The 57,671-nt window shown below is 72.0% G+C and carries 41 protein-coding genes and 2 pseudogenes (2 of these 43 only partly in view); 13 read left to right on the top strand and 30 right to left on the bottom strand.

Features of this window, described 5'->3' with window-relative positions:
- The 4 genes from ACFFRH_RS07395 to ACFFRH_RS07380 all read right to left on the bottom strand — a co-directional run.
- On the bottom strand, nucleotides 1–931 hold the 5' portion of the coding sequence (locus ACFFRH_RS07395) for a DUF5719 family protein (protein WP_386155215.1). It extends 485 nt beyond the left edge of the window; the window shows 931 of its 1,416 coding nt (coding positions 1–931); it begins with the start codon at nucleotides 929–931; the stop codon falls past the left edge of the window.
- Nucleotides 928–3,810: a glycosyltransferase gene (locus ACFFRH_RS07390; RefSeq protein WP_386155213.1), complete on the bottom strand. Its 2,883-nt coding sequence runs from the start codon at nucleotides 3,808–3,810 to the stop codon at nucleotides 928–930. The genes ACFFRH_RS07395 and ACFFRH_RS07390 overlap by 4 nt, the downstream gene beginning before the upstream one ends.
- A 346-nt stretch (nucleotides 3,811–4,156) precedes the next feature.
- Entirely contained in the window at nucleotides 4,157–4,417 is a 261-nt protein-coding gene (locus ACFFRH_RS07385) for a WhiB family transcriptional regulator (protein WP_037969494.1), read from the bottom strand.
- Between the two features lie 228 nt (nucleotides 4,418–4,645).
- Nucleotides 4,646–7,270, bottom strand: coding sequence for a hypothetical protein (locus ACFFRH_RS07380; RefSeq protein ID WP_386155210.1), 2,625 nt, complete (start codon nucleotides 7,268–7,270; stop codon nucleotides 4,646–4,648).
- Between the two features lie 251 nt (nucleotides 7,271–7,521).
- Between ACFFRH_RS07380 and cofD the strand changes: the two genes are divergently transcribed.
- Both cofD and ACFFRH_RS07370 read left to right on the top strand, forming a co-directional pair.
- Nucleotides 7,522–8,595 (top strand): 2-phospho-L-lactate transferase, encoded by a 1,074-nt coding sequence (cofD, locus tag ACFFRH_RS07375; protein ID WP_386155208.1) that lies wholly within the window; start codon nucleotides 7,522–7,524, stop codon nucleotides 8,593–8,595.
- Nucleotides 8,592–9,911 (top strand): coenzyme F420-0:L-glutamate ligase, encoded by a 1,320-nt coding sequence (locus ACFFRH_RS07370; protein WP_386155206.1) that lies wholly within the window; start codon nucleotides 8,592–8,594, stop codon nucleotides 9,909–9,911. The genes cofD and ACFFRH_RS07370 overlap by 4 nt, the downstream gene beginning before the upstream one ends.
- A 108-nt stretch (nucleotides 9,912–10,019) precedes the next feature.
- Here ACFFRH_RS07370 and ACFFRH_RS07365 read toward each other — a convergent pair whose 3' ends face one another.
- The 8 genes from ACFFRH_RS07365 to ACFFRH_RS07330 all read right to left on the bottom strand — a co-directional run bounded on the left by ACFFRH_RS07365 (nucleotide 10,020) and on the right by ACFFRH_RS07330 (nucleotide 21,316).
- Nucleotides 10,020–10,880: a tetratricopeptide repeat protein gene (locus ACFFRH_RS07365; protein WP_386155204.1), complete on the bottom strand. Its 861-nt coding sequence runs from the start codon at nucleotides 10,878–10,880 to the stop codon at nucleotides 10,020–10,022.
- A 150-nt stretch (nucleotides 10,881–11,030) separates the two neighbouring features.
- Nucleotides 11,031–12,761, bottom strand: a complete 1,731-nt coding sequence (locus ACFFRH_RS07360) for a substrate-binding and VWA domain-containing protein (protein ID WP_386155202.1) — start codon at nucleotides 12,759–12,761, stop codon at nucleotides 11,031–11,033.
- Between the two features lie 111 nt (nucleotides 12,762–12,872).
- Nucleotides 12,873–15,482: a bifunctional FO biosynthesis protein CofGH gene (locus ACFFRH_RS07355; RefSeq protein ID WP_386155200.1), complete on the bottom strand. Its 2,610-nt coding sequence runs from the start codon at nucleotides 15,480–15,482 to the stop codon at nucleotides 12,873–12,875.
- Nucleotides 15,483–16,075: 593 nt separating this feature from the next.
- A complete protein-coding gene (locus ACFFRH_RS07350; RefSeq protein ID WP_386155198.1) occupies nucleotides 16,076–16,999 on the bottom strand; it encodes a DNA-3-methyladenine glycosylase family protein in 924 nt (307 codons plus the stop codon).
- A gap of 23 nt (nucleotides 17,000–17,022) precedes the next feature.
- Nucleotides 17,023–18,114, bottom strand: a complete 1,092-nt coding sequence (gene manB, locus ACFFRH_RS07345; RefSeq protein ID WP_425581700.1) for a mannose-1-phosphate guanylyltransferase — start codon at nucleotides 18,112–18,114, stop codon at nucleotides 17,023–17,025.
- Between the two features lie 20 nt (nucleotides 18,115–18,134).
- The gene (locus ACFFRH_RS07340) at nucleotides 18,135–19,256 is read right to left on the bottom strand and encodes a glycosyltransferase family 4 protein (RefSeq protein ID WP_386155196.1); all 1,122 of its coding nucleotides are present in this window, start codon (nucleotides 19,254–19,256) and stop codon (nucleotides 18,135–18,137) included.
- Nucleotides 19,257–19,347: 91 nt separating this feature from the next.
- Nucleotides 19,348–20,265 (bottom strand): lysylphosphatidylglycerol synthase domain-containing protein, encoded by a 918-nt coding sequence (locus ACFFRH_RS07335; protein WP_386155194.1) that lies wholly within the window; start codon nucleotides 20,263–20,265, stop codon nucleotides 19,348–19,350.
- A 211-nt stretch (nucleotides 20,266–20,476) separates the two neighbouring features.
- Nucleotides 20,477–21,316 (bottom strand): class I SAM-dependent methyltransferase, encoded by an 840-nt coding sequence (locus ACFFRH_RS07330; protein WP_386155192.1) that lies wholly within the window; start codon nucleotides 21,314–21,316, stop codon nucleotides 20,477–20,479.
- A gap of 260 nt (nucleotides 21,317–21,576) precedes the next feature.
- On the opposite strand from ACFFRH_RS07330, the gene ACFFRH_RS07325 reads away from it, so the two are divergent.
- Nucleotides 21,577–22,533: a lysylphosphatidylglycerol synthase domain-containing protein gene (locus ACFFRH_RS07325; protein ID WP_344743285.1), complete on the top strand. Its 957-nt coding sequence runs from the start codon at nucleotides 21,577–21,579 to the stop codon at nucleotides 22,531–22,533.
- Here the strand turns inward: ACFFRH_RS07325 and ACFFRH_RS07320 are convergent.
- The 4 genes from ACFFRH_RS07320 to ACFFRH_RS07305 all read right to left on the bottom strand — a co-directional run bounded on the left by ACFFRH_RS07320 (nucleotide 22,497) and on the right by ACFFRH_RS07305 (nucleotide 27,240).
- Nucleotides 22,497–23,576, bottom strand: coding sequence for a glycosyltransferase family 4 protein (locus ACFFRH_RS07320; RefSeq protein ID WP_344743284.1), 1,080 nt, complete (start codon nucleotides 23,574–23,576; stop codon nucleotides 22,497–22,499). The genes ACFFRH_RS07325 and ACFFRH_RS07320 overlap by 37 nt on opposite strands.
- Complete coding sequence (locus ACFFRH_RS07315; protein WP_344743283.1) at nucleotides 23,576–24,469, bottom strand: glycosyltransferase family 2 protein; 894 nt, start codon at nucleotides 24,467–24,469, stop codon at nucleotides 23,576–23,578. Before ACFFRH_RS07315 ends, ACFFRH_RS07320 begins: the two co-directional genes overlap by 1 nt.
- A 255-nt stretch (nucleotides 24,470–24,724) precedes the next feature.
- On the bottom strand, nucleotides 24,725–24,859 hold the full coding sequence (locus ACFFRH_RS07310; protein ID WP_344743282.1) for a PIN domain-containing protein: 135 nt from the start codon (nucleotides 24,857–24,859) through the stop codon (nucleotides 24,725–24,727).
- Nucleotides 24,860–25,092: 233 nt separating this feature from the next.
- Nucleotides 25,093–27,240, bottom strand: coding sequence for a hypothetical protein (locus ACFFRH_RS07305; protein ID WP_344743281.1), 2,148 nt, complete (start codon nucleotides 27,238–27,240; stop codon nucleotides 25,093–25,095).
- 159 nt (nucleotides 27,241–27,399) lie between these two features.
- On the opposite strand from ACFFRH_RS07305, the gene ACFFRH_RS07300 reads away from it, so the two are divergent.
- From ACFFRH_RS07300 to ACFFRH_RS07280, 5 genes are all read left to right on the top strand, one after another.
- Nucleotides 27,400–28,890 (top strand): hypothetical protein, encoded by a 1,491-nt coding sequence (locus ACFFRH_RS07300; protein WP_344743280.1) that lies wholly within the window; start codon nucleotides 27,400–27,402, stop codon nucleotides 28,888–28,890.
- A gap of 154 nt (nucleotides 28,891–29,044) precedes the next feature.
- Nucleotides 29,045–30,664: an LCP family protein gene (locus ACFFRH_RS07295; protein WP_344743279.1), complete on the top strand. Its 1,620-nt coding sequence runs from the start codon at nucleotides 29,045–29,047 to the stop codon at nucleotides 30,662–30,664.
- Nucleotides 30,665–30,942: 278 nt separating this feature from the next.
- Nucleotides 30,943–33,039 (top strand): acyltransferase family protein, encoded by a 2,097-nt coding sequence (locus ACFFRH_RS07290; protein WP_344743278.1) that lies wholly within the window; start codon nucleotides 30,943–30,945, stop codon nucleotides 33,037–33,039.
- Between the two features lie 100 nt (nucleotides 33,040–33,139).
- Complete coding sequence (locus tag ACFFRH_RS07285; RefSeq protein WP_344743277.1) at nucleotides 33,140–34,216, top strand: glycosyltransferase family 4 protein; 1,077 nt, start codon at nucleotides 33,140–33,142, stop codon at nucleotides 34,214–34,216.
- Nucleotides 34,201–34,938, top strand: a complete 738-nt coding sequence (locus ACFFRH_RS07280; protein ID WP_386155186.1) for an acetoacetate decarboxylase family protein — start codon at nucleotides 34,201–34,203, stop codon at nucleotides 34,936–34,938. Before ACFFRH_RS07285 ends, ACFFRH_RS07280 begins: the two co-directional genes overlap by 16 nt.
- Nucleotides 34,939–34,953: 15 nt before the next feature.
- Here the strand turns inward: ACFFRH_RS07280 and ACFFRH_RS07275 are convergent, their stop codons facing one another.
- The 10 genes and pseudogenes from ACFFRH_RS07275 to ACFFRH_RS07230 form a co-directional block, all read right to left on the bottom strand.
- Entirely contained in the window at nucleotides 34,954–35,829 is an 876-nt protein-coding gene (locus ACFFRH_RS07275) for a sugar kinase (protein ID WP_344743276.1), read from the bottom strand.
- A 13-nt stretch (nucleotides 35,830–35,842) separates the two neighbouring features.
- Nucleotides 35,843–36,724 carry a glycosyltransferase family 2 protein gene (locus tag ACFFRH_RS07270; RefSeq protein ID WP_344743275.1) on the bottom strand — a complete coding sequence of 294 codons (882 nt, stop codon included), beginning with the start codon at nucleotides 36,722–36,724 and terminating at the stop codon, nucleotides 35,843–35,845.
- 195 nt (nucleotides 36,725–36,919) lie between these two features.
- Complete coding sequence (locus ACFFRH_RS07265; protein ID WP_344743274.1) at nucleotides 36,920–37,687, bottom strand: CDP-alcohol phosphatidyltransferase family protein; 768 nt, start codon at nucleotides 37,685–37,687, stop codon at nucleotides 36,920–36,922.
- A complete protein-coding gene (locus ACFFRH_RS07260) occupies nucleotides 37,665–38,705 on the bottom strand; it encodes an iron-containing alcohol dehydrogenase family protein (RefSeq protein WP_344743295.1) in 1,041 nt (346 codons plus the stop codon). Before ACFFRH_RS07260 ends, ACFFRH_RS07265 begins: the two co-directional genes overlap by 23 nt.
- A gap of 5 nt (nucleotides 38,706–38,710) precedes the next feature.
- Entirely contained in the window at nucleotides 38,711–39,445 is a 735-nt protein-coding gene (locus ACFFRH_RS07255; protein WP_344743273.1) for a phosphocholine cytidylyltransferase family protein, read from the bottom strand.
- Between the two features lie 102 nt (nucleotides 39,446–39,547).
- Nucleotides 39,548–40,465: an RNA-guided endonuclease InsQ/TnpB family protein gene (locus tag ACFFRH_RS07250; protein ID WP_344743272.1), complete on the bottom strand. Its 918-nt coding sequence runs from the start codon at nucleotides 40,463–40,465 to the stop codon at nucleotides 39,548–39,550.
- Between the two features lie 304 nt (nucleotides 40,466–40,769).
- Nucleotides 40,770–40,838 (bottom strand): annotated as a pseudogene (locus tag ACFFRH_RS07245) (hypothetical protein); the annotation flags it as partial.
- 6 nt (nucleotides 40,839–40,844) lie between these two features.
- Nucleotides 40,845–41,234, bottom strand: a pseudogene (gene tnpA, locus ACFFRH_RS07240) (IS200/IS605 family transposase).
- Nucleotides 41,235–41,403: 169 nt separating this feature from the next.
- Nucleotides 41,404–42,027 carry a DUF5941 domain-containing protein gene (locus tag ACFFRH_RS07235; RefSeq protein ID WP_386155182.1) on the bottom strand — a complete coding sequence of 208 codons (624 nt, stop codon included), beginning with the start codon at nucleotides 42,025–42,027 and terminating at the stop codon, nucleotides 41,404–41,406.
- A 275-nt stretch (nucleotides 42,028–42,302) separates the two neighbouring features.
- Nucleotides 42,303–44,156, bottom strand: coding sequence for a CDP-alcohol phosphatidyltransferase family protein (locus tag ACFFRH_RS07230; RefSeq protein WP_386155179.1), 1,854 nt, complete (start codon nucleotides 44,154–44,156; stop codon nucleotides 42,303–42,305).
- Nucleotides 44,157–44,311: 155 nt separating this feature from the next.
- On the opposite strand from ACFFRH_RS07230, the gene ACFFRH_RS07225 reads away from it, so the two are divergent.
- Nucleotides 44,312–45,862, top strand: a complete 1,551-nt coding sequence (locus ACFFRH_RS07225; RefSeq protein WP_386155177.1) for an SDR family oxidoreductase — start codon at nucleotides 44,312–44,314, stop codon at nucleotides 45,860–45,862.
- A gap of 69 nt (nucleotides 45,863–45,931) precedes the next feature.
- On the opposite strand, the gene ACFFRH_RS07220 is transcribed toward ACFFRH_RS07225, so the two are convergent.
- On the bottom strand, nucleotides 45,932–46,963 hold the full coding sequence (locus ACFFRH_RS07220; RefSeq protein WP_386155707.1) for a glycosyltransferase family 2 protein: 1,032 nt from the start codon (nucleotides 46,961–46,963) through the stop codon (nucleotides 45,932–45,934).
- Between the two features lie 129 nt (nucleotides 46,964–47,092).
- On the opposite strand from ACFFRH_RS07220, the gene ACFFRH_RS07215 reads away from it, so the two are divergent.
- The 3 genes from ACFFRH_RS07215 to ACFFRH_RS07205 all read left to right on the top strand — a co-directional run bounded on the left by ACFFRH_RS07215 (nucleotide 47,093) and on the right by ACFFRH_RS07205 (nucleotide 49,699).
- The gene (locus ACFFRH_RS07215; protein ID WP_386155175.1) at nucleotides 47,093–48,535 is read left to right on the top strand and encodes an LCP family protein; all 1,443 of its coding nucleotides are present in this window, start codon (nucleotides 47,093–47,095) and stop codon (nucleotides 48,533–48,535) included.
- 57 nt (nucleotides 48,536–48,592) lie between these two features.
- Nucleotides 48,593–48,961: an STAS domain-containing protein gene (locus ACFFRH_RS07210; RefSeq protein ID WP_386155173.1), complete on the top strand. Its 369-nt coding sequence runs from the start codon at nucleotides 48,593–48,595 to the stop codon at nucleotides 48,959–48,961.
- A 342-nt stretch (nucleotides 48,962–49,303) separates the two neighbouring features.
- The gene (locus ACFFRH_RS07205; RefSeq protein ID WP_386155171.1) at nucleotides 49,304–49,699 is read left to right on the top strand and encodes an STAS domain-containing protein; all 396 of its coding nucleotides are present in this window, start codon (nucleotides 49,304–49,306) and stop codon (nucleotides 49,697–49,699) included.
- 128 nt (nucleotides 49,700–49,827) lie between these two features.
- On the opposite strand, the gene ACFFRH_RS07200 is transcribed toward ACFFRH_RS07205, so the two are convergent.
- From ACFFRH_RS07200 to ACFFRH_RS07190, 3 genes are all read right to left on the bottom strand, one after another.
- Entirely contained in the window at nucleotides 49,828–50,877 is a 1,050-nt protein-coding gene (locus tag ACFFRH_RS07200) for a LacI family DNA-binding transcriptional regulator (RefSeq protein WP_386155169.1), read from the bottom strand.
- Nucleotides 50,878–50,884: 7 nt separating this feature from the next.
- Nucleotides 50,885–53,437, bottom strand: a complete 2,553-nt coding sequence (locus ACFFRH_RS07195; RefSeq protein ID WP_386155167.1) for a glycoside hydrolase family 3 C-terminal domain-containing protein — start codon at nucleotides 53,435–53,437, stop codon at nucleotides 50,885–50,887.
- Nucleotides 53,438–53,765: 328 nt separating this feature from the next.
- Nucleotides 53,766–55,115: a DUF1996 domain-containing protein gene (locus ACFFRH_RS07190; RefSeq protein ID WP_344747413.1), complete on the bottom strand. Its 1,350-nt coding sequence runs from the start codon at nucleotides 55,113–55,115 to the stop codon at nucleotides 53,766–53,768.
- Nucleotides 55,116–55,481: 366 nt separating this feature from the next.
- On the opposite strand from ACFFRH_RS07190, the gene ACFFRH_RS07185 reads away from it, so the two are divergent.
- Nucleotides 55,482–57,671: the 5' portion of a galactose-binding domain-containing protein gene (locus tag ACFFRH_RS07185; protein ID WP_344747414.1), read on the top strand. 810 nt of this gene lie beyond the right edge of the window; the window shows 2,190 of its 3,000 coding nt (coding positions 1–2,190); its start codon is at nucleotides 55,482–55,484; the stop codon falls past the right edge of the window.

Here is a 57,671-nt window from a genome sequence, read left to right as displayed (position 1 = left end):
TCCCGCTGGAGAGGTCGACGGCGGCGACGGAACCCGCGGGCACCTCGACGAGCTCGCGGCCCTCAAGCGCGTACGCCCCCTCGGGGGTGAGGGCCTTGACCTCCACCAGCGTGTCCACCTCCTCCGCGGAGGCGACGAGCAGCTCGCGCTTCCCGCCCCCGCCGGGGATGCCCGGCACGACGACGCGGGTGGCGGGGGCGGCCGAGACCGGCAACCAGTCCACGCCTCGCCCGTCGTTCATGAGCGCCCGCGCCGCGGCGGTGACCCGCCCCGAGCTGGTACGGACCTGGATCGCCAGGACGAGCGCCGAGGGCGCGAGATCCAGGACCTTGATCGTGCGGCTCTGCCCCGGCTTGAGGGTGAACACGCCACCGGTGTCGTCGAACACCGGGCCCTCACCCGTGTAGACCATGATCTCCGCGATGGCCGGGGCGAGGTCGGCATTGGTCAGGTACAGCGTGACGTCCGCCGCGGCCGGTCCCGGCCCGATCAGCCAGGTGCTCGCCACCGGCTCGGCACAGCGCGTCCCGGCCAGTCCCCGCTGCTTCCCCGACTTCTCCCGGCGGGTCTGCGCCACCTCCAGGCCCGCGGCCATGCTCCCGTCGGCCGCGACGACGAGGGGCGGCGAGGAGGCCGGCACCTCGTCGTGCCAGAGACGGCCGGGGGCGTCGACGGTGGCCAGGGTCTTGTCCCCGGTGACGAGCGTCGCGGAGCCCGGCTCCCGGCTGCCGGGCGGGGCGACCACGCCGACGGAGGTGTCGCCCGGCGCCGGGCAGACGGCCGTCACCGAGGCGACGGGCACCCTCTCGAACCCCGGCGCGGGGGCGGTGACGGCCGGCGGCTGGGTGGCGTAGGCCACCCCGTACAGGGCGAGCAGGGCCACCAGGACCAGCACCAGCAGGCTGAACCGGTTCTCGATCAGGGATTTCACCGGGCGGCCAGCTCTCTGCGAGGCTCGGACAGGTCCTGGGCGATGGCGGGCTCGTCGGACTCGGCGCGTGACCCCGGCGCGGCCAGGACCGAGACGATCAGCACCAGCACGGCCTGGGCCCAGAGCCAGCGGCCGTGCCAGGGGTCGCCGGGCGGGGTGACGGGAAGGGCGACCGGCTGGGTGAGCCGCCACACGCCGACCGAACGGGACAGGCTCATCCTCGCGAGCGAGGGCTGCGAGTCGAGCGCGTGGCTGATCTCCGGGTCGACGGGCGCGGTCACCACGACGAACCGCACGCCGTGGGCGGCGAGGACCCGGGCGTCGTCACCGCCCCTGCCGGACACCAGCCCGGCCGCGGCGACCCGGACCAGCTCCCTGGGACCGTCGGGGACAGGGATGTCGGCCTCGCCGATCACCGGGGTGCGCCCGCGCAGCACGGTGAAGAGCAGACCGCCCGGCGAGGCGCGCAGCAGCAGGGTCCGCTCGCCGCCCGCGGAGTTCTCCGCGGCGAGGGCGGGCACGACGTCGCGTACGGTCCCGCGGAGCGGGCCGTCCACGCCCTTGGCGATCCACATGCCCGCGGCGAGCAGCGGCGTGGAGAACGCGACCAGCACGACGCCGAACGCGGCGAGCCTGCGCAGGCCCCCGGCCTCCCGGAACTCCACGACCCTGTCGGCGGTGAGGGCGGCCACCACGAGCATGCCGGTGGCGGCGAAGGCGAGCGGCACGCCCGGCCAGGCGGGGGCCTCGACGTCGCCGTTGATCGAGGTGACGGTGGTCCTGCTCACCAGGATCGCCACCAGCACGCCGAAGAGCGCGACGCCCCAGCCGACCGCGATGACCATCCGGTTGCGGCGCATCAGCAGCGCGAGCAGGCAGGCGGCGAGCAGGCCGCCGGTCACCCAGAGCGGCGGCAGGCCGGGGCCGCCGGGGCTGAGCAGCAGCAGCGACCCGGCGGGCAGCCCGGGGTCGACCAGCGTGGGCTGGTGCAGCCCGGCCTCCAGCAGGAGCTGCCCCGGGTCGGCGACCACCTGGGCCATCCAGGGGAACAGCAGGACGACCGGGACGGCGAACGCCACGAGCATCGAGACCGCGACGCCCCTGCGCGGGAAGGCCAGCGCCGCCAGCGCGCCGAGGATCGCGGTCAGCGGATAGACCAGCGGGGCGAAGGCCGTGCCGACGGCCAGCAGGAGCCCCAGGCCCCAGGCCGCCCGGCGGGCGCGGCGGCGCTCCCCGGTGAGCACCGTGGTGGCGAGCGCCGCGTAGACGGGCAGCAGCACGAAGACCACCGCGGTACCGAGCCGCCCCGCGGCGACCGCGCCGGTGGCGACCGGCAACAGGGCGTACGAGGAGGCCAGCCAGACCCGGGTCCAGCGGCCGGGGATCATCGACCGGGTGGCAGCGTACGCGGAGATCCCCGCCAGCGGCACGCAGCCGAGCAGCAGCAGCGACACCGCGAGCCACGTCTTGCCGAACAGCAGCGTGGAGAGCACGGCGAGCACGGCCACGTAGGGCGGGGTCCACGCGTCGGTGCCCAGGCCCACCTGGTGGTAGCTCTCGCGGTAGAGGTCCCACAGGTCGGAGGCCCCGCCGATCACCGGGACGAGCGCCCCGCCGCCCAGCCTGGCGCCGCCCGTCACCGCGCGCTCGGCGACCAGCGTGACCACGGTGAGCGCCAGGAAGAGCAGGACGCCGGGGTTGCCGAAGACGCGCTGCATCACCCCGGCGTCGGTGAGCAGCTCCTCGCCGTCCTCCTGCGCGTTCGGCGAGGCGGTCACGGCGTGGTGGCGTCCCGCGGACTCCACGAACCCGCCCCCGGCCAGGTAGCTCTGCACCCGGTCGACGAGCCGCCGGTAACCGGCGCCTGACGGGGTGAGCAGCCTGCTGACCGCCGCGTACGCCTGCCGCCTGCCCTTGGCACGCGCCCGCCGGGCCTTGATCATCCGGATGGGGTGGCCGAAGACCGAGCCGAACGCGAGGAACTCGTCCAGCGCGTTGGCGGGCTGCTTGGCCACCAGGAACAGCACCGTGCGGAAGATCGACCCGAACGCGTTGCGCACCAGCGCCCATAGCAGCGGGCGGGCGGGCAGGTTCGCCATGACGACGAAGAGGGCGTTGCGGCGGTCCAGGCGGCGGGGGTGGTCACCGCTCGCGGTGATGCGGCGCCGCCTCCGGGTGGCGGCCTCGGCGTGCCAGGCGACCGCCCGGGTGACGTTCTGCACGCGGTATCCGGCGGTCCTGACGCGCCAGCACAGGTCGAGGTCGTCGCGGAACAGCGGCAGCGCGGGGTCGAGCCCGCCGACCTCCTCCCAGACGTCCCTGCGGATCAGCATGCCCGCGGTGGAGACCGAGAGCACGTCCCTGGTCCCGTCGTACTGCCCCTGGTCGAACTCGCGGGGCTCCAGGCCGGTGTCCCTGCGGCCGGTGCGGTCGACGGTGACGCCGACCTCCAGCAGGAGCCGCCGGTCGAGCCAGTCGCGGAGCTTGGGGCCGAGCACCGCCGCCTTGGGGTCCTCGTCGGCGGCCTCGAGCAGGAGCCGCAGGGCGTGGACGTCCGGGGCGCAGTCGTCGTGCAGCAGCCAGATCCACTCCCGGCCACCGCCGGGGCCGAGCCGGTCGAGGACCTCGGCGACGGCCTCGCCGAAGCCGGTCGAGCGCGGCAGGGTGAGCACCGCCCTGGCGCCGAGGGCCTCGGTCAGCAGCGCGGCGCTGCCGTCCCTGCTGCCGTTGTCGACCCCGACGGCCCGGTCCACCGGGCGGGTCTGCCTGAGCAGGGCTTCCAGGGTCTCCCCCAGCCAGCGGGATCCGTCGTGGGAGACGACGATCGCGGTGACGGTGTGCTGGGGGCGCTGGGGGTGCGGGGGGTCGGTGATGGACATACGTCCCGTGTTCAGGAGTGGTGGTGATCGGCGCGACAACGATACGGCACCCTCTGTCTGCCTATGTCTTACACCTGGTCGCGCGCACGAAAAAAGGGTCACGCGACCGACGGTCACGTGACCCCGTGGACATATTCGTCAAGCGCCTCGGAGAGGCGTCACATATCTTCGCCAGACCGCTCGACCGTCTTCGGCACGTCTTCGGTGTCCGTCGATGTCGACCGGTGTTCATCGTGTTCGTGGCAATCGGTGTTCGTGGTGTTAATAGTGTTCATCAGTGCTCGGACGTCCGGACTGTCCGGATCCCGGAGCGCTCAAGCCTTCCGGCCATCCGGTCGCGGACGGCTCAGACCGCCTCGCGCTTGATCCGGCGGCGTTCACGCTCCGACAACCCACCCCAGATTCCAAACCGCTCGTCATGCTCAAGTGCGTACTCAAGACACTCGGCACGCACCTCGCAGGAGCGGCAAACCTTCTTGGCCTCTCGGGTGGACCCTCCCTTCTCCGGGAAGAACGCCTCCGGGTCGGTCTGCGCGCACAAGGCGCGCTCCTGCCAGCCAAGCTGCTCTTCAGCGATGCTCTCCTGTGCGATGACCAGGTCGGCCACTGCACACCTCCCTGCCGCACGCCCGCAAAATTGGAGCCCCCCTATGAACGCCTCCCCCTTACCCACCCAGAGGAAGGCGTAACAACACGTGTGTAATTACACGCGCGTGCCCGGTGTGGCGTCAAGCGGCATGCTGGTATCCGGGGAAAGACCTGCTCTCCCCGGTTGTGGGTCGTGTGCCTGCCACGACGGCAATTGCACCAGGTGATCGCTTCGACCGCCAGGGGCTCAGTGCTCTCGGCGGTCGGAACCGTACCAGGACATGTTCTGATCCTGACCGGGGCCCACCCTCTCTCTATCCGGGGTTTCCTCATCCGTGACCTGACCTGGGCGTTGTTCGGGCTTGTAGATCGCCGTGGGATCTATCGGCTGCGAGTCCCAGGTCCTGGGGACGGGCGCGGGCGCGGGGCCGCTCAGCGGGTCCCCCTGATAGGCGTTCGGGTCGAAGCGGAGCGTCGCCTCCGACTGGGGGTCCCACTGGTGGGACTGGTACGGCGGCGTCTGCGGGGCCTGCGGGTTCCGCGCGGGAGGCTGGGGATTCTGCGGGGCCTGAGGGGTCTGCGGGTGCCCGAACGGGCCTTCGTAGCCCGGGGAGCCGTACTCGGGGACACGCGGCTGAGGCTCGGTGCCGCCCTGCTGGGCCTGCTGCTGGTAGCTCTCCGCCTGCTGGTAGGCCTGGGCCATCTGCTGGGACCTGAGGTCCACCGGGTCGGGCGCGGAGTAGGACGGGCCCTGCTCGGCCTGGCGGCCGAACTCCGCGCCGGAGTAACCGCTGAACGGCTGGCCGTAGTTCTCCGGGGGCTGCGGGAAGGACTGCGGCGGCCGGCCGTCGAACGGCGGGCGCGGCTGGGCGTCGAGCGGCTGGCCCTGACGTCCGTCGGCCGGCGGGTAGGACGCGGGGGCCTGCTGCTCGGGCTGGTGACCGTACCCGGACGGCTGCGCCTCCTGCTGCCCGAAGCCCTGCGGCTCCGGCTGCCTGCCGAAGCCCTGGGCCTCGGACCGCTGGTAGCCCAGCGGGTCGGCCTGCGGCTCCGGCTGCTGGTATCCCTGCTGCTCGGGCTGCCGCCGGGAACCCGGCGCCTGCGACTCCTGCCCGTACGCCGGGGACACCGGAGAGGCCGGGGACTCGGCCTGCTGGCCGAAGAGCGGGTCGAACTGCCCGGAAGAGGCGCTCTGCCCGTAGTCGGACTGCGGCCGGTCCGAGCTCTGCCCATACTCGGGCTGCGGCCGGTCCGAGCGCTGGCCGTACGAGGAGTCGGCCTGCTGGCCGAAGCCCTGCGACTCCGGCTGCCCGTACGACGAAGACTCGGACTGCCCGTACGACGAGGAGTCCGAGTACTGCTCCGAGTACTGGGAGTAGCTCGGCAGCCGGGGGCTGGAGTGCCGCCCGGAACCCGACGACTGCGGCTCCTGGCCGTACGCCGGGGAAGCCGGGGAGCCCTGGGAAGCCTGGGAGGCCGGAGGGGCCGGGGAGACAGGGGGGTCGGCCTGCTGGCCGAAGCCCTGCGACTCCGGCTGCCCGTACGACGAAGACTCGGACTGCCCGTACGACGAGTCGGGCTGCCCGTACGACGAGGACTCGGGGAACTGGGGGTAGCTCGGCAGCCGGGGTTCCGTCTGGGCCTGCGGCTCCACCGGCGCGGCGTAGACCGGCGGGTCGTAGGCCGCGGCCGGCGGGTCGTAGGCCGCGGCCGGCGGGTCGTAGGCCGCGGCCGGCGGGTCGTACGGCTTCGACGGGGCCGGGGGCTGGACGTCCGCCGCGACGTAGGGGCTCGGGGTGTAGCTCGCGGCCGGGGCGGCGGGCTGCGACGGCTGCGGAACGGACTGCGGGTGGCTCTGCGGCTCCGGCTGCGCGTATCCCTGTCCCTGCCCCTGTCCCTGGGACTCCGGCCGCGGGTAGGGATCGGCCTGGGGGGCGTACGGCTGGTTCTCGGCGGGCGGCGCGTAGGGGGCCTGGGCGTATCCGTCACCGGTCTGCGGGACGGGCGGCGCGTGGGAGGGCGCCTGCCGGCCGTACTCCTCGGCGGCCCCGGCGGAGCTGTGCGCGGGCGCGGGCGGGAGCGCGGGACGGTTGTACGGGGGCTGCGGCGCCGGGACGGGCGGAGCCTCCTGCGGGTGACCGTGGCCACCCTGCGGCCCCTGGTCCTGCGGATGGTGAACGCCCTGCTGGGGCATCTGCTGCGGACCCTGCGCACCCTGCGGACCGGGGCCCTGAGGGCCCTGCTGAGCCTGGGGGCCCTGGGCGCCCTGGGGGTGGGGGTACGCGCCCTGAGGGCCTTGAGGACCCTGCGGACCCGGACCCTGCGGGTGCTCCTGGAACTGCGGGGGAACGGGCGGGCGCCCGTAGGCGTCGTACCGCTGGTCCCGCTGCTGCTCCGGGGAGCGGCCGAAGCCGCCGTCCTCGTGGAAGGCACCGGCCCGTGAGCCCGCGGGGACCGCCTTCGGCAGCACGTACAGCAGCGCGACCGCGGCCAGCGCGAGGGCGGGCAGGTTGACGAGAAGGAACTCGACCTTCCGCAGGAAACCCTCGACCCCGCCGAACAACCCGCTCACCAGGCCGACCAGGCCGAACAAGACGGAGAGGCCGAGCGTGCCGGCCACCACGAGGGCCATCACCTTCAGCCGCTGGATCACCGGGCCGAGGTTGGTCGCCAGCAGCACGCCGCCGACGAGCAGGGCGGGAACGACCGGCGAGGTGAGCCGCCCCAGGGAGTCCGCCGCGCGCTCGGCGAAGGAGGACGAACCGCCCCCGACCAGCAGGCGCTCGATGCCGACGAGAACGCTCGCGGACGCGACGGCGACCATGAGCCACGCCGCCGGTTCCCGGAGCCGGACTGCCTCGACATTGATCACAACTACCCCCATAGGGTCTTTAGGTAAACCCGGGTCAGTTTTGCACATGGCTGACTTTGTTGCCGGTGGTCCCAGGAAGCCCACCAGTCTCATAAGTACTCCATTACACCCTATAAGGCCACATATCGGGCGGCCAATCGGGCGATCCGGCCAGGGCGAACACCTCCCATAACGATCATGAAAAGACTACTGTGAACCGCCCGCGGACACCCCGCCGTCAGGCTCGGTGACCTAGTGGAACACTGGACGGCATGCGCATCGTGTCCCTCGCCGGCGGCATCGGCGGCGCCCGTTTCCTGCGGGGCCTCCTCACCGCGGCCCCCGATTCCGAGATCACCGTCATCGGCAACACCGGTGACGACATCAGCCTCTACGGCCTGCGGGTCTGCCCCGACCTCGACACCGTGATGTACACGCTGGGCGGCGGCATCGACGAGGAGCAGGGCTGGGGACGGCGGCAGGAGTCGCACGTCGTCAAGGAGGAGCTGGCCGCCTACGGCGTCGAACCGCAGTGGTTCGGCCTCGGCGACCGCGACTTCGCCACCCACATCGTTCGCACCCAGATGCTCGACGCCGGATATCCCCTGTCCGCGGTCACCGAGGCGCTGTGCGCCCGCTGGCGGCCGGGCGTACGCCTGATCCCGATGAGCGACGACAGGACCGAGACCCACGTGGTCATCTCCGACGAGCGGGGCCGTCGCGCCGTCCACTTCCAGGAGTGGTGGGTGCGGCTGCGCGCCTCGGTCCCGGCCGAGCAGATCATCCTGGTCGGCGCGGACGAGGCCTCCCCCGCCCCCGGCGTGCTGGAGGCCGTCGCCGCCGCCGACGCGGTCATCCTCCCGCCGTCCAACCCGGTCGTCAGCATCGGCACGATCCTGCAGATCAAGGGCATCCGCGAGGCCCTGGAGGGCAAGACCGTCGTCGGCGTCTCGCCCATCGTCGGCGGCGCCCCCGTCCGGGGCATGGCCGACGCCTGCCTGACCGCGATCGGCGTGGAGACCACCGCGCAGGCGGTCCTGGAACTGTACGGATCGCCGCTGGTGGACGGCTGGCTGGTCGCGGAGGAGGACGCCGGGGTGGCCCTCGCCGGCGTCGACGTCGAGGCCCGCCCGCTGATCATGCACGACGTCGAGTCCGCCGCCGCCATCGCCCGCGCCGCCCTGGACATGGCCGTACGGCTCGCGGGCCGGGACACCGGCTCTCCGGCGCCCCACGAGTCGGCGCCCCACGAGTCGGCGCCACGCGAATCGGCGCCACGCGAATCGGCGCCGCACGAGTCGCGTACCGGGGAGACCGGCCCGGCCCGTGAGGAGGGCGTGCGATGAGCCGGATCAGGCGCGGGCTGCAGGAGCCCGCCGACATGAGGCTGGAGATCTTCCCCGTCCCCGGCATCCCCGAGGTGCGCGAGGGCGACGACGTCGGGGAGCTGATCGCCACGGCCATGCCGGACCTGCGCGACGGCGACATCCTCGTGGTCACCTCGAAGATCTCCAGCAAGGCCGAGGGCCGGGTGCTGCGCGGCGTGAGCCGCGCCGAGGCGGTCGGCGCGGAGACGAGGCGGGTGGTCGCCCGCAGGGGTGAGACCGTGATCGCCGAGACGGCGCACGGGTTCGTCATGGCCGCCGCCGGGGTCGACGCCTCCAACACCCGCCCCGGCACGGTCGTCCTGCTGCCCGCCGACCCGGACGCCTCCGCCTCGGCCGTACGGGCGCGCGTCAGGGAGCTGCTCGGCGTGTCGGTCGGCGTGGTCGTCTCCGACACCTTCGGCCGCCCGTGGCGCAACGGCCAGACCGACATGGCCGTCGGCCTCGCGGGGGTGACCCCCGCGCTCGACTACCGGGGCATGTCCGACGACCACGGCAACGCGCTGGAGGTCACCCTGACCGCGGTCGCCGACGAGTTCGCGGCCGCCGCGGACCTGGTCAAGGGGAAGGTCGCGCAGACCCCGGTGGCGGTGATCAGAGGTCTGGCGGAGTACACCACGGAGGACGACGGGCCGGGGGTCGGCGAGCTGCTCCGCCCGTCCGCCGACGACATGTTCCGCTACGGCTCTCGCGACGTGCTCTTCGCCCGCAGGACCGTCCGCGAGTTCTCCGCGGAGCCCGTGGACGGCGCGAAGGTCCGCAGGGCGGTCGACGCCGCGATCGCCGCGCCCGCCCCGCACCACACCACCCCGTGGCGGTTCGTCCTGCTGGAGTCCGCCGGGACCCGCGAGAAGCTGCTCGACGCCATGCGGGAGGCCTGGATCGCCGACCTGCGCGGTGACGGCTTCTCGGAGGAGTCGATCGTCAAGAGGGTCAGGCGGGGCGACGTGCTGCGCGCGGCCCCGTACCTGGCGGTGCCCTGCCTGGCGATGGACGGCTCGCACACCTACCGGGACGACCGGCGCAACGCGGCCGAACGGGAGATGTTCGTGGTCGCGACCGGTGCGGGGGTACAGAACTTCCTGGTCCAGCTCGCGGTGGAGGGCCTGGGGTCGGCCTGGGTGTCGTCCACCATGTTCTGCCGCGACGTGGTCCGCGAGGTCCTCGACCTGCCCGCGGGCTGGGACCCGATGGGTGCCGTCGCCATCGGCCACCCCGCCGCCCCGCCCAGGGACCGCGCCCCCAGGCGGGCGGAGGACTTCGTCGTCGTCCGCTAGGACCTCGTCGTCCTCACCGTCGTCCGCCGGACCCGTCGGGGGCCTGGTCCCGCCGTTCGGCCCAGTACGAAGCCGTTCGAACCCTGTCGGGACCCGGTCCCGGCCGGGTCAGTCCTCCCCGTTCGCGTCGAGTTCCATCGCCCGGTTGATGTCGACGAGCGAGTCCTCGTAGCGGCCGAGGGAGCGCAGGACCTCGCCCCTGCGGATGTAGGCCCAGGTGTACTCGGGGTCGATCTCGATCGCCCTGCTGAGATCGGCCACCGACTCCTCGTTCCGCCCGAGCTCGTGCAGGACCGCCCCGCGGCTCGCGAGGGCGCGGTCGTTGTCGGCCTCCAGCTGGAGGGCGTGGTTCAGGTCTCCGAGCGCCTCGTCGAACGCGTCCATCATGCGGTGCGTCTCCCCGCGCGAGACGAGCGCCCAGACGTTGTTCGGCTCCAGGCTCAGGGCGTGGGAGAAGTCAGTGAGCGCGTCCGCGTAGCGGTCCATCTGGTAGTACAGGTCACCGCGGGCGTTGTACAGGTCGGCGTCCTCGGGGGCGATCATTATCGCCCGCATCAGGTCGGTCTCCGCGTCGTCGTACCGTTCGAGCCGTCGCAGCAGCCTCGCCCTGTCGCCGAGGAGCCAGACCTGGTCCGGGGTGAGCTCGATCGCGCGGTCGAAGTCGGCCAGGGCCTCGGCGGACCGGCCGAGCGCCGCGTACGCCTGACCCCGGCTGCCGATCGCGAACGCGTACTCGGGGTCGATCTCGATCGCGCGGTCGAAGTCGGCGAGGGCCTCCTCGAACCGCCGCATCCTCCGGTACAGCTCACCCCGGTTGGCCCACGCGATGTCGTCGCCGGGATCGAGGCCGAGCACCTCGGTCAGGTCCGCGGCCGCCTCCTCGAAGCGCTCCATCTCCGTGTAGGTCTTGGCACGCTCGATGAGCAGCCTGCGCCGCTGCCCGCCGCCCCCTCGACTCGCCTCGCTCACACGCCCGCCCTCTCTCTCTAGATCATCCAGCGATCGTAGGCGGTACGCCCCGATAAGACAGCACATTTCATCATGCCTACCTGGTCGCGAGCGAGACGAGCGACGCTCAGGCGGGAGTGCGGCAGGGCTCAGGCGGGAGTGCGGCAGGGCTCAGGCGGGAGTGCGGCAGGTGGGGTGGCACAGCCGCCTGGCGAGGGCGGACAGGAAGACGTCGATGATCTCCTCCGGCCCCTGGGCGACGTGCAGGGAGCCGTTGGTGACGGAGGTGACCTGGGTGAGGGCGGCGCGGTCGAGGTCGGTGCCGAAGGCGAGGACGACGACCTGGACCGGCGCCTCGGGGTCCCACTCCTCGCGCAGCGCCCGTACCAGGTCGGCGCCCGAGATCCCCTTGCCGTCGTCCTTCCCGGCCGTGATGACGACCAGGGTGTTGTTCATCTCCTCGTCGTAGACCTTGGTCATCTCCCGGAACCCGGCGAGGATCGAGTCGTACAGGGCGCTGGGCTCCTTGGGGGAGGCGCGCAGGGTGCGGGTCAGCTCCTCCAGGCGGCCGCGCCGGACGACCTGCCCGCCGTCGGGCTCGACGACCGGGCCGATGCTCACCCGCTCGCGCTGGTCCTCGCCCTTGGCCGAGGAGAAGTCCCACAGGCCCATGTGGGTGGAGTCGGGGAAGAGCTGCAGGCCGAGCCTGGCGGCCTCCAGGGCGACGGCGAGCCTGTTCCTCCCCTTCCGGCCCCTGATCGGCTCCGCCATGTGCCTGCCGGTGTCGGCCATCACCAGGATGTTGGTCGGCGGGGCGAGCCTGCTCCACGCCTCCAGCGCCTCGTCGATCATGGCGGGCAGGATGGTCGGACGGGTTCGGGGCGCCTCGGTGGGGATCTCGGGGCCGGGTGAGTACGGGCCCAGGGAGCCGTCGGCCGAGCGGAAACCCGCCCTGCGGGCCCCCTCCCGGGTCTCGGCGGAGCGCAGCCAGGCGGCGAAGGCCCGCGACCCGCTCGCCTTCGTCTCGTCGGAGGAGGTGACCACGTACGGGTAGTCGAGGTTGATCGTCCCCTCGCGGGGGTGCAGGGCGACCACCGGGTCGTCGGACGGCAGGCGGTTGTGCGCCCACACCGCCGACTCCGGCACGATCACCACCGGCCGCTTCCAGAAGGAGCGGTCGTCGACGGTGGCGAGCATGCTCCGGTAGTCGGGCGCCGACCCCGCCTGCGCCCAGCGCACGAACGCGGTGAGCGCCCGGTCGGCCTCGGGGCCGCTGCCGACCACGTCCCTGGCCGCGGCCACGGTGGCGATCCCGGCCCCCGCGAGCGACGGGTCGGGGACGCGGACCACGTCGGGCTCGTTCTCGTTCGGCCTGATCCGGCCGCGGGTGGTCGCGGGGAAGACCATCCGCCAGTTCATGTCGGTACTGCCCATGGCGAAGCGCCGGGCGAGGGACTTGCGGGTGGCGAAGACCAGGGGCGAGGTCGCCACGACGGTCTCGGTCCCGGCCAGGTCCGCGGCCCCCTGCTTGCGGGCGAGGCGGATCCAGGCCGAGGAGTCGGAGATCCAGCCGTCGGGGCGGCTGCCGAGCACCCCCGCGGTGCCGCCCAGCAGGGTCCGCAGCACGGTGGCGGGCGGCTGCTCGGTCACCTGCACCAGCACGCACCGGCCGTCGACGCCCGTCCGGCTCCGGTTGAACCGCCCCGCCGCCTCCATCACGACCGGGGCGATGTCGACGGCGGCGGCGACGCCGACCAGCACCGGGTCGCGGGCCGAGCACGAGTCGCCCACCCGGCCGGACACCAGGGCGACACCGCCCACCAGGGCGACCGCGATCGCGACGGCCGCCAGCGACAGGCGCAGACGGGCCTGCCGCCGGCGCCGCGCGATGCCGGCGGCCACACGGTGTCGACCGGAGGAGGACAAACCCGTACCTCTCCCTACATACGGCTATAAGGGAATGATGATTGTGCCCACGAACCTCTCGCGAAAGACGGACAGATGTAGAACTCGTTATAATTTTGCCGACGGCTCCAGGGAGAGCAGCGGGAGAGCGTTGGGGCGGACGCTGCGGCAGACGCCGTCGCTCGCCCTCGCCGCGGCCACCCGCTCGGCGTCCGGCGCGCCGTAGGAGGTGGTCCGCTGCCGGACCGGCCTCCCGGTCGGGGCGACCATCGCCTCGATCTCGCCGATGGTCTTGAACGAGCCGTTCTCCGACCCGGCCATCCTGCTGATCGTCTCCTCCATCAGCGTGCCGCCGAGGTCGTTCACCCCGCCCAGCAGCACCTCGCGGCAGAGCCCGTCCTGGAGCTTCACCCACGAGCACTGGATGTTGGCGATCGCGCCGTGCAGCAGCACGCGGGCCAGCGCGTGCACGGCCCGGTTCTCCCGTGCCGTCGGCCCGGGGCGGGCGATACCGGCCAGGTAGATGGGCGCGCTGTGGTGCACGAACGGCAGCAGCACGAACTCGGAGAACCCGCCGGTCTCCTCCTGGATGCGGCGGATCAGCCGGATGTGCTGCACCCAGTGCGAGTGGTTGTCGACGTGGCCGTACATCATCGTGGAGGTCGTCGGGATGCCGACCCGGTGCGCGGTGGAGATCACCTCGACCCACTCCCTGGTGGGCAGCTTGCCCTTGGTCAGCACCCAGCGGACGTCGTCGTCGAGGATCTCGGCCGCGGTGCCGGGGAGCGAGTCGACACCGGCCTCCCGCGCGGCGACCAGCCAGTCCTCGATGGACAGGTTGGTACGGCTGGCGCCGTTGATGACCTCCATCGGCGAGAACGCGTGGACGTGCATCTCCGGCACCCGGGCCTTGACCGCCCTGGCGATGTCGAAGTACGCGGTGCCGGGCATGTCGGGGTGGATGCCGCCCTGCATGCACACCTCGGTCGCCCCGGCCTGCCACCCCTCCCAGGCGCGGTCGGCGACCTGCTCCAGCGAGAGGGTGTAGGCGTCGGCGTCGGTACGGCGCTGCGCGAAGGCGCAGAAGCGGCAGCCGGTGTAGCAGACGTTGGTGAAGTTGATGTTCCGGTTCACCACGTAGGTGACGTCGTCCCCGGCCGCCTCCCGGCGCAGGCCGTCGGCGATCCGGCAGAGCTCGTCCAGCGCGGCGTCGTCGGCGCCCACGCCGTTCTGGTCCCCGGCGAGGTCCAGCAGGACGAGCGCCTGGGCGTCGCTCAGCCCCGCCGGGTCGCTCTCGGCCTGCCTCAGCGCCTCCCGCACGTCGCCCCGCACGATCGAGGAGGCGGCGGGCAGGCGCTCCCTGAGGGCCTCCCAGTCGCCGTACACGTTGTCGAAGTCGTCGCGGCGGTCGGCGCTGCGGCCCTCGGTGTCGACGGCCGTGTGCAGGTCGACGCGGCCCACGGAGACGAAACCGCCGTCCGGCTCCTGCCAGGGGCGGCCGGTCAGGACCGCGTCCTCGCGGGCGAGCCCGGTCTCCGGGTCCGCCAGGGCGGCCACGTGCGCGTTGAGCCTCGGGTCGAGCCAGGGCTCCCCGGCCAGCACGAACTCGGGGTAGATGGTGAGCCGCTCGCGCAGCGCGAACCCGGCGGCGGCCGTACGGGCGGCGAGTTCGTCGATCTGCGGCCAGGGACGCTCGGGGTTGACGTGGTCGGGCGTGAGCGGCGAGACGCCGCCCCAGTCGTCGATGCCCGCCCTGATCATCAGCTCGTACTCGGAGTCGACCAGGTTCGGCGGGGCCTGCACCCTCATCTTCGGCCCCAGCACCAGCCTGGTCACCGCGATGGCGGCGGCCAGCTCCTGCAGGTCGGCGTCCGGCATGCCGCGCATCGCGGTGTCGGGCTTGGCGCGGAAGTTCTGGACGATGATCTCCTGGATGCCGCCGTACTCGCGCGCCACCCTTCGCAACGCGAACAGCGACTCGGCGCGGTCCTCGACCGTCTCCCCGATGCCGATGAGGATGCCGCTGGTGAACGGCACGTTCGTCCGCCCGGCGTCCTCCAGCACGCGCAGCCGCACGGCGGGGTCCTTGTCGGGCGAGCCGTGGTGCGCCTGCCCCTTCTCCTCGAAGAGCCGCCGCGAGGTCGTCTCCAGCATCATGCCCATGGAGGGCGCGACCGGCTTGAGCCGCTGCAGGTCCTGCCAGGTCATCACGCCCGGGTTCAGGTGCGGCAGCAGCCCGGTCTCCTCCAGCACCCGGACGGCCATCGCGCGGACGTAGGACAGCGTGTCGTCGTAGCCGTGCGCGTCCAGCCACTCGCGGGCCTGGTGCCAGCGGTCCTCCGGCCGGTCGCCCAGGGTGAACAGCGCCTCCTTGCACCCCATCGCCGCCCCCTGCCTGGCGATCTCCAGCACCTCGTCGGGGCTCAGGAACAGGCTTTCCAGCTTGTGCGGGGCGGTGGCGAACGTGCAGTATCCGCAGCGGTCTCGGCAGAGCCGCGTCAGGGGGATGAAGACCTTGCGGCTGTAGGTGATGATCCCTTGCCGTCCGACGGCCTCCAGGCCCGCGTCCCTCACCCTCCCCGCGTGGTCGAGGAGGGTCTCCAGATGTTCGTCCCGCGCGTGCAACAGGACGGTGGCTTCGGCGGTATCGAGAGCTTTGCCGTCGCGGGCCCTGGCCAGAGCCCGGCGCATCGCGTTGTCGGTGGGGTTAGCGCTCATGACGGCACAGTACGGCGCGACACGAACATGCGGGGCGGCGGGTGCCCTCCCGCGAGCCTGAGAACCCTGCGCGGACGCCTTCCCGCGAACCCGGAAGCCCTGCGCGGACGCCTTCCCGCGAGCCCGGGAGCCCTGCGCGGACGCCTTCCCGCGAGCCCGGGAGCCCTGCGCGGACGCCCTCCCGCGCCCCCAGGGCCACATGCGGGCGCCCTCCCGCGCCCCCAGGGCCACATGCGGGCGCCCTCCCGCGGGCCAGGCCACCCACCGGACGGCGACCTACCAGGTCGCCGAGCCGGAGGCCCAACACTTCAGATCTCCTAAAGCATGCGGTCAAGCAAGTCTCGATAGACGTAAATACTTGTAGATGCATAAATTAGAGACATCGACCGGAAACCCCGCATCCGCGGGAAACCCATCCGGATCCCCCGAGGAAATCCCCTCGGACCCCACCCTCCAGGAGCCGAAAATGATCACGTTTCTCGTCGTCCTCGTCGCCGTCGTCGCCGTCGCCGTCCTCGCCCCGCTGATCGGCGCCGACACGCGCGACAGCCTCGACTGGCATCGCGACGAACCCTCCCCCGACGAGGGAGCGCTCAGAACGACCGGTAGTCGCGCACCGGCGTTCGCGGCCCGCGAGCGGGTGGCCGCACACCGCCCAACCCCAGCAGCCGGCTGACCCGGTGCCGGTGCCCCCGGTAGGGAGCGAGCAGCCGCAGCATCCGCGCGTCGTCCACCCGCTCACCGCTGAGCGACCAGCCGACCAGCGACGGCAGGTGGAAGTCGCCCACCGAGACGGCGTCCGCGTCGCCGTGCGAGCGCTGGCGCACCTCGGCGGACGTCCACACCCCGACCCCGGGCAGCGCCCTCAGCAGCCGATCCGCGTCGGCGCTGCCCTCGATCGCCTCCAGCTTCCCCGCGTGCCGGGCGGCGTTCGCGATCGTACGGGCCCGCACCGCCTCCGCCCCCGCGCGGTGCCAGTCCCACGACGGGATCGACCGCCACACCTCGGGCTCGGGGAAGACCCTCATCCCCTCGGGCGCGGGACCCGGCGCGGGCTCGCCGTAGCGGCCCAGCAGCCACCGCCACGCCCGCCACGCCTCGGTGGAGACCACCTTCTGCTCCAGTACGGCCGGGACCAGCGCCTCGAACACCCGCGACGTCCTGCCGATCCTGAGCCCCGGATAGCGTCTCACCGCGTTCCGCAGGACTTCCGGCCAGTCGTGCCCGGGAACGAACCCCGACACGTCGTCACCGGCGCCGAGCAGCGAGGGAAGCGTCTCCAGCATCCACTCCGCGCCCGGCCCCCACGCGGCGGCCGCCACCCGGCCACCCGCCCCGCCCCCGCCGCCGACCAGGGCCACGCGCAGCGTCCCCGGCCCGTCGGGAGTCCGTGAGGTCCGCCAGAAGGCCCCGCCGGGCCCCGGCCTCAGGGTGGGGTCGCCGGTCCCGCGCCGGTGCGGATCGAGCGCCAGCGCCAGGTCGACCGGCCACGGTGGGCACCACTCACGTTCCCTCACGAAGGTGCCCGCGCCGCGAACGGTCAGATGTCGCTGGAGAAGCGGATCGCGAACTCGGGGAGCACGACGCCCGGCCAGACCCGGCTGCCCGCGATCAGCTCGTTCCCCGAGCCGACCACGGCCCCGTCGCCGAGGACCACGTCCCGCAGGACCGCTCCAGAGTTGACCCGGGCGCCGATGCCGACCACCGAGTCGACCACGACCGCTCCCGAGTGCACGACGCAGTCGTCGCCGAGCACGCTGCCGCTGACCTGCGCCCCCGACTCCACGATCGCGCGGGCGCCGATCACCGAACCCCCCGAGACCTTGGCCTCGGGCGAGATCATGGCCCCGGGCAGGGCGAGGAAGTCACCGGTGGGCCCCGGCAGGGCGGGCGAGGCGAGACGGCCGAGGACCAGGTCGCGGGAGCCCTTCACGAAGGCGGCGGGCGTGCCCACGTCGAGCCAGTAGGAGGCGTCGGCGTAACCGAGCACCAGGGCACCGTCCTCGATCAGGCCGGGGAAGGTCTCGCGCTCGACCGAGACGACCTCGCCCGCCGGGATGGTGTCGATCACCGAACGGGTGAAGACGTAACACCCGGCGTTGATCCGGTTGGTGACCGGGTTGGGGGTCTTCTCCAGGAAGGCGGTCACCTGCCCGTCCTCGTCGGTCGGCACGCACCCGAAACGCGAGGGATCCTCCACCTCGGTCAGGTGCAGGGTGACGGCGGCCTTCCTCGCGACGTGCGTCGCGATCTGCTCGCCGATGTCGTGGCCGGACAGGATGTCACCGTTGAGGACCAGCACCGGGGCGTCGGGGCCGCAGGTCAGCGCCTCGGCCGCGTTGCGGATGGCCCCGCCGGTGCCGAGCGGGACCTCCTCCGTCATGTATTCGAGCGAGAGGCCGAACGCCTCGCCGTCTCCGAAGGCCTCGGAGAACATCTCCGCCCGGTAGGAGGTGGCGAACACGATGCGCCGCACGCCGAAGGCCCGCGCCCTGGCGAGCTGGTGGGCGAGGAAGGGAACCCCGGCCGTGGGCAGCAGGGGTTTCGGGGTGCCGAGCGTCATCGGACGCAGGCGCGTCCCTCGTCCACCGACAAGGAGAATCGCCTCTAGATCGGGCAAGGGGGTCTCCATCATTCCGCGAGGTTAGCTCACTACTCGGCCGCACGCTGGTAGGAGAGCAGGTGCGCCTCGGCCGAGGCGTCCCAGGTGAACTCCTTGGCGCGGGCGATCCCGGCCACGGACAGCGCCTCCCTCCGCTCGGGCGACGAGAGCAGCGTGCGCAGCGCCTCGGCGATGCTCTCGGCGTCCGGCTCGGTGTAGGCGACCGCGTCGCCGCCCACCTCGGGCAGCGAGGTGCGGTGGGTGGTGAGCACCGGCGCGCCGCAGGCCATCGCCTCCAGCACCGGCAGCCCGAACCCCTCGCCCCGCGAGGGGAACGCCGCGACCACCGCCCCGCCGAGGAAGCCGCACAGGTCGGCGAACGACAGGAAGCCGGGACGGAGCACCCGTACGGTCGAGGGGACCTCCTCCACCGCGGCGTCCACCTCGACGTCGCGGATGCCCCCGGCGAGCACCAGGGCGGGCGGGTCCGGGATGTCCCCGACGGCGCGGACGAAGCCGCGGATCAGGTTTGGCACGTTCTTACGCGGCTCCAGCGGGCCCAGGAAGGCCACGTACGGGGTGCCGTGCAGGCCGAGCCGGTCGGAGGCGTGCGTGACCTCGCGCTCGGACGGCGGGTGGAACAGCGCCGGGTCGACGCCGTGGTAGGCGACGTCGATGCGGGTCGGGTCGGCCGAGAGGATCCTGATCAGCTCGTCCCTGGTCGCCTTGGAGGGCACGATCACCCGGGTGGCGTGCCGGACCGCGGTGCGGGTCGCGGCGCGGAAGAACGCCGCCTTGACCGCGTCGTGCTGCAGGGGCTCGGTGAAGCAGGTGAGGTCGTGGACGGTCGCCACGGTCGGCAGGCCCGAGCTCAGCGGTATCGAGTAGTAAGGGGCGTGGATGACCTCGGCGCCGACCTGCCGGGCGAGGAACGGCAGGCCCGTCTGCTCCCACGTCAGGCGGGCGGCCCGGTTCGTGATCCCGTGAGGCCCCGGCACGATTCGCGCGGAAGGCGCCAGGCCGGCGTATCTGGCGGCGTCGGCGCGCTGGCAGACGACCGCGAGATCGGCTCCCGCCCTGTCCAGTGCGGCGACGAGTCCATCGACGTACCTGATCAGCGCACCGCGATCGGCCGGAACCGCGGCCGCGTCGACGAGCACTCTCGGCGGCAAGAAGGATCGCTCCCCTCATGATCCACAGCGGGACGACCGTCCCCTTCCTCTGTTTACTCTATTGCCAGAGTCTCGGAAACCGTGGGGGAAATCACACTGCTTTTCCCGAAGCGTGGTCCTTCCGGGATCCCCCGGCGCGGCGCGCCACCAGACCCGCGAGACCCGCGCAGAGGAGATCGCCGAGAACGATCACGATCCGCGAGCAGAGCGCCGCCGCGATGGCCGATCCCCGGTCCAGGACCGGCGCCAGGACGGCCACCATCGCCACCTCGCGCACCCCCGCCCCCGCCGGGACGACGAACGTCATGATCCCCAGGCACCACGACAGCGCGAACGCGCCGATCGAGAACAGGACCGCGGTGAGTCCGGAGGATCCGAGGTCGTGGACGATCGCCGCCAGGTGCAGCCCGTACGCGACCCAGCCGAGCAGTGCCCAGCCCAGCGCGGTGAGCATGCCCCGGCGGGTGAGCGGGCGCTCCAGCGGCTCGCGTCCGAGCCTGCGCAGCCCGAACCCGAGGACCGCGTTGACCACCCTGGGCTCGAAGGCCACCGCGAGCACCGGGGTCAGCAGGAACACCCACGCGTACGGCGCCACCGACCCCGGCAGCGCCGCCAGCAGGGTCACCCCCGAGACCACCAGCCCGCTGCCGAGCTGCACCGGCAGCGTCAGGAAGAACGCCGCCGCGCTCCGGGACCGGGGCACGCCCAGCTCCCGGCCCATCTCCATCTGGGCGATCACCGGCCACAGCGAGCCCGGGATGTACTTGCCCAGCTGGCCCACGAAGAAGACCTTCGCCCCGTCGCGCAGGGGCAGCGGCGAGCCCAGGTCGGCCAGCAGCGCCCGCCATGTCATCATCCCGCCGCACAGCGCGGCGAGCACCGCGACCAGCGACAGCGCGAGCGACGTCCACGACAGCCGGGCGAACCCCGCGCGGATCTCGTCCCACTGGCCCACCACCACCCACGCGCCGAACCCGAGCGCGACGAGCAGGAAGGCGACGCGGACCACGCGCTTCAGGGTGGACGTACCGGATCCGGCGGCCGCGGTCACCGGAGACCCGCCGGGGTCACAGACGGGAGCGCGGCCGGGGTCACAGCGGCTCCGGCGGCCGCGGCGCGACCAGGCGCGGGCTCGCGGGAGACCCGTGGAAAGCCGCCCGCAGGGGGCGTGACGGCTCCGGCGCGACCGGGTGAGGGCTCACGGACGGCCCGGCGAGAGCTCACAGGGGGCGTACCGGCTCTGGCGGCCGGGGCAGGGATGGCCCGGCCGGGCGGCGGTCGCCCTTGGTCGCCACCCACAGGTAGGTGGGCACCACCGGCAGCAGGGCCCGCAGCACGGGGCGGGGCAGCCTCGACAGCACCCCGCCCGCCACCCGTCCCACCGGGCCGGGGAAGAGCTCGTTCCCGGCGAACGCGGCGGGGGTGGCGAGCACGGGGAAGGTGTAGTCCCACACCCGCAGGCCGCGCACCATCTTCCGCAGGCCCCGGCGGGTCCGGTAGCGCTCGTAGTAGCTGTCGGCGCGGCCGGAGAGCCGCACGTAGCGGTCGGCCAGCGCGGGCGGCAGGTAGGACAGGAACGGCAGCTTGTAGTGCGGCTCCATCACCCCGAGCCGGTTGCCCAGCCCCAGGTAGAGGACGCCGTCGTCGGAGAGCACCCGGCGCATCTCGGCCATGATCGCGTCCGGGTCGACCACGTGCTCGTAGATGTGGTTGAAGACCAGCACGTCGATCGAGCCGTCGGGGAAGGGCAGCGCGGTGCCGTCGGCGCACACGAACTCGACCCGCTCGCCGAACCTCTGGGACGCCTTGCGCAGGCCCGGCACGTCGATGTCGACGCCGAACGTGTGGCGCGCGCCCGCCGCGGCGAGCTCGTCGGCGATGAAGCCCGCCGAGCAGCCGATGTCGGCGACCGTCAGACCGGCGAGGACGTCCTTGTCCCTGCCGAGGAAGTGCCCGAGCACCGCGACGATCTTCGCGGCCTTCCTGCGGCGCTTCTCCTCGTCCAGCATCGCCGCCTGGAACTCGGAGTACTCAAGCTGCGCGACCCGCTCGGCGCTCATCACTCGCTCACCGTTCCTCTTCTTCCCTCCGCGTGACGCCGGTCCCTCCGCGTGACGCCGGGACCCTCTTCCCTGGACCGCGCTTCCCGTACGGCGCCTCCGGAAAGCACTTCCCAAGAGCACTTCCCGGAGAAGCGCTCCCCGGGGAAAGCGGCTCCCGGGTGGCGCGCGGCGCCCGGGGGCACTCCGCCACGCCGCCCAAGAGTACCGGTGACCCGCGACCCTACCGCCGGGTAACGGGACCGTCGTACCCTGGGCGGATGCTCAGCCGACTGCGGTCAAGCCGCCTCCTCCGGGTGCTGCTCGCGCTGGTCGCGGTGGGTTTCCTCGGCTACGGCCTGGTCAGGAACCGTGACGAGACGGCGGCCGCGTTCTCGCAGCTGTCATGGTGGTCGCTCGCCGGGTCCTACCTCTCGGTGATGGCCGGGATCGGCGTCATGGTGCTGGCCTGGCGGGCGGTGCTGGCCGGGATGGGCTCGCCGCTCCCCCTCGGGAGCACCGCGAGGGTGTTCTTCGTCGGCCAGCTCGGCAAGTACGTGCCGGGCAGCGTCTGGGCGTACGCCGCGATGATGGAGCTCGGCCGCGACCACGACGTCCCGCCCCGGCGCATGTTCGGCTCCGTCTCCCTCGCCCTGCTGGTCTCCCTGGGCTGCGCCCTGCTCGTCGCGGCGGTGACCCTGCGCGAGACCCTGACCCGGACGAACCAGGCGTGGTACCTGCTGGCGCTGATCCCCGTCATCGCCGTCTGCCTGCACCCGGCGGTGCTCACCTTCGGGCTCAACCTGGCCCTGCGGGTCGCCCGCCAGGAGCCCCTCGGCCAGGGCCGGCTGCTCGGCGGCAGGGCCGTGCTCGTCGCGGTCGCCCTCACGGTCACCGGCTGGCTGGTGTACGGCCCCCACCTGCTGCTGCCGATGGCCGACCTGGGCGCCTCGGGCGCCTCCCTCTATCCGGTGGCGGTCGGCGCCTACGCGCTGGCCTGGGCGACGGGCATCGTCACGGTGATCGTCCCCGCCGGGATCGGCGTCCGCGAGGGGGCGCTGGTGCTCGCCCTTGCGCCGGTTCTCGACTCCCCCAGGGCGCTGGTGGCCGCGGTGGTGTCGCGGGTGATGTTCACCCTGGCCGACCTGAGCTGGGCCGGGATCGGCTTCCTGTGGGGACGCCTCTCCGGCCCCGCGGACCGTCAGCGCGCGGGGTCCGAGACCAGCGTCTCGACGTAGGAGGTCCAGTAGGGCTCGGGATCGACGGCCTTCACCCCGGCGCGCAGCCGCTCGGGCTCGCCCGGCCGGTAGAACGCGGCCAGCGCGGCGCGCAGCCCCTCCACCGAGCCCGGCTCGACCAGCAGCCCGTCCACGCCGTCGGTGACGTGGTCGCCGAGCGTGCCCGCCCGGCTGGCGACGACCGGCACCCCGTGCTCGTGGCCGAGCCACACCTGCTGGCTCGCCGTCCCGCTCCGGTAGGGCAGGACCAGCGCGTCCACGTCCGCGAACAGCCCCGGCACGTCGGCCGAGGCCACGTACCCCGGCCGCAGCTCCACCCGCCCGTCCAGCCCCAGCTCGGTGACGAGCGCCCTGGTCGTCTCCTCCAGACCGCCCCAGAACTCCCCGGCGACCCGCAGCGACACCCCTTCGGGCAGCGCGCGGAGCAGCAGGTCCAGTCCCTTGTACGGCCGGACGAGGCCGAAGAACAGCAGCCTGTGGTGCACGCCCTCCTCCGGGCCGCGGCGCTCGGTCCCCGACGGGAGGTGCGGGGCCATCTCGGCCACCCGCACGGGCGCGGCCGCCAGCTCGCGGGCCTTGCCGGCCTGCCCCTCGGAGTGGACGAGCACCGCGTCCACCCGGCGCAGCAGCGCCTTCATCAGCGGCGTGTCGTACGGCTTGCGCTCGTGCGGCAGGACGTTGTGGCAGAGCGCCACGACCCGGGTCCGGCGGCGCAGGCCGTACAGGATGCCCAGGTAGGGGGGGACCTGCACCGGGCTGAGGACGGCGAGGACGACCAGGTCGGCGCTCCTGAGCCGCCTCCCGGCGCGGACCCAGCCGTCGGGGCGGCGCCAGTCGAGGTCGCGCAGGACGTGCGGGAACGGCTCGCCGTCTGGCGTGTCGGCGGTCTGCTTGCCCGGATACAGGAAGGAGGGGTACTGCGCCCGCCACGACTCGATCACCACGTCGTGCCCGGCGGCCCGCAGCCGGTGGGCGAGCTCGGTGGTGTGCGCGGCCCCGCCGCCCTTGTAGGGGTACGTCGGCCCGACGACGGCGATCCGCACTACTCGCTCCTGGAGCGCACGATGAGGTCGGCCAGCAGCGCCAGCGAGCCGATGAGCAGGCCGGACAGGAAGATCACGATGGTGTTGCTGGTCAGGTAGAACCCGTAGCGGACGATGTCGACGACGCCCTTGACCAGGCCGATGCCGACCAGCCAGAGCGCGGGCGGCATGAGGACCTTGAGCGGGTTGAAGTACATGACCATCCGCAGCACCTGCAGGATGTAGCGGTAGGCGTCGGAGACGAAGCTGAACTTGGACTTGCCCGCCCGCTTGCTGTAGCCGATCGGCAGGTAGTAGACGTCGTGCTGGTTCGACAGGAACGACAGCGTGATCGTCGTGACGCAGGAGAACCCGGGCGGCAGCAGCCTCAGATAGGGCTTCGCGACCGACTTGCGGAACGCCCGCAGCCCGCTGTTGAGGTCGGGGATCTTCTGCCCGGCGAGCCGCTCGGCCACCTTGCGGATGAACCACTTGGCCGGGACCCGCAGGAACTTGTGCGAGCCCTCCTCGCTGGTCCGCGCGCCCACGACCTGGTCGATCGCCGGGTCCTTCTCCAGGATCTGGATGAGCTCGGGGATGCGCTCGTTCGGGTAGGTCATGTCGGCGTCGGTCCACACGACGATCTCGCCGCGCGCCTCCTGGGTGCCGATCCTGCGCACCGTGCCGGAGCCGCCGTTGCGGTGGAAGGCCCTGATCCGCATGTTCGGGAAGCGGGGGGCGGCCTCCTGCAACCTGGCCAGGGTCTCGTCGGTGGAGAAGTCGTCGACCGCGACGAGCTCGTAGGTGTATCCGCTGTGGTCCATGGCCTCGCAGATGCGCTCGACCTCGGCGATGACGTGGTCCTGCTCGTTGTAACACGGCAGGACGATGGTCACGTACGGCGTTGCGTCCACGGCTGATCCACTCTCGGGCTCTCGGGCATGCTCTCGACGGGCGAGGATACTCTGCCCGGACGAGGCCCGAGCGCACATCACCTTCTCGGGACGGCTTCCCGGTACGGCTTTGGACCGCCCACCGGACCGGCTCACTTCCCACCCGTGCCCTCCACCGCCCGGACGCCGTCTGTCTCCCGGGCCCCGCCTGCAACCATCCGTTCGCACCCGAGACAGTGATCTCGACACAGCGGTTTGTCGGGAAGAGGCGACGTCTCAGGGAAGTTTCGCGTCAGCCGGCAGAAGAGTGAAGGCGTCCGCCCCGTTGAGCGGAGTGATCACGCGGAAGTGCCGTTCGTCCAAGGTGAAGATCGTCGCTGTGTCGTAGCGTGCCGCCAGCACGACGTTCATGCAGTCGGTCACCCCCACGATCGTCGGACAACGGCTCACTCATGTGGCAATCGTAACTTCAAAGTGGCCACATCTCAGAGAAAACCCTCTCCGAACAGCGGCAACGGTCCGCTGAGAAGGTCATCCAGACGTCAGTGCCCGCCATGCCGACGGGGCACGACGAACTCCGGCCCGCGGCAGGGCGCGCGACCCGCGCTCCGGTTCCCCGGAGGACGACTCATCGGCTCCGTCCCTCACGTGTCCGTGTTCGCACGTGGAACGGTCATCCAGACGTCGGCGGCCAGGGACCAGGTGCCGTTGGGGGCGTCGACGAGGGAGCGGTCGTCCTGGCGGGTGCGGAGGTTCATGATGTGGACAGGGGTGCCGTACCCGGAGAGCTGCCGGGACTCGGCGGCGAGCAGGACCGGGGTGCGTCCGGCGGCGCGGACGCGGGCGGCCAGCCGGGCGACGTCGGAGGCCCTGGGGACGTCGGAGTGATAGATCGTGAGACGGGCGGCCGGGAGGCCGCAGACGCCCCGGACGACCTGGGTGAAGCGGGCGGCGGTGACGCGCTCGACGACGAGCACCGAGGCGCGCGGCGGGAGGGCCGCGCACATGTTCTCGACCGCGGCGAGCTCGCCCCGGTCGACCGGGCTGAACGCCGTTCCCCCCGAGGTGATCACCGGGGGGACGAGGAAGAGGACCGCGCCGGCCGCGACGAGGCCCTTGCGCACGCCCTGGCCGTATCCCGACCTCCGTGCCCTGTCGCGCGCCCAGCGCAGGCCCCAGGCGGCGAGCAGGATCAGGCCGGGGATGACGACGGGGACCAGCCGCCGGGCGGCCCACGGGTGGTCGGGGGTGATGCCGGGCCGGTAGAGCGTGGTGACCGTGGTCCAGCCGATCACGGCGAGCGGCAGCAGCCAGCCGGGGGCCCTCCCCTTGACCAGCCCGCGCACGAGCAGGGCCGCGGCGAGGACGGCCAGGAGCGCCACGGGAAGCCCGACGTACCAGACCGCCCAGTGCGCCGAGTTCTCGTAGTAGAGCCGGGTGCCGTCGAGCGGCAGGCGGTTGATCCGCTGGACGCCCTTGATGAACTCCGCGGTCACCCGGTCGTCCTGCGTGACGGGCCGCCGGACCACGGTCTCCAGCCACGGGCGGGCGGCGAAGGCCACCGCGACCAGCGCGACCAGGCCGGCGGCGATCTCGGGCAGCCTCGGGACACCGGCCACCCGCCGCAGCGGCCCCGCGAGCCGCGGGGCGAGCGCCGCAGCCGCCACGGTGAGGACCAGGACCGCGCCGCAGATGGCCAGCAGCGGGACGACCGAGTCCGACAGATAGTTCAGGTACGGCCTGGACAGCAGGTAGGCGGCGGCCAGCCCCAGCCCGGCCCCCGCCGCCAGCCCGCCGAGCAGCGGCACGCCCAGCCGCCCCCCGTCGCGGTCCCCCACCCGGCTCAGGGCGATGAGCAGCCCGGCGTAGCCGAGCACGGGGAGCACGTCGCGCAACCCGTCGATCCTGACCAGGACGGCGAGCCCGAACACCAGCCCCGCCAGGGCCGCCCCCGCCCGCGCCGCCCTCACACCGGACACACCGGACACGCCGGAGCCGGAGGACATGGGCGGCGGGTGACCGGCGCCGACGGCGCCGGGACGGAGCCTGGCCTCGGCGTCGTACAGCAGGGCGAGACCACCGAAGAGCAGGACCAGGGACGGGATCTCGCTGAAGGTCGTCCGCGAGGTGTAGAGGATCGGGAGGCAGACGGCGAAGGCCAGCGCGGCGAGAGGCGCCCAGCGAGCCCCGACGAGCCGGGCGACGACCCCCGCGAGGACGAGCACGGCCGCCGCACCCAGCACCGGCGGCACCAGCAGCAGCCCCGCGACGTCACCCAGCCAGGCGCCCACCGCGTGGAGCATCGGCGCCCCTGGCATGAACTGCGGCACGACCGCGCCGCCGGAGGCGTAGAAGCCCACGCTGTCGAAGTGGAGCGCCGGGTCGGTGCCGCCGAACGCCTGCTCCTGGAAGGGGATCGGCAGCGAGCCGTGCCGGGCCAGCCAGACGCCGTACTGGGCATAGGTGGCGGGGTCTCGGCGGACGATCAGCTGCTCGCCGTGGAGGAGGCCGTTGAAGATCCCGGAGGCCAGGGCGGCGGCGACCACCCCGGTTACCTGCCAGGCGGTCGCCTCGACGGTCTCCGGCAGGCGGCGCAGGCCGTACCGGCACAGCAGCGCGACGGCCGCCAGCCCCAGCGGGACCGCGACGAGCGGCCGGAACCAGCCGAGCAGCAGCAGCGGCAGCCCGGCCAGCAGCCAGCCGGCCAGGACGAGCGCGGGCACGACGGAGACCACGGCGAGCACCCGGCCCGCCGAGGGCCTGCGCGTAGGGTCCAGCCAGCCGGTGGTCATGATGCGAACCGAGCGTAGTGCCACTTTCGGCCCGCCCCCGGCACGCCGTGCCCGGGCGGGCCCGGATCCGGGTTCGGGGCCGCGGACACGGGGTCCGGCGCGAGCGCGGAGGCAGGTGGAAGCCGGTAGCGTACGCGCAGCGTGCGAGGAGGGGGACGAGTGATCGGGTGGGTGCGGCGGTATCGCGGGTTCCGGGGTGACCGCGAATTTCCTGACCGCCGCGGGCCCGGGGGCGGCCGCGGGCTCCGGGAGCGCCGGTTCCGGGGTCGTCACCGGCTCCTGGAGCACCGCTGGTTCCTGGTCGTGCTGGCGGCGGGGATCGCGCTGCGGGTGATCACCATGCTGGGCTACCGGCCCGCGCTGTGGTTCCCCGACTCCTACACCTACGTCGTCACCGCCCTGAAGCCCCGGCCCGACCTGGTCCGTCCCGCCGGGTACCCGATGTTCATGCGACTGCTCGAACCGTTCCACGAGTTCGCCGTCGTCGCGCTGGCCCAGCACCTGCTCGGGCTGCTGGTCGGCGTGCTGGTCTATCTCACCGCGCGGCGGCTGCGGGCGCCCGGCTGGGCCGCCACGCTCGCGTCCGTCCCCTCCCTCCTGGACGCCTACCAGATCCAGCTGGAGCACCTGCTCGTCTCCGACACCCTGTTCGGGGTCCTGGTCATGTCGGCCGCCTGCCTGGCCGTGCGCGGGTCCGTCGGATGGCGTTCGGCGTGCGGGATCGGGCTGCTGCTCGCGGCGGCGACGCTGACCAGGACCGTCGGGCTGCCGCTGGTGGCCCTCTTCGCGGCCTGGCTGATCTTCAGGGAGCGGGGCCGGGTGCTCGCGGCGGGGGTGATGCTCGCCGCCGCGACGTTGCCCGTCGTCGGGTACGGGGCCTGGTTCTACGCGACGTACCAGCGGATCGGCATCGTGGGCGCGAACGGCGTCTTCCTGTACGGCAAGACGATGACCTTCGCCGACTGCGGCGTGATGCGCCCGCCGCCCGACCTGGCCGTGCTCTGCGACCCCCGCCCGGCGGCGCGGCGGCCCCCCGCGCAGGAGTACGTCTGGGCGCAGGACTCGCCGCTGGTCAAACTGCCCGGCATCACCTTCACCAGGACGAACGACACGCTGGCCGGGCGGTTCGCGTCGCTGGCGATCATGAGCCAGCCGCTGGACTATCTCGGCTCGGTCACCTCGGAGCTGGCCCGCTCGTTCACCGTGGGCCGCCCGATATACCCGGACCAGGAGATCTACGACTACTACCAGTTCCCCGCGACACCGCCCGCGCCGCCGGGGCGCTATCCGGCGACCGTGGGCGCCGAGGCCGCGAAGCGCTACGAGCGGGGCCCGATCTCCACCCGGATCGTCGAACCGTACGCGGGCTGGATCCGTACCTATCAGGGAATCGCCGGACTGCCTGGCGCGGCGGTCCTGGTGATCCTGCTGCTACCGCCCGCGGCGGCGTGCGTCCGGCGCTTTCGCCCGGACTCCACGGCGTGGGCGCTGCCCTGGTCGGTGGCGGTGGTGCTGCTGGTGATGCCGGCGGCGGTGGCGGAGTTCGACTACCGGTACGTCCTGCCGGCCGTGCCCGCCGCCTGCCTCGCGGCGGCACTTGCCGTTCGTAAACCTAATTTCAGTAACATTCCTACTAATGTCCGGATTTGAGTATGCTGGCCGCCGGATCCAACATGGCGGTGTCAGGGGGCGGTCTTGGCCAAGTTCGCATCATCACGACTCCTGGCGCGCACCTCGTGATCTACCCTATGGGCTCGATGATCGAGCACGGGCACCGGACGACGCCGCCTAGCGGGAGGATCGCATGAGCGACCACCGGCAGGCGGCCGTCAGAGACCGCCGGAGCGAACCGACCTCCCCCGGTCGCCGGGGCGCGCGGCGCGCGGGAGGGGAGGGCCCTCCCCCGGAGATCTCTCCGAGAGACCTCCCGACACAGCCCGAAGAAGCGGCGCCGAGGGGCAGGGGCCGCAAGCAGGGACGGCTCACCGTCGGCGCCTGGGCCGGCATCGCGGCGACCGGCCTGCTGATACTCGGCACCCTGGGCGGCTACGGGGTCTACCGCAACACGGTCGGCAACATCAGCGGCCTCAAGATCGACGACAAGCTCGGCAACGACCGGCCCGCGGCCGTCAAGGGCGCCCTCAACGTGCTGATCGTGGGCTCCGACACCCGCGAGGGCGACAACCTCAAGTACGGCCAGAAGATGGCGAACGCGGGCAAGCGCACCGACACGATCATCCTCATGCACATCGCCCCCGACCGCGACAAGGCGACGTTCGTCAGCTTCCCCCGCGACTCGGTGGTCGACATGCCCGCCTGCAAGTCCGAGACGGGCGCACCGGTGGCGGCCCGCACCGAGATGATCAACGCCGCCTACAACGAGGGCGGCATCACCTGCACGATCACCACGATCGAGGCGCTCACCGACATCCGCATCGACCACTTCGTCGAGGTCGACTTCACCGGTTTCAAGAACATCGTGGACGCCCTCGGCGGCGTCAGGGTCTGCCTGACCAAGCCGGTCGACGACAAGAAGGCCAAGCTCACCCTCTCGGCGGGCTGGCACCTCCTGGCGGGCGAGAAGGCGCTGGGCTACGTCCGGCTGCGCGGCTACGGCGACGGCAGCGACATCGGCCGCATCAAGCGCCAGCAGGTCTTCCTCAGCCAGGTGGTGAAGAAGGCCACCAGCAGCGAGCTGCTGACCGACCCCGCCAAGATGCTGAACTTCATCAACACCGCCGCCAAGTCCGTCCGGATGGACGAGGAACTGGCCAAGGACACCGGCACGCTGCTCCAGATCGGGCAGAGCGCCCAGAAGCTGACCGCGGGCGGCGTCAAGCTGATCACCGTCCCGTGGGGCCCCCACCCCGACGACCCCAACCGGGTCGCCTGGGTGCAGCCGTACGCGAACCAGCTGTTCGCCGCGATCAAGAGCGACACCGAGGTCACCCCGCCCCCGGACCCCAAGGCCAAGCCCGCCGTCAAGCGCGAGCAGGTCAGGGTCCAGGTCTTCAACGGCACGGACACCCCGAACAGGGCGAGGGAGGTCGCCGCCGAGCTGGCCGACCAGGGCTTCGTGGTCACCCACGTCGGCAACGCCCGCCCGGCGACCGGCAACGTGCCCACCACCACGATCCGCTACGCCAAGAAGGACGCCGCCGACGGCCTCTCGTACGGCGACGCGCTGGCCGCCAGGCTCTCCAGCGACAAGCGCGTCCCGGTCGCGGGCAAGATCAAGCCGGTCACCACCGAGAAGTACGTCCCGTCCGTGGCGCCCCCGCCCACCCCGGGGGGCAAGGCCCCGGCCGGGCCGGTCATCCAGCTGATCATCGGCGCCGACTGGCCGGGCGTCCGCGCCCTCCCGAAGATCCCCGACGCCCTCACGGACAAGGTCGTCGACAGCAAGACCAACCCCTGCACCTGACCCCCGGCACGACGAACCGGACATCGTGCCCGGGGGCGGGGAGCCCCCACTCCCGGAGGCGACGGGAACCGGCCGCTCACCGGGATATGGACAGTCACGATTACCCGAGAACCGCCCGAATCAGAGTGCGCGTGTGCGACAGAGGGCGCACAGTCGGTTTAGGGTTGTTCAAGGCCGCGAGGCGAACGCCCGCCCGCACCCCCGGCCCGTCCCCCGGGCGCCCCGCCGGTCTGCCCGACTGCCCCCCGGTCTCCGACAGATAGCTGAGCCTTCCCCTCGTGAGCGACATCCGATCCTTCCAGGTGCCGGCCCCCCAGGACGACGGCGGCTCCGACCCCGGCTCCGGTGGGTCCACCGGCGGGCAGGGCCGGAGGTCCGCCCCGTGGCCCGCGCCCGGTCACGCGCAGGCACCCGGCGGCTCCCAGCCCTCGTGGCCCGAGCCGCCGACCCCGGGTCCGGCCGCCTCCGGCAGGGCGTCCCGGCGCGACGCCGGGGACGGCTGGGAGGAGAGCCCCGGCGAGGTCACCGAATGGGGAGGCTACCCGGCGTACCGCGAGCCCCACACCGACGGTCCTCACGGCTCCCACGACCCGCTCGACCTGTCCAAGCCCCTGGCGTCCGAGCCGGTCCCCCAGGAGCCGTCGTGGATCCGCGAGGAGCCCACGTGGTCCCATGACGGGCCGGCGTGGGCGCAGGAGTCATCGTGGGCGCAGGCGTCGTGGGCCCAGGAGGATCTCCCGGTGCCGCCGCGCACCCGGGAGGACCCCTCCCCCCGGGTGCCGCCGCGCGCACAGGAGGGCTCCTCACCCTCGACATCGCGGGCGTGGGAGGATTCCCCCTCGCCGATGCCGTCGTGGGCGCAGGACGGCCCCACTCCCCCGCAGGGCGCCCCCCAGGTGCCGATCCCCCGGCCCGACTGGGCTCCGCCGCCCACGCCGCCGCGCGTCCCCCCGCCGGGGGGAGCCGCGCGCCCTCAGGCTCCCGGCCAGGCGCCCGCCCCGGCACAGCCCGGCGTCCCCGGAGACTCCCAGCTTCCCGGCCGCCCCCGGCTGCCCGGCGAGCCCCAGGCTCCCGTACGGTTCCCCGACCCGGTACGACCGCCGTCCGCCCCGCGACCCCGGCAGGAGCCCCGGCCGGCCGGTGAGCGGCCCTTCTCCTACTGGGAGAACACCAACCGGGAGAGCGAGCCCTCGTTCTGGAGCCAGGGCCCGCAGGCCGAGCAGGAGCTGCGGGCGGAGCGCGAGCGCGAGACGGTCGCCGAGGAGGAGACCCCGGCCCCTCCGGCCAAGAAGAAGCGCGAGCCCTACCTCGACAACGTGAAGTTCGTCCTGATCGCCCTGGTGGTGACGGGCCACTCGCTGGTCCCCACCCTGAAGGCGCACTCGGCGGAGTCCGCGTACCTGTTCATCTACATGTTCCACATGCCGGCGTTCGTGCTGATCAGCGGCTACCTGGGCCGCAACTTCTGGAACTCCAACGCGAAGATCAACAAGCTGGTCGACACCCTGCTCATCCCGTACGTGGTCGTGGAGATCGGCTACGCGCTGCTCCGCTACGGGCTTGGCCAGAAGTGGACGCTGACGATAATTGACCCGGCCTGGCTGAACTGGTATCTGCTGGCCCTGGTCCTCTGGCGGATCTCCACGCCCATCTGGACGCGGATGCGGCAGCCGCTGCTGGTCGCGGTGGTCATCTACATGGCCGCGGGCTTCTCGGAGATCTCCGGCGACTTCAGCATCGACCGCTTCTTCGGCCTGCTGCCGTTCTACGTGCTCGGCCTGCTGCTCAAGCCGGAGCACTTCGACCTGCTCAAGCCCCTCTGGGTCAAGATCACCTCAGCGGTCGTCCTCGTCGGCGCCGCCGGGGTGGCGATCGTCATCGCGCCCCGCGTCCCGCTCGACCCGATCTACTTCCGCTACAGCTTCAAGGCCATGGACATGTCCTGGTGGCTGGGCTTCGGCGTGCGCGGCGCCGTGCTGATCGCGGCGCTGGTCATGACGGTCGCGGTGCTCGCGCTGGTGCCCCGGGGCGAGACCTGGTTCTCCGACCTCGGCACCCGCACCCTGTACGCCTACCTGCTCCACGGCGTCGTGGTGGTCATCGCCAAGGACCAGGGCTGGCTGAGCTTCCCCTGGCTGTACGGCCCGCTGGGCGTGGCGGCGATCGCGTGCAGCTCGCTCGCCCTCGCCATCGTGCTGTGCCTGCCGGAGACCCGCAAGCTCTTCAAGTGGATGCTCGAACCCCGCCTGGTGTGGCTCTACCGCCGCCCGTCCCCTCCCGCCGCCACCACTGCCACCACCGCCACCACCGCTACCACCGCACCGGCCGACGCCACGCCCGCCGCCAAGGAGAGTTCAGCGTCAGTTACCCGGTAATTAACCCCACACATCCGGTGATGACGGAACGAACGCTCAGCATCGGGATATGCGGGTATGCGTCGCGACAATCGCTCATCACCCAGAGGACGCCCGGATCATGCATCGGCAGATCCGGTCGCTCCTCGACGCCGGGCATGAGATCACCTACGTCGCCCCTTTCACCGACTGCAACGTCACCCCGGATCCCGGGATCCGGGCGATCGACGTGCCCCGGGCGACCGCCGGGCGTCGCAGGCGGGCGCTGAAGGCCGCCCGAGGGGCCCTCAAGCGCGGGGTGGAGGGCGCCGACCTGCTGGTCGTACACGACATGGAGCTGCTGTTCCGCCTGCCCAGGCGCCGTCCCGTCACCGTCTGGGACGTGCGCGGGGACGCCGGGACCGCCTGGGGCGCGACCACCGGCCTCCCCGGCCACCTGCGCCGGGCCCTGCCCGCGCTGGTACGCCGGGTCGAGGCCCGCGCGGAGCACCGCCTGCACCTGATCCTGGCCGAGGACTCCTACCGGGAGCGGTTCTCCGGCCCCCACCCGGTCGTGCCCAACGCCGCCTACGTGCCCTCGGTGCCGCCCGCGCCGCCCGGCCGGAACCGGGTGGTCCACGTCGGCCACCTCTCCGAGGCCGGAGGCGTGGCCGAGCTGGTGGAAACGGCCCGGCTGCTGCTCCCGTACGGGATCAGGCTCGACCTGATCGGCTCCGCCGACGTCCGGATCAGGCCGCTGCTGCGGGACGCGCAGCGGGAGGGCCTGCTCGACTGGTACGGCTACGTGCCCAACCGGCACGCGATGCGGATGGCCGAGGGGGCGATCGCCGGCCTGTCGCTCCCGCACGACGCGCCCGGCCCCCGGCCCGTACCAGCCAAGATCATCGACTACATGTCCCGGGGCGTCCCGGTGGTCACCACCCCCCTGCCCGCCGCGGCGTCCATGGTCGAGCGGGTCGGGTGCGGCGTCGTCGTCCCCTTCGGGGACGCGCGGGCGGCGGTACGCGTGGTGCTGGCGTTGCGGGACGACCCCGAAGGGGCCGCCGCGATGGGCGGGCGCGGCCACGCCGAGGCCCTCGCCCGTCACAACTGGCCGGACCACGCGGGCGCGTTCGTCGGACGGCTGGAGGAATGGGCCGGCAAACCAGTGACGTCCGGCCTGGAGATTGGTGTACTGGAGGCATGGCACGCCATCTGATCCAGGGGCGCGAGGTCACCATGCCGGTCCGCGTCCGCGACGTCATGGTCTGTAGCGCGTCCTACCTGGTCAGGGCGGACGCCGCACGGGCGGTGATCGCCTACTCGCATCTGGACGTCGCCGAGGTGCTGCCCCGCAAGGCCCTGTGCACGCTGGTGTTCGCCGACTATCTCGACAGCGACCTCGACCGCTACCACGAGTTCGGCGTCGCCTTCCTGGCCAGGCCCCCCGGCTCGGGCCACGTCCCAGGCGGGGGGCTGCGCGCGAACCTGGCCGAGCTGCGCCGCACCGGCGCCGGGGCGTTCGTCCACTGGCTCCCGGTCGACCAGGGCTTCACCCTGGAGGCGGGCCGCGCCATCTGGGGCTTTCCCAAGGAGCTCGCCGACATCGACCTGCGCATGTCCTCCCCCTACAAGCGGTGCATCGTCCGCAAGGACGGCCGCCTGGTGCTGGACCTGCTGATCAAACCCGGCGTCCCGGTGCCGGGCACCGGCATGGTGACCGCCCTCGACGCCTACAGCCACCGGGACGGCGTCACCCGCCGCATCCCCTGGTCGCTCACCCCCCGGGGCATCCGCGCGCGTCCCGGCGGCGCTCTCATCCGCCTGGGCAACCATCCGATCGCCAGGGAGCTGAGCGAGCTCGGCCTGCCCAAGCGCGCCCTGGTGACGAGCACGATCTCCCACCTGGCCATGTCGTTCGGCGAGGCCAAGGAACCCTGACGGCCCCGTACGGGATCAGCCGTCGAGCTCCAGGAGGGGCAGCTCGGCCCTCGTCGGCAGGCCCTGCCAGTCGCTGGGCCCCGACGAGGCGAAGGCCGCGAGCAGCCCGCCCCGGCGCAGCCGGTCGGCCGGATGGAGACCTTCCAGCAGCGCGCTGAGATAGCCCGCGACGAAGGCGTCCCCGGAGCCGTTGGGGTCGACCACGGGCGTGGAGAGGCTGGCGGCGTCGTGGCGGACACCGTCGACCCGCACGCTCGCCCCCCGGGCGCCGCGGGTCACGATGACCTCGCGGTCCCCGGTGAGCGCGGGCTTGACCAGGTCCAGCTCGGTCTGCCGGACGAACAGCACGTCGGCAGAGCAGGCTAGCACGCTGAGGACCTCCTCGGCCTCGCGCAGGTCGGGCCAGAGCTGGTCGTGGTAGTCGATCGCCACCGAGACCGCGACCCCGGCGGTCCGCGCGGCCCGTACGGCGGCGTGCATGGCGTCGCGCGCGCTCAGCGCGGCGGTGATCCCGCTGACGTGCAGGACGCGGGAGGCCGCGATCCGGTCCACCGGAACGTTCCCCTGGGCGAGCCTGACGCCGGTGCGGTAGTACGTGACCCTGGAGGCCTGGCCGAGCCTCGACTCCTTCAGGAGGATCCCGGTCGGGGACGCCTCGTCCACCCGGGCGTCGGAGACGTCCACGCCCTCGCCGCGCAGCGCGGTGAGGATCCTCGCCCCCAGCTCGTCGCCGCCGACCTTGCCCAGCCAGCCCACCCGGTGTCCGAGCCTGGACAACCCGACCGCGACGGTGAACTCGGCCCCGGCGACGTCCAGCCTGGCCTCGTGCTCGTGGCGGATCCGGCCGCTGGTGACGACGCCGAACGCCTCGCCCAGTGTGTAGACGTCCACCGTGGATCGGGGGTCAGACGATCGGCGGGCGGCCGAGGCGGAGCATCCGCCAGGCGGTCTTCCATCCCATGGGACGGCGCTCGCCGGCGGGCTCGCGGAGCCCCTCGGTGAAGCCCTTGAACCAGGCGCGCAGAGCCGGCCTGGAGCGCTCGCGGACCAGGGTGAGCACGATCCAGTTGAGGAGGTAGAGTCCGGCCAGCACCCAGGGAAGGTTGCGGCGGGCGAGCCAGACCCGGTTGCGGGCGTTGAGGCGGTAGAAGTCGGTGTGCCGGGTCGGGGGGACCTGCGGGTGGTACATGACCGTCTTGGCGTCGTACTCGATGCGGTAGCCCTCGCCGAGGAGCCTCCACGCCAGGTCGGTCTCCTCGTGGGCGTAGAAGAAACGCTCGGGCAGACCGCCGACCTGGAGGAAGGCCGAGCGGCGGATGGCGCACGCGCCGCCCAGGAAGGTGGTGACCGGGGAGGACCGCTCGGGGTCGCCCGCGCGCAGGCGGGGCACGTGACGGCGCTGGCCGATGCCGCCGTCGGGGTCCTTCACCCTGAAGGAGACGACCGCGAGGTCGTGCTCGGTGGAGAAGCGCTCCCGCAGGTGGGAGACGAGCCCCATGTCGGCGTACCAGCCGTCGTCGTCGAGGAAGAGGACGACGTCGCCCGAGCACTCCTCGACGCCGCGGTTGCGGCCCGCGGGGATGCCCGCGTTGTGGTTCAGCCGCACGCTCCTGATCGAGGCCGAGGAGCCGGAGGGCACGGCGGCCGACAGCTCGGGGACGTCCGTGCCGTTGCCGACGATGACGACCTCGACGTCACCGTCGACCTGGTTCAGCGCGGACTCGACCGCCCGGTCCAGCTCGGGGACCCGGTTGCCCATGGTGAGGATGACGCACGAGATCTTCAACGGGTCATCGTCCTGACGCGTCGCGAGCACGTACGGAGCATACTTTCATGATCACCGAGTCTGCTGGGTCGGGAATTCTGGCGGGGCTGGAGTTTCCTGGCATACCGGGGGACAAGCGTATCGGAACCGCTGGCGAACACCTGCCAAACAGCGGGGTGTTCGCACTTACGACGCGCCCGGACGCCATCCGGTTCCTCATGAGAGCCGCCTGGACGCCAGAATGCTGATCAGATGCAGGATCATCTGCAGCACGGCGACGACCACGCAGGCCACCACGAGGATCCTCGTCGCCGCCAGACCGCCGTTGATCGCGTCCCAGATCGCGGCGACCACGATGAGGAGGGACAGCTCGACCGCCTGCACGATCCGGTGGAACTTCAGCGCCGCGGCCGCCCTGCGCGCCATGCCCAGCCCGCGCGACCGGAAGTGCTCGGCCGAGGCCTCGGTCGCCGCGACCAGCCCGGAGCGCGCTCGGGCCACGTCGACCAGGTCGGTCTCCGCCTTGATCAGGATGGCGCCGAGCGCGGCGGCGAACCCGACCACGGTGTACCAGTCGGGCAGGATCTCCGACGCCCGGAAGCCCAGCCCGATGAGGATGGCCGCCTCGGCGAAGTAGTGGCCGACCCGGTCGAGGTAGACGCCGGTGATGGAGGTGCGGCCGGTCCAGCGGGCCAGCTCGCCGTCGGAGCAGTCGAGCAGCAGGTAGAGCTGGACCAGCAGGGCCGCGAGGACCGCCGCCCAGAGTCCGGGCAGCGCGAGCACGGCTCCGGCCAGCAGGCCGGTGAGGATCATCAGCCAGGTGGTCTGGTTGGGGCTGATCGGCGTCTTGGCGAGGAACCAGGTGACGTAGATCGACAGCTTGCGCATGTAGAGAGCACCGGCCCAGTGCTCGCCGCTGTTGCGGTCCATGGTCGAGTGCGGCTGGGCCACCGCACGGAGCTCAGCGACCGACGGCCCGGACATAATCCTCCACCCGATCGTGAATCTCCGGCTCCGACAGACGCAGGTGCTCGAGGATCGTGTAGCGGCCGGGGCGTGTGGCCGGGGCCAGCATGACCGCCTCGGTGAACTGGGCCGGGGACAACCCCACGTCGACGGGGGTGACCGGCAGCTCGTGCCCGCGCAGGCAGTCGACGACCTGGTTGAGCCTCCGTGAGTCCTCGCGGAGGAAGAAACAGAATGCGGCACCTATCCCGGCGAGCTCGCCGTGATTGGAGGTGCCGGGAAAAAGCTGATCCACGGCATGCAGGATCTCATGGTCTCCGCCACTCGATGGACGTGAGGAGCCGGCGACCACCATCGACATGCCCGACAGGATGAGCGCCTCGGCCAGCACGGTGAGGAACGCGTCGGACTCGATCGAGTCGGACCTGCCGATCACCGCCTCCGCCGAGGTCCGGGACATCGCGCAGGCCAGGCCGTCGATCGGCTCCCCGCGCTCGCTCGCGCCGAGCTGCCAGTCCTCGATCGCGGAGAGGTTGCTGACCACGTCGCCGACCCCGGATCGGACCAGCGAGGCGGGCGCGTCGTGGACGAAATCGAGATCCACCATGATGGCCAGCGGCATGGGCACGCCGAAGGAGCCCTTGCCGCCGTCGTGCGTCAGCGACGCCACCGGCGAGCAGATCCCGTCGTGCGACAGGTTGGTGGCCACCGCCACCATCGGGATCCCGGCCAGCGACGCGGCGTACTTGGTCACGTCGATGGTCTTGCCGCCGCCGATGCCCACGACCGCCTCGTACGCGCCCTTGCGCAGGTCGGCGCCGAGCGAGATCGCCGCGTCGACCGAGCCGTCGGGCACCCGGAAGACCTGGGCCTCGCCGAGCGAGGGAGTGATCACCGAGGCGATCCTGTCTCCCTGGCCCGCGCCCACGGCCACCGCCACCCGCCCCGAGGTCGCCACCCTGCTGTCGGCCAGCAACGAGCCCAGCTGGGCGACGGCGCCCCGGCGCACCTCCATCGACAGGGGGGCCGGGAGCATCCTGGCTAGTATCGGCACGCGATCTCCCGCGCCTTGGCGAGGTCGTCGTGGTTGTCTACCTCGACCCACGGGACGTCGCCGATCGGAGCGACGGCGATCTTCTCACCGCGGGCGACGAGCTCCTGGTAGCCGTCCTCGTAGTAGAGCTGCGGGTCGCGCTCGAAGGTGGCCTGGAGGGCGTCGGCGAGACGGTCGCCGATGCCGGGGCGGATGAGCGTGGCGCCGATGTACTCACCGGCGGCGCCGGCCGGGTCCATCAGCTTGGTGATCAGCCGCAGGTGGCGGTCGCCGTCGAGGGTGACCTTCATCTCCTCGTCGGCGAGCTTCTTGACGTCGTCGACCGCGAGCAGGATGTCGGTGGTCGCCGGCGCGGAGAGCAGCGTCTCCTCCACCGAGACGGGGTGCACCGTGTCGCCGTTGACCAGGAGCACGCCCTGGTCGAAGTAGTCTCGCGCGCACCACAGGGAGTAGGCGTTGTTCCACTCCTCGGCCTTGTCGTTGTGCACGAGGGTGAGCTTCACGCCGTGCCGCCGCTCCAGCTCGGCCTTGCGCTCGTGTACCGCCTGCGCCTGGTAGCCGACGATGACCACGACGTCACGGAGATCGGCCGCCGCGAGGTTGCGCAGCGAGATGTCCATGATCGTGGTGTCGCCGTCGACCGGCACGAGCGCCTTGGGCAGCGTGTCCGTGTACGGCCGCAGGCGTCGTCCGGCCCCGGCGGCCAGCACCATTCCCAGCAACGTGCACTCCTCATTCGGGTGAGAGCCTCCCGGCGGGCACTCCTAGGCCCCAAAGATTAGTTGCCTTCAGGCCCTGATCGTGTATTGAAGTGCTCTCCATGGCTAAAGCCGGGGGATTTCAGCCAGCCTGGACGCCGCTGTTGCGGTGGTCTGCGCTGCTGTTGCTTGGCGGTTGGCCTTGCGGCCCACGCGGTTGCGTGGTTTGCGCGCCCCAGCTCGCACACCCGGTCTGGGCTGTGCGAACTCCGCCCTCCCGGCGGTGAGTATGTTCTTGGCGGCGTTCACGTCGGCGTGTGCTGTGTGTCCGCAAGAGGTGCACCGAAAGACCGCTTGGCTCTCGCGGGACTTCCGATCCACCACCTTGCACACGTCGCACGTCTGACTCGTGTACGCCGGATTGACAGTGATCACATGAGTGCCCGTATACCGGGCCCTGCTACGGGTGGCCACCTCGATCCGGTACCAGCCCTTGTCCAAGATGGACCGGTTCAGTCCGGCCTTGGCGGCAGCCCCGTTCGGCAGGAACGCGCCCGGCCGCTCAGGGTCTGGTCTGGGTTCGGCCCCGGCGGTCATGTTCCTGGTCTTGAGTGCCTCGAACACGACCAACTCAAAACCCGTGGCCAGAATATGGGCGGTCTTGGCGGCGAAGTCCTCCCGGCGTCTGCGAACCCTCCGCGCCATGCCGGCGACCCGCGCGGCGGCTTTCTTGCGCCGGGCCGATCTCTTCGTGGTCCGGGCGAAGTCCCGCTGAAGCTTCTTGGCATGCTCGACCTCCCGATCACGGGCGAACACCTGGTGGTGGAAGCGGCCGTCGGAGCGGGTCACGACCTTGACCACGCCCAGGTCGATCCCCACGGCGCTGCCGGGGTCGGCGTGCCGCTCAGGCGGGGGGAGCGCGTCCTCGACGAGAAAGCTGACGTACCAGTGCTCGCCGTCCCGACTGACGGTGGCGTTCTTGACCTTCCCGCCGAGCGGGCGGGTGATACGCAAGCGGACCCAGCCGAGTTTGGGCAGCTTCACCCGCGCCCAGCGCCGGTTGAGCCGCTCGACCGTGATTTTCCCGCCCTCGGGAAACCGGCAAACTCGGCGGGTTGGCGGCCTTCGACTTCCAGTGGACCTTCCACGTGCCGTGCATGGCACACGCCTGATCCAGGTCGATCAACGCCTGCTGCAGACAGTGACCGGGCACCTCGGCCAGCCATGGGAACTCCGCTTTCGCCTCAGCCACTTGGCGGGCCTGGTCGTGGTAGCCGATCCACCCCCCGCGCTGACGGTGGATCCGGCGCTGTTCCAGCGCGGTGTTCCACACCGACCGGCACGCCCCGCCGATGCGTTCGGCGAATTCACCCTGTTCGGCGGTGAATTCCAGGCGGTACTTGCGTCCGGTAAGCATAGGCGATCACTGGTTCTCGACGTAGCGCGTGACCACCTCTGGGGGCGCACCACCCACGCTCGCCACGAAGGAAGAGTTCGCCCACAAGGCCGACGACTTCGACCTCAGCGTCGAAAATTCTTCGCTCAGCAGGCGAGAGGTACGGCCTTTGACGGCCTTGACCAGCTTGTGGATCCCGAACCGGAGGTCCACCTCAACCAGCAGGTGATCGTGGTCGGGCATGACGTCGAACTCCACCGGTCACGCCCCCTTCTCCTCGATCACCTTACGGATCAACTTTTTGAGCCGTTCTTCGATCCGACCACCCAGAACCCGCCACCGCTACTTGGGGCACCACACCACGTGCAACGCACACCGGAAGGCGCTGACGCTGATCGTCCGGAGCGTCACGGTCACACTGAGTCAGTATGCAGAAGAGAGCGACCTACCGCTCAAAGATTCGATGACCCATCATGGAGAACTCTCATCAGGACAGAGCACGCCCCCTGTCGCGCCGGGCTTATCCCCATGGCTGAAGCCAGGGGCCCACGCCCGGTACCTCCGATCGAGGGTTCGCCGGACGTTCTCAATCGTGTGCGCCGAGGTCGGCCGCGTCCACCCCGACCCTCGGGGCGGCCAGCCAGCAGGTGACGCTCTCCCAGGAGAAAAGGCACCACAGGTAGAGCGCGAGCAGGGCGAACACCAGCGTGACCTGCCCGGCGAGCCCGCCGAGGGCGATCAGCAGCATGCGGCCGTCCCAGCCGAGGCCGGATGTGGCCAGCCAGGACGGCGGGTAGACCCGCTGCCTCAGCCGGTAGACGACGTCGTAGTGGTGGAAGGCCATCGCGCCGAGCAGCATGAAGATCAGCCATGGCGGCACGTCGTGCGCGAAGCCCACCGAGGCCACGAAGCCGTACTCGGTGAGGCGCAAGACCGGCGGCACCAGCCAGTCGAGCCGGCCGTCGTGCGGGTGCGAGCTTCCGAGACCGGCCAGCAGCAGCGCCACCGCGGGGGCGAACACCGCCGGCCCGTCGGTGCCGGCCACGCCGACCATCAGCAGCACCCCGGTCACGAACATCCCGACGATCGCGGGCGGCAGCGGCGGGAGTTGCCCGGCCACCAGGGCGCCCATACCCCTCGACAGCACCCCGTCGTCCCGGTAGGCGACCACGGCACTCCGCGGCACCGGCGCCATATGCACAGAAATCATGATCGCACCTGTTCTCCCACTCGCCCGGCGGGAGATCCGTCCCGCCGGTCACCGACCCCGCGCTCCGGGCCGCTCCGGGTCGTTCGTCTTTCCGATCGCGGCCCCTGCCACCCGGGGCGTTCGTCTCACCGATCGCAGGTCCCTGCCGCTCCGAGGCGTTCGTCTCGCCGGTCACGGCCCCGCCGCTCCGGGCCGTCCGTCCCGCCCGTCACGGACCCCGCCGCCCCGCCGTCACGGATCCCATCGCCCCGCCGTCACGGACCCCGCCGCCCCACTCATCGGCTGAGCGACCTGCCCGTCCGGCCGAAGAGGATGTAGAGGGCGGCGATCCCGCCCCAGAGCAGCAGCGCGACGAAGGTCACCCGCGCGTTGAAGAGGGCGGCGGTCACCGCGATCAGGGCCATCCGCTCCCCGATGGGCAACACGATGATCTTCTTGAACCAGCGCGTGGGCGACGCCTTCTCCATCGCCCGCGAGAGCCGCACGACCGCGTTGCCCGCCCCGGGCCCGGCGCCGTCACCGGTGGCCGCCCCGCCCGGGAAGTCCGTCCTGCCCGCGAGGTCCGTCCTGCCCGCGGAGTCCGTCCTCCCTGGGAAGCCCGCCCCGCCCGAGGAGTCCGTCCTCGCCGGGAAGCCCGCCTGCTCCGGGAAGCCCGCCTGCCCGCTTCCGGCACCCGTCGTCCGCTCGCCCCCGGGTCCAGCCCTCTCGCCTCCGGCACCGGCGACCGGTGCGCCGGCTCCCCCGCCTCCGCTCTCGCCCGCGCCCGGTGTCCGCCCCGCGTCGGCACCCGCGAACGCGGCCCGCCGCTCCGGCCACCGCGGCGCCACCGACCGCCTCGCCTCACCGGCCGGGTCGGCCAGCGAACCCGCCCTGGCCCAGGCCGCGCCCACCCGGCTCGCGTCGGCACGCGCCCCCGCGTACGAGAAGTCGATCATGTGACGGAGCATCTGCAGGATCATCGCGGACACCGCCAGCGCCCAGATGCCGTCCGGGCCGCCGCCCGCGACGTCCAGCCCGGCCGCGTACCCGATGGCGAGGCCCAGGTAGACGGCGTACTCCTTGACGCGGTCGAAGGTGGCGTCCAGCCACGCCCCGAGCGGTGAGAAGGTCCTGGTGTAGCGGGCGAGCTGGCCGTCGACGCAGTCGAACACGAACGACAGGTAGAGCAGGACCGCCCCGGCGACCAGGCCGGGCCGGGTGCCCACGGAGAACCAGATCGCGGCGAGCATGGCGAAGCCGACGGAGATGCCGGTGACCGCGTTCGGTGTCAGGCCGAGCGCGGCGACCGCCTTCACGACGTGCCTGGACCAGGAGCTCACGCCGTACGTGGCGAAGAAGCCGTCGTTGGTCTTGACCGCGGCGTCCAGCCGGGCCTCGTTCTCGTCGACCTCGGCCAGCCGGGGCACGGCCACGTCGGCCTCCGCCTGCCCGGCCATCCGGTCGGCGTGCAGACGGCCGAGCCTGGCCGCGCGCACCTGCGCGCCGGAGCGGACCAGGCCGACCAGGAGCAGGCCGGGAGCCTCGCCGCCGTCCATCGTCCCGAAGGCGCCCGCCTCGGCGAGCTCGGCGAGCGTCTCGACGGTCTCGGCGAAGCCCGCGAGGTCGGACACGCCGATCTGGAGCGCGCCCCTGAAGGTGCCGTTGCTCTCGCCGACCTCGTGGAAGGAGGTGCCCGCGGTCACCACGGACCTGCCGTCGGTCCTGACCGGCGGGCGCGTCGGCCCCGGGGCCTCGTCCACCCGGTCCCCCTCGCTCACCAGCGCGGCGGTGTCGCGGGCCGGGTGCTCCACGAGCATGGCCAGCGCCTCGGTGTGCGCCACCAGGTCACCGGTGACCACCAGCACCGGGCCGATGGACGAGCGGGCCACCTTCGCGATCCTGCGCAGGTCGTCGGCGAGCCCCCTCGACCCCTCGGCCCCGATCATGTGGGTGCCGCCGGACGCGTGGATGATGTCGCTGGAACGGGCCACCACGTGCACGTCCCGTACGGGAAGCGTGGCGAGCTGGCCGGTCAGCCTGTCGAGGAGGGTCCCGCCGGAACACCGCAGGCCGGACGCCTCGGTGGTGGCGAGCACGACCGCGACCGCCTGTGAGGCGTCGGACGAGGCGAGGGCGTGAGAGTCAGGCAATCCGGGCTCCTTCGTATCCGACGGGATCACCGTACGAATCGGGGAGTGCGCACTCAGCGTAGCTAGATCTTGACGGGATAGCACGGGAGCACGCCGGTCGATCGGGTACGCACCCATTACGCTCGCCATATCCGAACTGTCAAAGGAATCTGATCGTGGCCGAACGTGAACCGCGTCCCCGAACCGTCGGTGTGGTCCTGGCAGGGGGCGTCGGCCGGCGTGTCGGCCACGACACCCCCAAGCAACTGCTGGAGATAGCGGGCAGGACGATCCTCGAACACACCCTCGCACTGTTCGAGGGGGCACCGGAGATCGACGAGATCATGGTCCTGATGGCGCCCGGCTTCACCGGCGAGGTGGAACGGATCGTCGAGCGCAACGGCTTCACGAAGGTCGGCAGGATCCTGGAGGGTGGCGCGAGCCGCCCGGAGACCACCTGGCGGGCGCTGCGGGCGCTGGGCACGCGAGAGTGCCTCGTGCTGCTGCACGACGCCGTACGCCCGCTGGCGGAGCCCAGGATCATCGCCGACTGCGTCGAGGCGCTGAGGACCTTCTCGGCGGTCGAGGTGGCGATCCCGAGTTCCGACACGATCGTGGTGACCTCGCCGGGACCGCACGGTGAGATCGTCAGTGAGGTCCCCGACCGGGCCCGCCTGCGCCGCGTCCAGACCCCGCAGTGCTTCCGGCTCTCGGTGATCCGTGAGGCGTACGAGCGCGCCTTCGCCGATCCCGGTTTCGCCGACCGGCCGCCCACCGACGACTGCGGGGTGGTGCTGCGCTACCTGCCCGACGTGCCGATCCACGTGGTGCCGGGCAGCGAGCGGAACATGAAGGTCACCCACCCGGTGGACCTCTTCGTCGCCGACAAGCTCCTCCGGCTCGCCGCGAGCGACGTCCCCGCCCGCTCCGGCACCGCCCTGCGCGACGCGCTGGAGGGCAGGACCGTGGTGGTCTTCGGCGCGGACGACGCCGCCGGCGCCGAGGTGGCGGAACTGGCCGGGCGCCACGGCGCCCGCGTGTTCCCCCTTTCGGGCTCACCGGCCCTCCCGGGTTCACCGGGCCTCCCGCGACCGGCGCACTCCCCCGTGTCACCGGACTCCCCCGTGTCACCGCACTCCCCGGCGACACCGGGCTCCTCCGGGACGCAGGCCCTTCCCGGCCTGCGTGGCCTTTCCGGTACGCCGAGCCTTCCCGGTACGCAGGGTCTTTCCGGTGCTCCGGACGGGGTCCGCGTCGACGACTTCCGGGCGGTGGCCGACGCGCTCGCCCGGGTCGTCAAGGAGACGGGCGGGATCGACTACGTGGTCAGCGCGGCGGGCGCGCCGCCGGGCAGGATCGACGCGGTGGACGACACCGCGATCGCCGAGACCGTGAGCGTGAACCACCTGGGCCCGGTCACCGTCGCCAGGGCGGCCCTCCCCCATCTCCGCGAGACGCGGGGACAGCTGCTGTTCCACGCCCCCTCCCGCGCCCAGGACGGAACGGGAGACGGCCTGCGCTCCTTCGCGGGAGCCGCCGTGGCCGGCCTGACCCGGGCGCTCGCGGAGGAATGGGCCGGGTACGGGGTACGGGTCAACTGCGTGGATCCCGGGAGGGCCGAAGCCACGGCACCGTCGGGCCCGTCCGCCCCGTACGCCGTCGCCCGCACCTCACTGGACGTGCTCGCCTCCGGCGTCACCGGCCAGGTGGTCGACGCCCGCCCCTGACCGTCACCCGCCTCCGGCCGGTAAGAGCCCTGGTCGGCGTGTGGCCCCGGCGGCGCGCTCCGGCGAGGGTCAGCCGCTCGCGCGGTCGGGCCTGCCGAGCCTTCTCGGGCTCGTCAGGAAGCCCCAGCCCCACGACATGTGCATGGTGACGTAGACCAGCGGCAGCCGGGCGAACGCGGGGGCGGGCAGGCCGCTGCCGGTGACCGCGGAACCGGCCAGGATCGCGGCCAGGTAGCCGCCCGGGATCAGCAGCCCCGGCCAGAAGAACGGGGAGACCGCCAGGCCCGCGAGGATGGCCAGCACGGCCAGGGGCGGCGCCAGGTAGCGCAGGTTGATCGTGCCCTCGTGGGTGCGGGCGACCACCCTGCGCCAGCGGCCGTAGTGGAAGTACTGCTTGGCGAGCGCCTTGAGGTCGGGCCTCGGCCGGTAGGAGACGCGCATCCGGGGCTGGAACCAGACCAGGCCGCCCGTCTCGCGGATGCGGTGGTTCATCTCCCAGTCCTGGGCCCGCTGGAAGTGCTCGTCGTAGCCGCCGACCCGCTCCAGCGCGGAACGGCGGAACACGCCGAGGTAGACCGTGTCGGCCGGGCCCGCGGTGCCGCCGGTGTGGAACCGGGCGCCGCCGACGCCGATCTTGGACGTCATCGCGCGGGCCACCGCCTGCTCGAACGGCGTGACGCCCTCGGCCGCCATGACGCCGCCCACGTTGTCGGCGCCGGTCTCCTCAAGGGTCTCCACCGCGACCTGGAGGTAGTCGTCGGGGAGCATCGCGTGGCCGTCCACCCTGGCGATGATCGCGTTGCCGGACGCCGCGATGGCGGCGTTGAGCGCGTTGGGGGTGCGGCCGGTCGGATTGGGCACGACGACCACACGGGGGTCGTCGGCGGCGATTTCGTCGGCGACCTCCTGGGTACGGTCGCGGGAGGGGCCGATCGCGAGCACGACCTCGATCGGTCCCGCGTACCGCTGCGAGAGCACCTGACGCACCGCCTCCCGCAGGTGGCGCTCCTCGTTCAGCACCGGGATGACGATGGAGATGGGGGGCCAGACACGTGTCTCGGAAGACGACGCCGGCGCGGGCGAGTCGGGGAACTGCTTCATGGCGTCGCTCACGCTACTGTACGAACGGGTACCTCATCGACCCAGCTGGAGCCTAGGGGGCCATGCATGCGCGACCCGGAGGAGGATTCGGGTGTGCACGTAGGCGGCGACGCCTACGGAAGCGTTCGGGTGACCCCGAGGCGTGACCGCAGGTCGGCGAGGGGCGCCCGCACCAGGCGGCGCGGTCTCGTGATCGCCGGCGCGCTCTCGTGCCTGGTTCTGGGCAGTTCCGGGGTGACGTGGGCGCTGACCAACTACGCCACGACGAAGATCGAGGCGGTCGACGCGGGGGTTCCCGGGTCGCGGTCGAGCACCGGCGCCATGAACATCCTGGTGGTCGGCGTCGACAAGCGCGACAATCTCACCCGTAAGCAGCAGAACCAGCTCAAGCTGGGCCGCGAGACCGGCGAGCGCACCGACACCATGATGGTGATCCACGTGTCGGAGGACCACCGCAAGGTCACCGTGGTCAGCCTCCCCCGCGACACCTGGACGACGATCCCCGGCAAGGGCCTGCACAAGATCAACGCCGCCTACCAGCTCGGCGGCCCGAAGCTCGCGACGCGCACGGTGCAGACCGCCACGGGGCTCACCCTCCACCACTACGTCGAGGTCAACGTGCTGGGCTTCATCGAGGTGGTCGACGCCCTCGGCGGCATCTCGGTCTGCACCCCGGTCCCGATCAACGACCCGAAGACCGCGCTCGACCTGCAGCCGGGCACCTACTCCTTCGACGGCGTCAAGGCCCTCGCCTACGCCCGCACCCGCGCCACCGCCCGCTCCGACCTCGACCGCATCGACCGCCAGCAGCAGGTGATCTCCGCGCTGCTGAACCAGGCGCTCAGCGGCGAGACGCTGACCAACCCGATCAGGCTCGCCTCGTTCGTCGACACCACGCTCGACACGATCCGGGTGGACGACGCGCTCCGCGGGGACCTGCTCGGCCTGGCCGACCAGCTCAAGGACGTCTCCACCGACGACGTGGCCTTCGCCACGGTCCCGCTCGCGGACGTCGACTACAAGACGCCGACCGGCGAGTCCGCCGTGCTCTGGGACAAGGAGGCGGCCAAGGAGCTGTTCCGCAGGATCGCCGCCGACGAGACGCTGGTCAAGCCCACCAAACCCGCCAAGCCCGGCAAGTCCACCCCCACTCCGGCGGCCTCCCCCTCGGCTCCCGCCCTCACCGTCGCGCCGTCACGGATCGCCCTCAGGGTGCTCAACGGCACCACGATCACCGGCCTGGGCGCGCAGACCAGGGCCGACCTGCAGAGAGTCGGCTTCCTGGTGCCCGAGACCCCGGGCAACACCCCGCAGAAGGACTTCGAGAAGACCGTCATCCGGTACGGCCCCGGCCGCGAGGACTCGGCGCGCACCGTCGCCGCCGCGCTGCCCGGGGCGGAGCTGCGCCCGCTGGAGAGCCTCGGCGACAAGATCGAGGTTGTCGTCGGCCGGAAGCACGCCCCGGCGAAGAAGGTCACCGTGAAGGAGGCGGCCGCCTCTCCCACTCCGAGCGCCGCACCTGTCGCGACTCCGACAGCAAGGACGGCAACGGACAACATCTGCAAAAAGTGAGTTATGTGCATAACAACCTTCTGTCAGGGCAGCTAGAAAGCCACGGAGGTGATGATCGTGATCTCGACATTCGATGTTCAGACATGGCGCAGCGGCACCTGTGCGGTCGTGCGGGCGACGGGCGAGCTCGACATGGCCGTGGCTCCCCGGTTGCGCGCGGAGATCGACCACGTCCTGCGGGACGCGGGAAATCCGAACCTGGTGATGGACCTGACAGGGGTGCCGTTCTGCGACTCGGTGGGACTCGGGGTGATCGTGGGCACGCTCACCCGCCTCAAGGAGGCCCACGGCCGCCTCATGCTGGTGGTGAGCCCCGGCATGATCACCCACCTGCTGACGATCACCAATCTCGACCGGCACTTCGAGACGCGGGACAACCTGCGCGAGGCGCTCGACGCCATGGCCCCCAGCCACTCCTCGGGCTGAATCTTCGCAGGTCAGGGCACATTTCCCGGTCGACTCACGCCCCTCCCCCGTCACTCGGGGACCGGCTTTCCCACGCGTCGACACCCCCGCGCGGGCTAGGCTACAAAGCTGTTTCCTCGAATAGCTGGAACATATGCACGTTGGCATCTACACTTCGCTTCGAAGCTATACGATCACGGAAAGCGATGATTCGCACCGTTAGGGAGTATCGTGGCTTCAGATGGTCCACCCCCTCCGCGCCCGCACGACGCGACCGGGGAGGCGACGATCTGAGGCCGGGCGTCCGAACGACACCCCCTGGCCGGATACGTACATTCACGTGAGCCTGCAGGGAAGTGGGCGATGAACGCACTTCAACTCACGAGCGAGCACGCGAACGGCTTCGTGGTCATCACGGTGGCCGGCGAGCTCGACCTCGCCACCAGGCCGGACCTGTCGGCCTTCACCCAGGACGTCATCGACGCCCGCCCCGGCACGGTCATCATCGACCTGGCCGGCGTCACCTTCATCGACGCCTGCGGCCTGAGCGCGCTGATCGCCGTCAAACGGTACGCACGCGAGCACGACACACCCCTGCTCCTGGCCGGAGCCCCGCCGGTGGTCCTGAAGCTCCTGAAGCTGACCAACCTCGACGCGTCCTTCACCGTGATCTCCCGCACCGGGGCGATGAGCCCTCCACCGGGCTGTCCCGAGGGCGCCTCGCACGTCCAGACGGCCACCCCCCTCGCCGACCGCTAGACGTCGGCCCCACACCCCGCGGAGCGGCCGTACCGGCCGTTCCCGTCCCGCTGTCCGGTCCCGCGGCCTCCGGACCGCGCCACCCGTCCGGCGAGGTTCCCGGCCCGGGACCGGCCGGTCCGCCCCGATCAGGCGGACTCCCTGATCACCAGGGTCGGTTCGAAGATCCGTGAGGTCACCGGATGGTCCGGGTGCTCGATGTGGGTGAGCAGCAGCCGTCCCATCTCGGCGGCCATGTCCTCGACGGGGTGGCGGACGGTGGTGAGCGGCGGGCGGCAGGCCAGCGCCGCGCTGCTGTCGTCGAAACCCACCATGGCCACGTCGCCGGGCACGCTGCGCCCGTGCTGGCGCAGCACCAGCAGGGCGCCCTGGGCCATCAGGTCGTTGGCCGCGAAGACGCCGTCGATGTCGGGATGGTCGGCGAGCAGCCGTTCCATCGCCACCTCGCCGCTGTGGAGGGTGAAGTTGCCCTCGGCGCAGGGGATGTAGGGATGGCCGTGCACGGCCATCGCCTCCTGGAAGCCCGCCAGGCGGTCCTGGCTGGCCGGGACGTCGAGCGGGCCGGAGATGGTCGCCAGCCTGCGGCAGCCCCGGGCGACGAGATGGTCGGCGGCCAGCTTGCCCCCGGCCCGGTGCCCCACGTCGACGTAGCTGATCGGGATCGGCCGGGCCGGTCTGGCGAAGAGCACGGCGGGCAGCGAGGCGTCGGCGAGCAGCTTGGGCAACGTGTCCTCGGCGCTGATGGAGACCAGGATGGCCCCGTCGACGTTGCCCCGGCGCAGGTAGGAGATGACCTGGTCGCGGGTCTCCGGGGTGTCGGCGAACATCAGGATCGGGTAGATGCCCAGCGGGCGCAGGAAGCCGACGACACCCCCGGCCACGCGCCCGAAGAACGGGTCGGCGAAGACATGGCCGGGAAACGGGCTCTCCTCGCTGCTGCCCGCTCCGGAGACGATCAGGGCGATCGTCCCCGTCCGCCGGGTGACCAGGGAGCGCGCGGCCTGGTTGGGGACGTAGCCGGTGAGGGCGATCGCCTGCTTGACCTTCTCCTGGATCGCGAGGTCGACATTGCGGATCCCGTTGATCACGCGCGAGACCGTGGCACGGGAGACTCCTGCCGCCCGCGCCACATCCTCCAAGGTCGGGGGTGCCGACACTCGCGGTAGGCCTTCGCTCATAGGGCTTTTATAGCACAGCGAGAGAGCGCTCTCCCGAGGAGTCTCGCGAGGTCGGCGGCTCCGCGCCGAGGAGTACCGGGGCGCTCAGCGGCAGGTCGGCGGCCGAGCGGCCGGCGAGCACCGTGAAGGCGCCCTCCTCGGCCCGCCAGGCGTGGTGCTCGGCCGACCAGTGTAGGAAGGCCCGTGCCGGGACGTCCACCGTGACCTCGACGACCTCACCGGGCCCCGCGTCGGCGAGGGCGTATCCGGCCAGCCAGCGCGCGGGACGGGTCACGCCCGTCTCCGGCCGGGACAGGTAGACCTGGACGACCTCGCGACCGGCGCGCCCGCCGGTGTTGCGCAGCCGTACCCGGACGGGCAGCGCGCTCTCCGGGGAGACGTCCCAGGGCACGGAGAGGTCCTCGTAGGACCAGGAGGTGTATCCGAGGCCGTGCCCGAACCAGTACGCGGGCGGGGCGGGCCGCCGCAGCCAGGCGCGGTACCCGATGTCGAGGCCCTCGGCGTAGGTGAGCGTCCCGTCCTCGGGGACGGTGGAGACGAGCGCCCTGTCGGCCCAGGTCGTGGGCAGCCTGCCGCCGGGTTCGGCCCGGCCGAACAGGACGTCGGCGAGACCGTGTCCCGCCTCCTGCCCCGGGAACCAGCTCAGGAGTACGGCCGGCACCTCCTCGCGCCACGGCAGGACCATGGGGCCACCGGAGTTGACGACCACGACGGTCGCCGGGTTGACCGCGGCCACCGCGCGGACCAGCTCGTCCTGGCGTCCGGGCAGCTCCAGGTGCGTACGGTCGGTGCCCTCGTTCTCGATCTCCTCCGTGGAGCCGACCACGACGACGACGGCGTCGCAGGTACGGGCGAGCTCGACCGCGGCGGCCAGCTCCACCTCGTCGGCGCGCCGGGGCGGGTCGGCGGCCAGCACCGAGGCGATCCCGCTGCCGGGGTCGAGCCGCCGCCGGGAGACGAGCTCCACGTCCCGGCCCGCCGTCACGGGGAACCGGGCACGCCGGTACGGCGGGGACAGGTGCACGGTGGCGGGGTCGTCGGTGTCACGCTCCACCTCCTCGTCGACCAGGACGTGGCCGTCCGCCTCCAGCAGGACGTGGCCCCATCCGGCGACGGCCAGCTCCCACAGCCCGTCCACCTCCGGGCTCAGCAGGGCGCGGATCTCGACGGTCGCGGCGGCGTCGATCCGGGCGGGTTCCAGGATGCGGCCGGTGAGCCGGTGCTCGGCGTGGACCTCCGCTCCGGCGGCGTCCAGCAGCCGGACCAGGACGCCGGGCTCGCCGGTCAGGGGGTCGCGGGCGTTGTCCGTGCCCAGCGGGGTCGGCCGGTCGTCGAGGTGCGGGCCGGGGCGGTGGAGCACCTCCGCCGTACCGGACAGGGCCTCGCGGATGCCGTCGAGGGGAGACACGACGGACACGGGGAACACGCCCGCGCTGCCGCCCCCCTGGATCCGGGGGGTGGCGGCGTTCGGGCCGAGCACGGCGACCCTGCGCAGGCGCGAGGGGTCCAGGGGGAGCAGCGAGTCCTCGTTGCGCAGGAGGACGGTGCTCGCGGCGACGGCCCGGCGCAGCAGCGCACGCGCGGCCTCGCGCCCTTCCTCCACGTCGTGATCCTCCTGCTTCTCCTGTTCCTCCTGCTTCTCCTGCTCAGCGCGCTCTCCCCGGTCGGCGGGGCCGGGGAGGGCGGGATGGGCTCCGGCGGCGAGGTCCAGCGCGCCGACCCGGGAGGCCAGCCGGAGCAGGCGCCGGACCTTGTCGTCGATCGCGGCCTCCGGCACCTCGCCCGCGCGCACCGCGGCGACCAGCGTCTCCCCCCAGGTGCCCTCAGGTCCCGGCATCGCGAGGTCCTGCGCGGCGCGGGCGGCGGGACCGGTGGAGCGGACGCCGCCCCAGTCCGACACGACCACCCCGTCGAACCCCCAGACCTCCTTGAGCGGGTCGGCCAGGAGAGGGTTCTCCGACATCGTGGTCCCGTTCACCCCGTTGTAGGCGGACATGACGACCCAGACGCCCGCCTCCACCGCGGCCTCGAACGGCGCCAGGTACAGCTCGCGCAGGGTCCGTTCGTCGACGCGGGCGTCGAGGGTGAGCCGTTCGGTCTCGGAGTCGTTGGCGACGTAGTGCTTGGCGGTGGCCGCCACCCCGCCCGACTGGACGCCCCGGACGCAGGCGGCGCCGATCCTGCCGGTCAGCAGGGGGTCCTCGGAGTAGCACTCGAAGTGGCGCCCGCCGAGCGGCGAGCGGTGCAGGTTGAGCGTCGGGGCGAGCAGGACGTCCACCCCCTTGCGCCGCGCCTCGTCGGCGAGCAGCCCGCCCAGCAGTTCCACCAGGTCGTCGTCCCAGGTGGCGGCCAGCGCGGTCGCGGAGGGCAGGGTCAGGGAGGTGCTCCGCTCGTCCCAGCCCTCCCCGCGCACGCCGACCGGGCCGTCGGAGGTGACCATGGCCCGCAGCCCGATGCCCGGCTCCGCGTGAGTGGACCACACGGTGGCCCCGGTGAGCAGCCGTACCTTGCGTTCCAGGTCCAGCTTCTCCACCAGCCGGTCGAGCTCGTCGATGCCCACGTGTGTTTCCCTTCGCTGTCGGAGAGCGCTCTCCAGTACGTCACGGCGGTCCCGCGCTGTCAATGTCCGGTAAATGTCCGGGAGCGGACACGCCTGAGGCCCCCGTCCGGGAAAGGCCCCGTCACACCTGAGGCCGTCATCCGGGGAAAGGCCCCGTCACGCTTGAGGCCCTCGTCTGGGGAAAGGCCCCGTCACACCTGAGGCCCTCGTCCGGGGAAAGGCCCCGTGTCGAGAAAAGCACGTGCCCGGCCCCGGCCCGCGGGTGCCGGAGTCCGGGGCACCCGCGGGCCGGAGCCGGGCACATGCGGTCAAGGAGGGTCAGGGAAGGTCAGGGGAGCTCGAAGTTCTCCGTGAGGGCGGCGCCGCGGTGCGGCTTGTACAGGTCGTAGCCGCGCGGGTTGCACTGGAGGCCACCGTTGATGCAGTGGGTCACCAGGGCGTCCAGGATGGCGGGGTTGTCCCAGGCGTTGAAGAAGTCGTAGTGCCAGGTGTAACCGCGCCCGCTGGCCAGTCTCGCCTGCGACAGGTCACCGCTGGCGGGGAAGGCGATCTTGAACTCCAGCATCGGCACCGCCACCGGGTGGCTGGGCGGGCAGTAGCCGCCGACGGGGTAGGACATGTGGCTCTTGTGGTTGGCGCTGTCGAGGTTCACGCCGTCCCAGCAGCTCGGCGCCTGGTAGCGGACGTTCACCTGGCTGCCCGCCACGCAGGACGTCGGGATGTCCCAGCTCTTGGAGATGTCGCCGCACTCGAAGCCCTCGACGGCGCCCGGCGAGTCGCGGAACTCGGCGAGCGTCGCGGTCGGGCTGCCGACGACGAAGCGCAGGCCCTGCGGGAAGGGCTGCACCTCCCAGTAGTTGAGGATGCCGGACTTGTAGTAGATGACCTGGTTGCCGGTCGGCTCGATCAGCTGGGTGCCCTTGTAGAAGCTCGGGAACCAGTAGGCCGACCTGTCGTGCGGGTTGGTGCACGAGGTGGCGCCACCGAGGAGCGACGACTGCGTGCTGCTCGCGTTGGTCGTCCTGTTGCCGACGAAGGTGTGCATGTGCGAGGCGCCGGGCAGGCCCGGGTAGATGATCGGGTCGTCGGGCCGGTTCGCCGTCGGGGAGCAGTTGGCCTGGAACTCGTGGTGCGTCACCTCGTCGGTGAACGTCGGCTTCGGCCTCGGGGTGACCGGGGATCCGCCGGTGCCGTACACCTTGAACTCCCACAGCGAGTAGCCGTAGCCGGTGCCCCTGGCGGTGCCGTACATCCGCACGTACCGGCCCGAACCCGAGACGTTGAGGGTCTGGGTGCCGCCGGTGCCGGTGGTGGTCGAGTGGACGTCGGTCCAGGAGGAGCCATCGGCCGAGGTCTGGATCTTGAACGACCTGCCGTACGCGCCCTCCCAGTTGAGGACGACCTGGGAGATCGTCGCGGTGCCGCCCAGGTCGACCTGGAGCCACTGCGGGTCGGCGGCGGCGCTGGACCAGCGGGTCCCGTTGTTGCCGTCGAAGGCGGCGCCGGCGCCGTAGCCGCCTCCCTCCGAGGATGAGGCGGTCGCGGGCCGGCTCTGGGAGATCAGGCCGTCCGCCGCGCTGGCGGGGGAGATGATCGCCAGACCGGCCGCGACCAGCGCGGTGATTGCGGCGGCGACCAGTCCCAGGCGGAATCTGACTGGACTTCGGGATGGGCGCATTGCCTCTCCTTCAGTAGGGGGCGGCCGTTGGGAACGGCACAGGGAGAGCGCTCTCCTACGAGGTTGATCCTCCCTGTTGCGAATTGTCAAGACGAGAGCCAACCCAATCTGAAACCCGCCGTTCACGTCACCGACACGGGGGCACGCCCGCCTCCTCGCCGCGGACGTGTCGGCGGACGTGCGAGAAGGTGGACTTTGAAGGGATATGTCCACCGGGAAGAAGTTTCCGGTGCGTGAGCAGCGCGTTTCGACCTCACGGAAAGAAGGGCCTTGACACCGCTCGATCCACGGGAGCACCCTCGGTTACGGAGAGCGCTCTCCCCCCTCGCCGTCCCCTGGCGGGCATCCCCCTTTCGAGGAGAGATCGTGTATCCAGCTCGTAGTTCGGGCCGCTTCCGGTTGGGCCTGGTCATCGCCGCTCTGGCGGCACTGGTCCTTTCCGGGCTGGCATTCACCGGCCCCGCGGCGGCGGCCGACGGCCTGCTGTCGCAGGGCAAGACAGCGACGGCCTCGTCGTCCGAGGGCGCCGGCTACGTCGCGTCGCTGGCGGTCGACGGGAACCTGACGGGCACCCGCTGGGCCAGCGCGTTCAGCGACCCGCAGTGGCTCCAGGTCGACCTCGGCGAGACGGCCACGATCAGCCGGGTGGTGCTGACCTGGGAGGCCGCGTACGGCAGGGCCTTCAAGATCCAGACCTCGGCCAACGGCTCCTCCTGGACCGACGTCCACTCGACCACCACCGGCACCGGCGGCACCCAGACCCTGGACGTGACCGGCTCGGGCCGGTACGTGCGGATGTACGGCACCGCCAGGGGCACCGGCTACGGCTACTCGCTGTGGGAGTTCCAGGTCTACGGCAGCACGGGCGGCTCCCAGGAGCCGGAGGAGCCCGGCACCTGGACAGAGGTGTGGAAGGACGACTTCAACGGCTCGGCCGGCACCTCCCCCTCGTCCGCCGACTGGATCCTGCGCACCGGCACCTCCTACCCCGGCGGCGCCGCGAACTGGGGCACCGGCGAGGTCGAGACCATGAGCGCCTCGACGGCGAACGTCTACCTCGACGGCACCGGCAACCTGAACATCAAGGCGATCAGGGACGGCGCGGGCAACTGGACCTCCGGCCGGATCGAGACCCAGCGCACCGACTTCGCGCCGCAGCCGGGCGAGCTGCTCAGGTTCAGCGCCCGGCTCAAGCAGCCCGACGTCGCGAACGCCCTGGGCTACTGGCCCGGCTTCCGGGCGACCGGCGCCGCCTACCGGGGCAACTACAACAACTGGCCGTCCATCGGCGAGACCGACATCATGACCGGCGTCAACGGCCGCGGCCAGCTGGCCAACACCCTGCACTGCGGCACCGCGCCCGAGGGCGTGTGCAACGAGTACAACGGCCGGACCAGCGGTTTCGCCACCTGTGACGGCTGCCAGACCGGCTACCACGAGTACGCGCAGGTCATCGACCGCACCAAGACCGACGAGGAGATCCGCTTCTACCTCGACGGCCGGCAGACCTGGGTCGTGCGCCAGAGCCAGGTCGGCGTCACCGCGTGGAGGGCGGCCCTGCACCACGGCTTCTACCTCCGCCTCGACCTCGCCGTCGGCGGCTCGCTGCCCAACGCGCTCGCGGGAACCACGACGCCGACCGCCGCCACCACCTCCGGCGGAGTGCTCAGCGTGGACCGGATCTCGGTCGCCAGGCAGGCCGGCACCGTCCCCGCCGCGATGACCGACCCGGCGACCCCGGCCGGGCCGAGCACGGTCAGGGTGACCGGCTCGCAGGGCAACTGGCAGCTCCAGGTGAACGGCGCCCCGTACGTGGTCAAGGGCCTGACCTACGGCCCGCCGCAGGCCGCGGCCGACGGCTACATGCGTGACCTGGCGGCCATGGGCGTCAACACGATCCGCACCTGGGGCGTCGACGACACCCACACCCCCACGCTGCTCGACAGGGCCGCCCAGCAGGGCATCAAGGTCATCGTCGGACACTGGCTCAACCAGGGCGCCGACTACGTCAACGACACCGCGTACAAGAACAGCGTGAAGAACGAGATCGTCGCCCGCGTCAACGCCCTCAAGAACCGCCAGGGCGTGCTCATGTGGGACGTCGGCAACGAGGTCATCCTCACCATGCAGGACCACGGCCTGCCGGCCGACGTGGTCGAGCAGCGGCGGGTGGCGTACGCGAAGTTCGTCAACGAGGTGGCGCAGGCGATCCACGCCGCCGACCCCAACCACCCGGTCACCTCGACCGACGCCTACACCCACGCGTGGACCTACTACAAGGCGCACTCCCCCGCCCTCGACCTGCTCGCGGTCAACTCCTACGGCGCCATCCACACCGTCAAGCAGGACTGGACCAGCGGCGGGTACACCAAGCCGTACATCGTCACCGAGGCCGGGCCCGACGGCGAGTGGGAGGTTCCCAACGACGTCAACGGCGTCCCCAACGAGCCGACCGACCTGCAGAAGCGGGACCAGTACACCGCGAGCTGGAACGCGATCAAGGGTCACCCGGGCGTCGCGCTCGGCGCGACCGAGTTCCACTACGGCCTGGAGAAC

This window comes from Streptosporangium vulgare, assembly GCF_042428775.1.
In the GTDB taxonomy this organism is placed as follows: domain Bacteria; phylum Actinomycetota; class Actinomycetes; order Streptosporangiales; family Streptosporangiaceae; genus Streptosporangium; species Streptosporangium vulgare.
This window is presented reverse-complemented; position numbering and strand designations above follow the sequence as displayed.

What these genes read in the sequence shown, in the direction of transcription:
- ACFFRH_RS07355 (WP_386155200.1), bottom strand. Translation starts at nt 15,482, where the DNA reads ATGAGCGCTAACCCCACCGACAACGCGATGCGCCGGGCTCTGGCCAGG.
- ACFFRH_RS07330 (WP_386155192.1), bottom strand. Translation starts at nt 21,316, where the DNA reads ATGAGCGCCGAGCGGGTCGCGCAGCTTGAGTACTCCGAGTTCCAGGCG.
- ACFFRH_RS07325 (WP_344743285.1), top strand. Translation starts at nt 21,577, where the DNA reads ATGCTCAGCCGACTGCGGTCAAGCCGCCTCCTCCGGGTGCTGCTCGCG.
- ACFFRH_RS07220 (WP_386155707.1), bottom strand. Translation starts at nt 46,963, where the DNA reads ATGAAGCAGTTCCCCGACTCGCCCGCGCCGGCGTCGTCTTCCGAGACA.
- ACFFRH_RS07285 (WP_344743277.1), top strand. Translation starts at nt 33,140, where the DNA reads ATGCATCGGCAGATCCGGTCGCTCCTCGACGCCGGGCATGAGATCACC.
- ACFFRH_RS07260 (WP_344743295.1), bottom strand. Translation starts at nt 38,705, where the DNA reads ATGCTCCCGGCCCCCCTGTCGATGGAGGTGCGCCGGGGCGCCGTCGCC.
- cofD (WP_386155208.1), top strand. Translation starts at nt 7,522, where the DNA reads ATGCGCATCGTGTCCCTCGCCGGCGGCATCGGCGGCGCCCGTTTCCTG.
- ACFFRH_RS07280 (WP_386155186.1), top strand. Translation starts at nt 34,201, where the DNA reads ATGGCACGCCATCTGATCCAGGGGCGCGAGGTCACCATGCCGGTCCGC.
- ACFFRH_RS07205 (WP_386155171.1), top strand. Translation starts at nt 49,304, where the DNA reads ATGAACGCACTTCAACTCACGAGCGAGCACGCGAACGGCTTCGTGGTC.
- manB (WP_425581700.1), bottom strand. Translation starts at nt 18,114, where the DNA reads ATGGAGACCCCCTTGCCCGATCTAGAGGCGATTCTCCTTGTCGGTGGA.
- ACFFRH_RS07390 (WP_386155213.1), bottom strand. Translation starts at nt 3,810, where the DNA reads ATGTCCATCACCGACCCCCCGCACCCCCAGCGCCCCCAGCACACCGTC.
- ACFFRH_RS07235 (WP_386155182.1), bottom strand. Translation starts at nt 42,027, where the DNA reads ATGATTTCTGTGCATATGGCGCCGGTGCCGCGGAGTGCCGTGGTCGCC.
- ACFFRH_RS07200 (WP_386155169.1), bottom strand. Translation starts at nt 50,877, where the DNA reads ATGAGCGAAGGCCTACCGCGAGTGTCGGCACCCCCGACCTTGGAGGAT.
- ACFFRH_RS07305 (WP_344743281.1), bottom strand. Translation starts at nt 27,240, where the DNA reads ATGACCACCGGCTGGCTGGACCCTACGCGCAGGCCCTCGGCGGGCCGG.
- ACFFRH_RS07310 (WP_344743282.1), bottom strand. Translation starts at nt 24,859, where the DNA reads ATGAACGTCGTGCTGGCGGCACGCTACGACACAGCGACGATCTTCACC.
- ACFFRH_RS07265 (WP_344743274.1), bottom strand. Translation starts at nt 37,687, where the DNA reads ATGTCCGGGCCGTCGGTCGCTGAGCTCCGTGCGGTGGCCCAGCCGCAC.
- ACFFRH_RS07295 (WP_344743279.1), top strand. Translation starts at nt 29,045, where the DNA reads ATGAGCGACCACCGGCAGGCGGCCGTCAGAGACCGCCGGAGCGAACCG.
- ACFFRH_RS07370 (WP_386155206.1), top strand. Translation starts at nt 8,592, where the DNA reads ATGAGCCGGATCAGGCGCGGGCTGCAGGAGCCCGCCGACATGAGGCTG.
- ACFFRH_RS07190 (WP_344747413.1), bottom strand. Translation starts at nt 55,115, where the DNA reads ATGCGCCCATCCCGAAGTCCAGTCAGATTCCGCCTGGGACTGGTCGCC.